This window comes from uncultured Merdimonas sp., from assembly GCF_963929015.1.
Taxonomy (GTDB): Bacteria; Bacillota; Clostridia; order Lachnospirales; family Lachnospiraceae; genus Merdimonas.
Genome location: NZ_CAWVHE010000008.1, coordinates 1 through 57,671, shown reverse-complemented (window position 1 = coordinate 57,671; position 57,671 = coordinate 1). Strand labels below are relative to the sequence as shown.

Annotated in this window: 45 protein-coding genes, 1 tRNA gene, 3 rRNA genes and 3 pseudogenes (1 of these 52 running past the window's edge); 44 read left to right on the top strand and 8 right to left on the bottom strand. The window is 49.8% G+C overall.

Going from position 1 to position 57,671, the window contains the following annotated elements; genetic code table 11:
* From ABGT54_RS04605 to ABGT54_RS04555, 11 genes are all read left to right on the top strand, one after another.
* Positions 1 to 315 carry the 3' end of a transketolase family protein gene (locus ABGT54_RS04605; protein ID WP_346663035.1) on the top strand. Its footprint begins 624 nt before the window's first position, so the window shows 315 of its 939 coding nt (coding positions 625-939); the start codon falls outside the window, past its left edge; the stop codon is at positions 313 to 315.
* Between the two features lie 237 nt (positions 316 to 552).
* Positions 553 to 1,677: a LysM domain-containing protein gene (locus tag ABGT54_RS04600; protein WP_346663034.1), complete on the top strand. Its 1,125-nt coding sequence runs from the start codon at positions 553 to 555 to the stop codon at positions 1,675 to 1,677.
* 58 nt (positions 1,678 to 1,735) lie between these two features.
* Complete coding sequence (locus tag ABGT54_RS04595; RefSeq protein WP_346663033.1) at positions 1,736 to 2,986, top strand: DUF5711 family protein; 1,251 nt, start codon at positions 1,736 to 1,738, stop codon at positions 2,984 to 2,986.
* 9 nt (positions 2,987 to 2,995) lie between these two features.
* Positions 2,996 to 3,910, top strand: coding sequence for a CvpA family protein (locus tag ABGT54_RS04590; RefSeq protein WP_346663032.1), 915 nt, complete (start codon positions 2,996 to 2,998; stop codon positions 3,908 to 3,910).
* A gap of 41 nt (positions 3,911 to 3,951) precedes the next feature.
* Positions 3,952 to 5,148 (top strand): LL-diaminopimelate aminotransferase, encoded by a 1,197-nt coding sequence (locus ABGT54_RS04585; RefSeq protein ID WP_346663031.1) that lies wholly within the window; start codon positions 3,952 to 3,954, stop codon positions 5,146 to 5,148.
* Positions 5,149 to 5,369: 221 nt separating this feature from the next.
* Positions 5,370 to 6,515, top strand: a complete 1,146-nt coding sequence (gene ugpC, locus ABGT54_RS04580) for a sn-glycerol-3-phosphate ABC transporter ATP-binding protein UgpC (RefSeq protein ID WP_204929676.1) — start codon at positions 5,370 to 5,372, stop codon at positions 6,513 to 6,515.
* On the top strand, positions 6,515 to 7,384 hold the full coding sequence (locus ABGT54_RS04575; protein WP_346663030.1) for a sugar ABC transporter permease: 870 nt from the start codon (positions 6,515 to 6,517) through the stop codon (positions 7,382 to 7,384). Before ugpC ends, ABGT54_RS04575 begins: the two co-directional genes overlap by 1 nt.
* Positions 7,384 to 8,301: a carbohydrate ABC transporter permease gene (locus tag ABGT54_RS04570; RefSeq protein ID WP_204909328.1), complete on the top strand. Its 918-nt coding sequence runs from the start codon at positions 7,384 to 7,386 to the stop codon at positions 8,299 to 8,301. Before ABGT54_RS04575 ends, ABGT54_RS04570 begins: the two co-directional genes overlap by 1 nt.
* A 27-nt stretch (positions 8,302 to 8,328) precedes the next feature.
* Complete coding sequence (locus tag ABGT54_RS04565) at positions 8,329 to 9,720, top strand: ABC transporter substrate-binding protein (protein WP_346663029.1); 1,392 nt, start codon at positions 8,329 to 8,331, stop codon at positions 9,718 to 9,720.
* Between the two features lie 111 nt (positions 9,721 to 9,831).
* Positions 9,832 to 10,572: a glycerophosphodiester phosphodiesterase gene (locus tag ABGT54_RS04560; protein ID WP_346663028.1), complete on the top strand. Its 741-nt coding sequence runs from the start codon at positions 9,832 to 9,834 to the stop codon at positions 10,570 to 10,572.
* Positions 10,559 to 11,401: an HAD-IIA family hydrolase gene (locus ABGT54_RS04555; protein WP_204909331.1), complete on the top strand. Its 843-nt coding sequence runs from the start codon at positions 10,559 to 10,561 to the stop codon at positions 11,399 to 11,401. The genes ABGT54_RS04560 and ABGT54_RS04555 overlap by 14 nt, the downstream gene beginning before the upstream one ends.
* Here ABGT54_RS04555 and ABGT54_RS04550 read toward each other — a convergent pair.
* Positions 11,320 to 12,237: a LysR family transcriptional regulator gene (locus tag ABGT54_RS04550; protein WP_346663027.1), complete on the bottom strand. Its 918-nt coding sequence runs from the start codon at positions 12,235 to 12,237 to the stop codon at positions 11,320 to 11,322. The two genes, ABGT54_RS04555 and ABGT54_RS04550, sit on opposite strands and share 82 nt — an antisense overlap.
* A gap of 137 nt (positions 12,238 to 12,374) precedes the next feature.
* Here ABGT54_RS04550 and ilvD point away from each other — a divergent pair, with 137 nt between their 5' ends.
* The 7 genes from ilvD (at position 12,375) to ABGT54_RS04515 (ending at position 23,805) form a co-directional block, all read left to right on the top strand.
* Positions 12,375 to 14,045: a dihydroxy-acid dehydratase gene (gene ilvD, locus ABGT54_RS04545; protein ID WP_346663026.1), complete on the top strand. Its 1,671-nt coding sequence runs from the start codon at positions 12,375 to 12,377 to the stop codon at positions 14,043 to 14,045.
* Between the two features lie 47 nt (positions 14,046 to 14,092).
* Positions 14,093 to 15,082, top strand: a complete 990-nt coding sequence (locus tag ABGT54_RS04540; protein WP_346663025.1) for an ornithine cyclodeaminase family protein — start codon at positions 14,093 to 14,095, stop codon at positions 15,080 to 15,082.
* Positions 15,083 to 15,086: 4 nt separating this feature from the next.
* On the top strand, positions 15,087 to 17,309 hold the full coding sequence (locus ABGT54_RS04535) for an alpha-galactosidase (protein ID WP_346663024.1): 2,223 nt from the start codon (positions 15,087 to 15,089) through the stop codon (positions 17,307 to 17,309).
* 335 nt (positions 17,310 to 17,644) lie between these two features.
* Positions 17,645 to 19,175 (top strand): 16S ribosomal RNA (locus ABGT54_RS04530).
* A gap of 128 nt (positions 19,176 to 19,303) precedes the next feature.
* Positions 19,304 to 19,421, top strand: a 5S ribosomal RNA gene (gene rrf, locus ABGT54_RS04525).
* Positions 19,422 to 19,804: 383 nt separating this feature from the next.
* A 23S ribosomal RNA gene (locus ABGT54_RS04520) occupies positions 19,805 to 22,695 on the top strand.
* The 16S, 23S and 5S rRNA genes sit together here, the layout of an rRNA operon.
* A 195-nt stretch (positions 22,696 to 22,890) precedes the next feature.
* The gene (locus ABGT54_RS04515) at positions 22,891 to 23,805 is read left to right on the top strand and encodes a 4-hydroxy-3-methylbut-2-enyl diphosphate reductase (RefSeq protein ID WP_346663023.1); all 915 of its coding nucleotides are present in this window, start codon (positions 22,891 to 22,893) and stop codon (positions 23,803 to 23,805) included.
* Positions 23,806 to 24,635: 830 nt separating this feature from the next.
* Here the strand turns inward: ABGT54_RS04515 and ABGT54_RS04510 are convergent.
* Positions 24,636 to 26,249 (bottom strand): mannitol dehydrogenase family protein, encoded by a 1,614-nt coding sequence (locus ABGT54_RS04510; RefSeq protein WP_346663022.1) that lies wholly within the window; start codon positions 26,247 to 26,249, stop codon positions 24,636 to 24,638.
* A 197-nt stretch (positions 26,250 to 26,446) separates the two neighbouring features.
* Here ABGT54_RS04510 and ABGT54_RS04505 point away from each other — a divergent pair, with 197 nt between their 5' ends.
* Positions 26,447 to 29,317, top strand: a complete 2,871-nt coding sequence (locus ABGT54_RS04505; protein ID WP_346663047.1) for a hypothetical protein — start codon at positions 26,447 to 26,449, stop codon at positions 29,315 to 29,317.
* A 144-nt stretch (positions 29,318 to 29,461) separates the two neighbouring features.
* Complete coding sequence (gene glgB, locus ABGT54_RS04500; protein WP_346663021.1) at positions 29,462 to 31,372, top strand: 1,4-alpha-glucan branching protein GlgB; 1,911 nt, start codon at positions 29,462 to 29,464, stop codon at positions 31,370 to 31,372.
* Between the two features lie 155 nt (positions 31,373 to 31,527).
* Here glgB and ABGT54_RS04495 read toward each other — a convergent pair whose 3' ends face one another.
* The 4 genes from ABGT54_RS04495 to trmB all read right to left on the bottom strand — a co-directional run bounded on the left by ABGT54_RS04495 (position 31,528) and on the right by trmB (position 34,157).
* On the bottom strand, positions 31,528 to 32,820 hold the full coding sequence (locus ABGT54_RS04495) for a DUF1002 domain-containing protein (protein ID WP_346663020.1): 1,293 nt from the start codon (positions 32,818 to 32,820) through the stop codon (positions 31,528 to 31,530).
* Between the two features lie 116 nt (positions 32,821 to 32,936).
* Entirely contained in the window at positions 32,937 to 33,260 is a 324-nt protein-coding gene (locus tag ABGT54_RS04490) for a thioredoxin domain-containing protein (protein ID WP_346663019.1), read from the bottom strand.
* A 1-nt stretch (position 33,261) separates the two neighbouring features.
* On the bottom strand, positions 33,262 to 33,411 hold the full coding sequence (locus tag ABGT54_RS04485) for a hypothetical protein (RefSeq protein ID WP_346663018.1): 150 nt from the start codon (positions 33,409 to 33,411) through the stop codon (positions 33,262 to 33,264).
* A gap of 80 nt (positions 33,412 to 33,491) precedes the next feature.
* Positions 33,492 to 34,157 carry a tRNA (guanosine(46)-N7)-methyltransferase TrmB gene (gene trmB, locus ABGT54_RS04480; protein ID WP_346663017.1) on the bottom strand — a complete coding sequence of 222 codons (666 nt, stop codon included), beginning with the start codon at positions 34,155 to 34,157 and terminating at the stop codon, positions 33,492 to 33,494.
* A gap of 168 nt (positions 34,158 to 34,325) precedes the next feature.
* Between trmB and ABGT54_RS04475 the strand changes: the two genes are divergently transcribed.
* From ABGT54_RS04475 to ABGT54_RS04435, 9 genes are all read left to right on the top strand, one after another.
* The gene (locus ABGT54_RS04475) at positions 34,326 to 34,637 is read left to right on the top strand and encodes a hypothetical protein (RefSeq protein ID WP_346663016.1); all 312 of its coding nucleotides are present in this window, start codon (positions 34,326 to 34,328) and stop codon (positions 34,635 to 34,637) included.
* Positions 34,638 to 34,641: 4 nt separating this feature from the next.
* Entirely contained in the window at positions 34,642 to 35,688 is a 1,047-nt protein-coding gene (locus ABGT54_RS04470; RefSeq protein WP_346663015.1) for a V-type ATPase subunit, read from the top strand.
* On the top strand, positions 35,685 to 37,622 hold the full coding sequence (locus tag ABGT54_RS04465; protein WP_346663014.1) for a V-type ATPase 116kDa subunit family protein: 1,938 nt from the start codon (positions 35,685 to 35,687) through the stop codon (positions 37,620 to 37,622). Before ABGT54_RS04470 ends, ABGT54_RS04465 begins: the two co-directional genes overlap by 4 nt.
* A 25-nt stretch (positions 37,623 to 37,647) precedes the next feature.
* Positions 37,648 to 38,082: an ATP synthase subunit C gene (locus ABGT54_RS04460; protein WP_346663013.1), complete on the top strand. Its 435-nt coding sequence runs from the start codon at positions 37,648 to 37,650 to the stop codon at positions 38,080 to 38,082.
* Position 38,083: 1 nt separating this feature from the next.
* Positions 38,084 to 38,392: a V-type ATP synthase subunit F gene (locus ABGT54_RS04455; protein ID WP_346663012.1), complete on the top strand. Its 309-nt coding sequence runs from the start codon at positions 38,084 to 38,086 to the stop codon at positions 38,390 to 38,392.
* A gap of 18 nt (positions 38,393 to 38,410) precedes the next feature.
* Positions 38,411 to 38,998, top strand: a complete 588-nt coding sequence (locus ABGT54_RS04450; RefSeq protein WP_346663011.1) for a V-type ATP synthase subunit E — start codon at positions 38,411 to 38,413, stop codon at positions 38,996 to 38,998.
* Positions 38,991 to 40,763, top strand: a complete 1,773-nt coding sequence (locus ABGT54_RS04445; RefSeq protein ID WP_346663010.1) for a V-type ATP synthase subunit A — start codon at positions 38,991 to 38,993, stop codon at positions 40,761 to 40,763. The genes ABGT54_RS04450 and ABGT54_RS04445 overlap by 8 nt, the downstream gene beginning before the upstream one ends.
* A gap of 25 nt (positions 40,764 to 40,788) precedes the next feature.
* A complete protein-coding gene (locus ABGT54_RS04440) occupies positions 40,789 to 42,171 on the top strand; it encodes a V-type ATP synthase subunit B (protein WP_346663009.1) in 1,383 nt (460 codons plus the stop codon).
* A 378-nt stretch (positions 42,172 to 42,549) separates the two neighbouring features.
* Entirely contained in the window at positions 42,550 to 43,161 is a 612-nt protein-coding gene (locus ABGT54_RS04435) for a V-type ATP synthase subunit D (protein ID WP_346663008.1), read from the top strand.
* A 52-nt stretch (positions 43,162 to 43,213) separates the two neighbouring features.
* Here the strand turns inward: ABGT54_RS04435 and ABGT54_RS04430 are convergent, their stop codons facing one another.
* The gene (locus ABGT54_RS04430) at positions 43,214 to 43,900 is read right to left on the bottom strand and encodes an L-2-amino-thiazoline-4-carboxylic acid hydrolase (protein WP_346663007.1); all 687 of its coding nucleotides are present in this window, start codon (positions 43,898 to 43,900) and stop codon (positions 43,214 to 43,216) included.
* A 45-nt stretch (positions 43,901 to 43,945) separates the two neighbouring features.
* A complete protein-coding gene (locus tag ABGT54_RS04425; protein WP_346663006.1) occupies positions 43,946 to 44,470 on the bottom strand; it encodes a DUF6512 family protein in 525 nt (174 codons plus the stop codon).
* A 127-nt stretch (positions 44,471 to 44,597) separates the two neighbouring features.
* On the opposite strand from ABGT54_RS04425, the gene ABGT54_RS04420 reads away from it, so the two are divergent.
* The 15 genes and pseudogenes from ABGT54_RS04420 (at position 44,598) to atpC (ending at position 57,427) form a co-directional block, all read left to right on the top strand.
* Positions 44,598 to 44,670: transfer RNA gene (locus tag ABGT54_RS04420), tRNA-Lys, on the top strand.
* A gap of 116 nt (positions 44,671 to 44,786) precedes the next feature.
* Positions 44,787 to 45,110 (top strand): hypothetical protein, encoded by a 324-nt coding sequence (locus ABGT54_RS04415; protein WP_346663005.1) that lies wholly within the window; start codon positions 44,787 to 44,789, stop codon positions 45,108 to 45,110.
* Positions 45,111 to 45,220: 110 nt separating this feature from the next.
* On the top strand, positions 45,221 to 47,410 hold the full coding sequence (nrdD, locus tag ABGT54_RS04410; protein WP_346663004.1) for an anaerobic ribonucleoside-triphosphate reductase: 2,190 nt from the start codon (positions 45,221 to 45,223) through the stop codon (positions 47,408 to 47,410).
* 94 nt (positions 47,411 to 47,504) lie between these two features.
* Positions 47,505 to 48,032: an anaerobic ribonucleoside-triphosphate reductase activating protein gene (gene nrdG / locus ABGT54_RS04405; protein WP_346663003.1), complete on the top strand. Its 528-nt coding sequence runs from the start codon at positions 47,505 to 47,507 to the stop codon at positions 48,030 to 48,032.
* Positions 48,016 to 48,888 carry a purine-nucleoside phosphorylase gene (locus tag ABGT54_RS04400; RefSeq protein ID WP_346663002.1) on the top strand — a complete coding sequence of 291 codons (873 nt, stop codon included), beginning with the start codon at positions 48,016 to 48,018 and terminating at the stop codon, positions 48,886 to 48,888. The genes nrdG and ABGT54_RS04400 overlap by 17 nt, the downstream gene beginning before the upstream one ends.
* Positions 48,889 to 48,913: 25 nt before the next feature.
* On the top strand, positions 48,914 to 50,296 hold the full coding sequence (locus tag ABGT54_RS04395; RefSeq protein ID WP_346663001.1) for an amidohydrolase: 1,383 nt from the start codon (positions 48,914 to 48,916) through the stop codon (positions 50,294 to 50,296).
* Positions 50,280 to 50,744, top strand: coding sequence for a DUF1648 domain-containing protein (locus ABGT54_RS04390; RefSeq protein ID WP_346663000.1), 465 nt, complete (start codon positions 50,280 to 50,282; stop codon positions 50,742 to 50,744). The genes ABGT54_RS04395 and ABGT54_RS04390 overlap by 17 nt, the downstream gene beginning before the upstream one ends.
* Positions 50,745 to 51,081: 337 nt before the next feature.
* The gene (locus tag ABGT54_RS04385; protein ID WP_346662999.1) at positions 51,082 to 51,786 is read left to right on the top strand and encodes a F0F1 ATP synthase subunit A; all 705 of its coding nucleotides are present in this window, start codon (positions 51,082 to 51,084) and stop codon (positions 51,784 to 51,786) included.
* A 59-nt stretch (positions 51,787 to 51,845) separates the two neighbouring features.
* Positions 51,846 to 52,073, top strand: a complete 228-nt coding sequence (gene atpE / locus ABGT54_RS04380; RefSeq protein WP_204909863.1) for an ATP synthase F0 subunit C — start codon at positions 51,846 to 51,848, stop codon at positions 52,071 to 52,073.
* Between the two features lie 62 nt (positions 52,074 to 52,135).
* Positions 52,136 to 52,633 carry a F0F1 ATP synthase subunit B gene (gene atpF, locus ABGT54_RS04375; protein WP_346662998.1) on the top strand — a complete coding sequence of 166 codons (498 nt, stop codon included), beginning with the start codon at positions 52,136 to 52,138 and terminating at the stop codon, positions 52,631 to 52,633.
* Positions 52,617 to 53,150, top strand: coding sequence for an ATP synthase F1 subunit delta (gene atpH / locus ABGT54_RS04370; protein WP_346662997.1), 534 nt, complete (start codon positions 52,617 to 52,619; stop codon positions 53,148 to 53,150). Before atpF ends, atpH begins: the two co-directional genes overlap by 17 nt.
* A gap of 5 nt (positions 53,151 to 53,155) precedes the next feature.
* A pseudogene (atpA, locus tag ABGT54_RS04365) lies at positions 53,156 to 54,664 on the top strand (F0F1 ATP synthase subunit alpha).
* 12 nt (positions 54,665 to 54,676) lie between these two features.
* Positions 54,677 to 55,572: pseudogene (gene atpG, locus ABGT54_RS04360) on the top strand (ATP synthase F1 subunit gamma); the annotation flags it as partial.
* Positions 55,573 to 55,587: 15 nt separating this feature from the next.
* Positions 55,588 to 56,995 (top strand): annotated as a pseudogene (gene atpD / locus ABGT54_RS04355) (F0F1 ATP synthase subunit beta).
* Positions 56,996 to 57,010: 15 nt separating this feature from the next.
* On the top strand, positions 57,011 to 57,427 hold the full coding sequence (gene atpC / locus ABGT54_RS04350) for an ATP synthase F1 subunit epsilon (RefSeq protein ID WP_346662996.1): 417 nt from the start codon (positions 57,011 to 57,013) through the stop codon (positions 57,425 to 57,427).
* Positions 57,428 to 57,671: the final 244 nt, after the last annotated feature.

Below are 57,671 nucleotides of genomic sequence, written 5' to 3'. Positions count from 1 at the left end.
GCAGCGGCCGAGAAGCTTGAGGCGGACGGCATCAGCGTGCAGGTGATCAATATGCACACCATCAAACCGCTGGACGAGGAAGCGGTCATCCGGGCAGCAGAGACCACCGGCAAGATCGTGACTGTGGAAGAACATTCCGTTATCGGCGGCCTGGGAAGCGCAGTCTGTGACGTGGTAGCGCAGAAAGCGCCGGCAAAGGTACTGAAGATTGGCATTAACGATGTGTTCGGCGAGTCCGGACCGGCGGCAGAGCTGATCAGAAAGTACGGCCTGGATGCAGACAGCATCTGTGAGAAAGTGAAAAGTTTTGTATAGAAGATCCGCATAAGATCATACCACCCCTCTTCCTCCGGCATCAGGGCCGGACGGGAGAGGGGTTTTTGGTTGTGGATCTGCTATTTCTCGACCTTCGTCTTGCCGTGTTCTAAGAAGCTGCGTCGAAGGCTTGGGGCATCTGCCGGAAACTTCTCATGCGGAGTTTCACTAATTGGCAAAAAACGCAAAATCCATATGCTATCATAACCCAAAATACAAAAAACGAGGTGAGAGTATATGGAAAGACAACTTCCAAAAAATGTCAGGCAGATTGGCAATGTCAGTGACGAACCAAAGATTTATGTAGAGGATTATGTGGATACCTATATCAACCAGCTCAGGGAAAAAGCAAAGGATGAGCCCGTAGGATTCGCCCTGGCCGGACAGATCTTCCAGGTGGAAGAAACGCCGGTGGTATACATAGAAGGGGCCTTCCGCCTGCAGGAAGTCAGAGTGGAAGCAAAAGAAATCGGCGTCAGAGAAGAGACTGTCCGGCAGATGGAAGAAGACAGAAAAACGTATTTCCCGGAGTCGGATATTGTGGGCTGGGGGCTTGTGGAGGATGCAAAACCTATGGGGCGTATCCGGGAAGCAGGCAGAGTCCACAACCGGTATTTTTCTAAAGATCATTCTGTATTTATATGGAAGGATTCTCTGGACGGCGAGGAGATGTTCTATGCTTTTAAGTATGGGGAACTGATGCAGATGGGAGGACACTATATTTTCTATGAGAAAAATCCCGCTATGCAGAATTATATGATCACTACCCGAAAAAAGATCGGCGTTTCTCCCAGTGAAGTGGTTGAGGATCGAGCTGCAAAGGATTTTCGCAGTACCGTAAGAGAGCGGATGGAAAAAAGAAACGATCGTCTAAGCTCCCGCATGGTATATCTTACCAGTACGCTATTGGTGGTAGTGGTTCTGGTGATCGGAGCCCTGGCCATGAACAGTTATGATAAGATGGCGGCTGTACAAAGTTCTCTGGAATCTTTATCCAGGTCGGTAGGAGGGACAGGCGTCGGCGGAGAGGATATAGAAGAAACCGAAGACGGGGCGGTGGTGACAGCCGCCGCCCGTGGGCAGGAGGCAGACGGGTCCGGCGGGGGTGACGGATCTGTGGACAGTGGCGGGGATGCTGCGGCTGCCGGCGCAGATTCGGGACCGGAGATCCCACAGGGAGATGACGCAGGAGAAACAGGCCTTACAGAAGATGATTATTATGTAGTGCAAAAGGGAGATACCCTGGATACCATCAGCAGGAAGGTGTATGGAAACTCCTCACAGGCAGAGGCGATCTGCAAAATGAACGGACTGTCGGACGGCAATCTGATTTACATCGGTCAAAAATTGTTACTCCCATAAACAGGAAATTATGGTACAATATATAAGATGCAAATGAAAATCAGCAAAGGGTGAATCGATGATACACTGGAAAAAGAAGAAATTACAGGTGGTGGAGGATCAGGATCCCACTGAAAAGATTATAGATCGCATAATCCGCGAATTGCGAAAAGAGGATCAGACAGAGCTCGGTGAAGAACAGCAGCCGGAGATGAAAAAACGCAGTTCCTGGAAAAAAGGAGTCCTTGCGGCGGGAATCATCCTGGCTCTGTGTATTGGCGTTTACCTGCTCATCAGCCTTCAGACTTATACCGGCATCAGGACCATTGACACCTATCCGGTAACAGGAGCGGCAGGAAGCGATTATGTACAGTTTGCCAAAGGGGTTCTTAAGTACAGCAGGGACGGGATTGCCTATCTTGACTATCAGGGAAAGGAACAGTGGAACCATCCCTACCAGATTCAGAATCCTGTCGTGGATGTCAACGGCGAGTCTGCGGCGGTGGCGGATAAAGGGGGGAACGCCATCCTGGTATTTGACGAGGAGGGACTCCGGGGAGAAACGGAGACAAATCTGCCGGTGGAAAAGATCCGGGTGTCCCGGCAGGGCATCGTCAGTGTGATCTTAAATGATGAGAGTTCGTCACATATCCTCTGTTATGACGCGGCAGGCAACCTTCTGGCAGAACTGAAAAGTTCCATGAACGGGACAGGCTATCCTCTGGACACTGCGCTTTCCCCGGACGGGGAGACGCTGCAGGTCCTGTACCTGTATGTGGAGGACGCAATGGTGAAGTCCAGAACAGCTTACTATAATTTCGGAGAAGCAGGGGAAGAAAAAGCAGATCACCGGATCTATCAGAAAGAATATGATAATACCGTAATGGCGGAAGGTTTTTTTATGAGTGCTTCCGTGTCTGCCGCGGTGGGGGATCATCTGCTTACGATCTACCGGGGAAGTTCAAACCCGGAAGAACAGGTAAGCGTTGAGATTAAGAAAGAAATCAAAAGTGTGTTCCATAATGAGAACTATATCGGCATGATCCTGAAAAACGAAGGCAAAGAAGGCTATGAATTGAGGCTTTATAATGCGAGAGGACAGGTGGCCATGTCTGAAAATTTCTCCGGAGACTACAGCCACGCGAAACTCTGTGGAAGTCAGGTCATTTTGTATGATGGAAAAAAATGCAGTATTTTTGGCCGCGGCGGTATCCGGAAATTTGACGGGGAGATGAATAGCAAGATCAAAGAAATCTTTCCGGTTGCAGGAGTCAATAAGTACATTGTGATAAACGAGAATGGGTTGGAAGAGATCCGTCTTGTAAAATAAGGAGAATTTATGAATTGGTTATCAATGACAGTAGGAGCGGTGTTTCTCATATGCCTGATCGTCGGTTTTATGCGGGGGGCGGTTAAGATCATCGTTTCCCTTGCTGCTACGCTGGCAACCCTGGTGATCGTATATTTTGCCACGCCTTATGTGGCAGACGCCCTGGAAACCTATACGCCCCTGGATGATATGATCCGAAGCCAGGTGGTCTCCACCATGGCAGAGGGAGCTTCGGCAAGCTTTGGCGGTGAAGAAGAGAAGATGGATGCGGACAGCGTCCGCCGGGTTCTTGGCGCGGCCGGGGTGTCGGAAGAAAAGCTGAAGGAGTACGGGATTACCATTGAGGACATTGTAAATGGAGAAGTTACCAGCCAGGATCTGGCTGAACTTGGGATCTCCAGAGATGTGCTGGACGGCCTGACCGGAGAAGAGGGGACGCCGATGGAAGAGATTATCGCAGGTGCGGATGTGCCAAGGGACCTGCAGATCTCAGCCATCGAGGGCGCAGATCTGCCGGAAATATTCAAAAATCTTTTGATGGAAAACAACAACAGCGAGATGTACCGCCAGCTGGGAGCAGAGACCTTTGTGCAGTATGCCGGAGATTTTCTGGCGGGGCTTGCGCTGAATGTGGCCGCATTTTTGTGTACATTTATCCTGATCACGATTCTTGTACGGGCCATCGTATTTGCGCTGGATATTGTGTCCAATCTGCCTGTTTTAGGCGCGCTGAACCGGCTGGCCGGAGGCGTGATCGGCCTTAGCGGCGCGCTGATCATTGTGTGGACCGCTTTTGTGGTGATCACCCTTCTTTATGTGACCAGTTTTGGAAAAGAACTTTATACCATGATAGAAACAGACAACTTTTTGAGTGTTCTGTATCAATACAATCCGATCATGAGTCTGGCGACCATGTTCCGATAGACACCTGTAAATGTGAAGACACAGTAAGGAGGAAGAAGAAAATGCCATTACTGAATGAAAACTACCAGAATCTGGAAGAAAGCTATCTGTTTGCGGAGATCGCAAGACGGGTCAGCAAATATGAAGAAGCCCATCCGGATCAGAAGATCATCCGGCTGGGGATCGGAGACGTGACAAAGCCTCTGACAAAGAAAGTGATCGAGGCGCTCCACAAAGCAGTGGAGGAACAGGCGGTTCCCGAAACTTTCCGGGGATACGGGCCGGAGAAAGGATATGATTTCCTGCGGAACGCCATTTCTGCATATTATAAGAAAAATGGAGCGGACGTAGATCCGGATACCATCTTCATTTCCGACGGCGCAAAAAGTGATACCGGCAACATCACGGATCTGTTTGGCAAAGACAATGTAGTACTGGTGCCGGATCCGGTTTATCCGGTTTATGTAGACACCAATCTCATGGACGGCCGTAAGATCGTCTATATGAACGGCACAGCAGAAAATGATTTCCTGCCCATGCCGGATCCGTCGGTGAAGGCAGACCTGATCTATCTGTGCTCGCCCAATAACCCTACAGGAGCCTGCTACAGCAAAGAGCAGCTGGAAAAGTGGGTGGCGTATGCAAAAGAAATGCAGGCAGTGATCCTGTTTGACGCGGCTTATGAAGCTTTCGTGTCAGATCCGGCGCTTCCCAGGAGTATCTTTGAGATCGAAGGTGCAAAAGAATGTGCGATCGAATTCTGCTCTTTATCGAAAACAGCAGGATTTACCGGAACCAGGTGTTCTTACACCGTGATTCCCAAAGAACTGGTCTTTCCGGCATCTAACGGGACAGAACTTTCCCTGCATGCCATGTGGAACCGGAGACATTCCACCAAATTTAACGGGACGCCGTATATCGTGCAGCGTGCGGCGGAGGCAGTCTTCACAGAAGAAGGAATGGCGGAGTGCATGGAAAACATCGAATACTACCGGCAGAATGCAAAGATCATTGCCGATGTGCTGAGAAAGAAAAACATTCCCTTTACCGGAGGCGTGAACTCTCCCTATATCTGGTTTGAGTGCCCCAAAGGCATGGAATCCTGGGAGTTCTTTGATTATCTTTTGACCCATGCCCAGGTGGTGGGAACACCGGGAGCAGGGTTTGGCGAGAACGGCAAGAATTATTTCCGCCTGACGGCATTCGGACAGCACGAGAGTACGGCGGAGGCCATGCGGCGGTTTGAGGAGTTGTTTTAGACAGGACGGTTATCAGAAAAAACAGACAGGAACCATGAAAGAGACATCCGATGAAGGGTGTCTTTTTTCTTGTCAAAAAGAGGACGCCTTAACACGTTCTTAACGAAACCTTTTAAAAAGTATGGTAGAAGCAGAAGAGCCTGATCCGTAAAATGTGAATGTATGATTTGTTGAGACCTGTTGAAAATGAGAGAAGACGACACTAAGGGAGGAGAAATACTGTGTCAGAGATTGTATTAAGAAATGTATGCAAAGAGTATGAAAAAGGTAACTTTGCAGTGAAAGATTTTAGTCTGGACATTCACGACCAGGAATTCATTATTTTTGTCGGCCCTTCCGGATGCGGAAAATCGACGACTCTTCGAATGATCGCCGGATTGGAGGATATCAGCGACGGAGAACTGTGGATCGACGATCAGTTATGTAATTATTTCGATCCAAAAGACAGAGGGCTGTCCATGGTGTTCCAGAATTATGCGTTATATCCCAATATGACGGTGTATGGAAATCTGGCGTTCGCCTTGAAAGTTCGAAAAGCTTCCAAGAGTGAGATTGATGAGAAAGTGCATAAAGTTGCAAGAATTCTTGAGATTGAGCATCTGCTGGACAGAAAGCCGGCAGCTCTGTCCGGCGGACAAAAACAAAGAGTTGCGATCGGAAGCGCCATTATCCGCAGACCCAAGGCATTTTTGATGGACGAACCGCTTTCCAATCTGGATGCCAAGCTTCGTGCACAGATGCGGATCGAACTTGCAAAATTACATAAAGAACTTGAGACTACGATCATTTATGTAACCCATGATCAGACAGAGGCTATGACGCTGGGAACCAGGATTGTAGTAATGAAAGATGGTGTGGTACAGCAGGTGGAAACTCCGGTAGAACTGTACAATCATCCGGTAAATTTATTTGTGGCAGGGTTTATCGGTTCTCCGTCCATGAATTTCTTCCAGGCTCATGTCACAGAGGAAAATGGCAGGATGGTCGTTTTTATTGGAAATCCGAAAGATGGAAAGAAAATTTACCTGGAAGGAAGAAGAAGCGAGCTTGCCAGACTCAGAGCCATGGACCAGGATGTGACTCTGGGAATCCGGCCGGAAGATATCCATGAGTACGCGGACGCCGCAGAACTTGGCATCGAAAAAGCCACCGTTGGAATGAACGTAACGGTTACGGCAAGAGAAATGTTGGGAGCGGAAGTATTCCTTTATTTTGACGAGCAGAAGAAAACCCATGCGGTACGCCTTCATCCGAAGAACCAGACGATGACCGGAGAAAAGATCGATCTTTACTTTGATCCAAAGAAAATCCATCTGTTTGATCAAAATACCGAAGAAAGCATATTTTACAGAGAGGAGACGGTGTAATGAACGCAGTGAAAAAAAGTAAATGGAATGCATCCCCATACTTTTATCTAGTGCCATGTATGCTGGTATTTGCAGTTTTCCTTTTTTATCCCTTTTTTAAAACTATATTTCTGAGTCTGTTTCTGACAGACAAGATGGGACAGGCAAAAGTATTTGTAGGAATGCAGAACTATATTGATCTGTTGACGAGCGAATCTTTCCGCAACAGTCTGAAAGTGACCCTGATCTTTGTAGTGATCGTTGTGGTTGGCGGAATGCTTTTGGGCCTGATCGCCGCAGTGCTTTGTAATAAAGCGTTTCCAGGGATCCGCTTTTTCAGTACCTCTTATGCACTGCCAATGGCAATTGCCTCCAGTTCTGCAGCTATGATTTTTGAGATCATGCTGCATCCTACAGTAGGTATCGTCAATAAGCTGCTGGGGTTGGATATTAACTGGCTGAACAATCCGGATACGGCGTTGTATTGCGTAGCGATCCTGACGGCCTGGCTGAACAGTGGAATTAACTTTCTGTATTTTTCAGCCGGACTTGGAAATATTGACGAAACCATCTATGAGAGAGCGTCTGTGGACGGAGCGGGAAGTATTCAGAAATTTTTCAGTCTGACCCTGCCGGGTCTTTCGCCGATCATGTTTTATACGCTGGTCGTAAATATTATCCAGGCATTCCAGTCTTTCGGACAGATCAAGATCCTGACAGAAGGAGGACCGGATGAGGCGACGAATGTTATCGTGTACTCGATCTACCGTGACGCCTTTTTCAACTATCGGTTCGGAAGCGCGGCAGCTCAGTCCGTGATCCTGTTTATTATCGTTATGTTGATTACTCTTGTGATGTTCCGTATTGAGAAGAAAGGAGTAAGTTATTAATGAGCCAGACAGATACCATGGCTGCAGGCAGCCAGAGAATCATCAGCAGAGAAGAACTTCTGCAATTAAAGAAAGAGATGAATGCCAGGGCGCTTACCAGAAGAAGGGTGAGGACAGGAACCCTCCTTGTTGCCAATATTATTATGGCGGTTGTGATCCTGCTTCCACTGTTATATGCGATCAGTATCGCATTCATGCCTTCGGGAGAACTGTTTACTACAGATCTGAACCTGTTCCCGAAAAATCCGACGATCCAGAATTTTGTAGATGCATTTACAAATGTACCGCTGCTTAAATTTATCTTGAACTCATTTATTATGGCGGGATGCATCACGATCGGGCAGATCATCACCTGTTCTCTTGCGGCATTTGCGTTTTCTTTCCTGGAATTTAAGGGAAAAGGGCTCCTTTTCATGGTGGTAATGGCTACGATGATGGTTCCGGGAGAAGCGACTATCATTTCCAACTATCTGACAGTTGGAAATCTGGGAATGCTGGATACTTATCCGGTATTGATCATACCATACCTGACGTCAGCAATGGGAATCTTCCTGTTCCGTCAGTTTTATATGACATTTCCGATATCCTTATATGAATCAGCAAAGCTGGACGGATGCGGAAACTTGAGATTCATCGTGAAAATCCTGATCCCGCTGACAAAATCGGCGATCGGAGCCATGGCAGTATACACCTTTATCAATGCATGGAATATGTATATGTGGCCTCTGCTCGTTACAGGATCCAATGACATGAGAACCGTTCAGATCGGTATCAGTATGTTGAACAGTGTGGATTCTCAGTCCATCACGATGATGATCGCAGGTGTGGTAATGATTATCATCCCGTCAATATCAATCTTTATTGTGGGACAGAAACAGCTGATCCGGGGTATGTTCTCCGGCGCGGTAAAAGGTTAAAGTTTATTCAGGAAAAAGGAGAAAAACATGAAGAAAAGAATTGTTTCAGTATTATTGACAACAGCACTGACTGCCAGTCTGCTTGCAGGCTGCGGCGGAAAAAGCCTTGAGGACCAGAGCGGTGCTCAGGAGGGAGGAGACGCTGCAGCTGCAGAAGCTGTGGAGATGGCTGCCGCAGAAGACGTGGACGGTACAGAGATTACTTTCTGGCACTCCATGGGAGGAGTAAACGGCGAGGCGATCGATGAACTGGTAAGCCGTTTCAATGAAGAAAATGAATATGGGATCACGGTTGTATCAGAATTCCAGGGTGAATATGACGACGCGCTGAATAAATTAAAGAGCGCACAGATCGGCAATATGGGTGCAGATCTGGTACAGGTATATGAGATCGGGACCAGATTTATGATCGATTCCGGCTGGATCGTTCCTATGCAGCAGATGATTGACGAGGACGGTTATGATCTGTCTCAGATCGAGCCGAACCTTGCGGCATATTATACCATTGATGATCAGCTTTACTCCATGCCGTTTAATTCTTCTACACCGCTGATGTACTATAATAAAGATATGTTTGACAAAGCGGGTATTACAGAGGTTCCCACCAGCCTGGAAGGGATCGAGGCCATTGGAGACCAGCTGTTAAATGAAGGCGGAGCCGGAGAAGTTATGTCTCTGTCTATCTACGGATGGTTCTTTGAACAGTTCCTTGGAAAGCAGGGTCTGGATTATGCAAATAACGGAAACGGAAGAGAAGAGGCTGCAACAGCAGTAGCTTTTGACGAGAATGGCGGAGCAAAGAATATTCTGGATGCGTGGAAGTCTCTGAACGATAAAGGATATGCGCCGATCGTAGGTAAGGGCGGAGATGCCGGACTGGCAGATTTCTCCTCTGGAAAATCAGCGATCACACTTGGATCTACCGCTTCTCTGAAGCAGATCCTTCAGGATGTAAATGGAAAATTTGAAGTGGGAACTGCATATTTCCCGTCTGTGAAAGATAGTGACGAGGGCGGCGTTTCCATTGGAGGAGCTTCTCTGTGGGCATTAAACAACCAGGATTCTAAGAAATTGAGAGCAACCTGGGAATTTGTAAAATTCCTGGTATCTCCGGAATCACAGGCATACTGGAACGCTCAGACCGGATACTTCCCGGTAACGGTAGCGGCTCAGGAAGAGCAGGTATTTAAAGATAATATCGCACAGTATCCACAGTTCCAGACTGCTATCGATCAGCTGCATGATTCTTCACCGGAATATGTGGGCGCGCTTCTGAGTGTATTTTCTGAGGCAAGAGCAACGGTAGAATCCGAGATCGAGAGTATGCTTAACGGAAACGAGACTTCAGATGAGGCAGTTGCCAATATGGCAGAAACTATTAACAGTTCTATCGAAGAATACAGTCTGGTAAATGAATAAAAGATATTGTAGGATATCTTTAGACATAAGAATAAAAATCGGGGGAGCCGCCGCAATAAAATGTGGCGGCACTCTTTGCATAATAGGGAATCAGGAGGAAAAGGAAACACGATGACGAAAGTATTTGCGCACAGGGGAGCCAGCGGTTATGTGCCGGAGAATACACTTCCTGCTTTTGCACTGGCAGAAGAGCAGGGGGCTGACGGTGTGGAACTGGACGTGCAGCTGACCCGGGACGGACAGGTGGTTGTGATCCATGATGAAAAGATCGATCGTACTTCGGATGGAGAAGGGTTTGTCAGAGATTATACATTAGAAGAGTTGAAAGCATTTTCCTTTCATGCACAGATGGAGGAGTACAGGGGGGTAAAGATCCCGACGCTGGAAGAAGTGCTTAAGACTCTGAAACCGGGAAAGATGCAGGTGAATATTGAATTGAAAACCGGGATTTTCTGGTATCCGGAGATTGAGAAAAAGACGATCGATATTGTCCGCCGGATGGGAATGGAGAACCAGGTGATCTATTCTTCTTTTAATCATTATAGTATACAGGAGATTCTAAAGCTAAATCCCCTGGCAGAGACGGCTTATCTGTTCAGCGATGTGATACTTCATATGGAAGATTACGGGAAGAAGACCGGGGTACAGGGACTGCATCCGGCGGTTTATCATCTGTATATGCCGGAACTTCTTGAGGATTACAAAAAAAGCGGGTTAAAGATCCGGGTATGGACGGTAAATCGGAAAGAAGATATGAAGAAATTTATAGAAAATGATCTGGAAGCTGTGATCACCAATTATCCGGACCTGGCGCTGGAAGTCAGAAAGCAGGTGGAAGATGTCCGGAGATAAAAGACTGATGAAAAAGCGGCTGTTTCTTCTGGATATTGACGGAACCGTATGTATCGGGCAGCGGCTGATCGGAGGCACCAGAAAATTTCTGGAAGCCATTCGGGATCTGGGGGGACAGTTTGTATTTATAACCAATAATTCCACCCGCAGTATTGATGATTATATCCTTTCTTTTCAGAAACTGGGGATTATGACAGATCATACGAATTTTATTACGGCCTCTTTTGCAACTGTGCAATATCTGAAGAAACATTATGATGGGAAATTAATCTATGTATTGGGCACAAAGTCGTTTCTCCGCGAGTTGAAGAAAAACCATATCCGCGTAACGATAGACTGCATGGATCCGGACATTGCCTGTGTTCTGGTGTCTTATGATAATCAGCTGAACTATGAAAAACTGGAGGATACCTGCAGGATCTTAAGTACGCGGGAAGTGGATTATCTGGCTACCAATCAGGATTATGTCTGTCCGATAGAGTTCGGATATGTACCGGACTGCGGAGCAATTTGCGAAATGATTGGACATGCGGTGAAAAAAGCGCCAAAATACATGGGTAAACCGGGAACGGCTATGGTGGAGTATGCGTTAAAGCTGAATCATTTCTCACGGGAAGAGACATTGATCGTAGGAGACCGTTTGTATACGGATATTCTGTGCGGGCATAAATCCGGTGTTGATACGGCTCTGGTGCTGACCGGAGAGGCTACCAGGGAAGAGGGGGAAGCCTGCGAGTATGGCCCGGATTATATTTTTTCATCCGTGGAGGAGCTATACCAGGAATGGAGCGGGGAAATGCCGCTGCCAACGGGTAGCGCGGATATGTAATCTAAAAATTTCCGCATGGCCGGGGCCGGGTTATCGGCATCAGACCAGGCAACGCCCAGCGTCCGGGTATAATGGGCGTCAAAGGGACGCACGCACACCCGGAACGGAGCCTGTTCCAGAAGGAGGCGGGGCAGGATGGTGACACCAAAGCCCTGCTCTACCATTTTTAATGTGGCAAAGTCTTCGTTGAGCTGATATTGGACTTTGGGAGAAATGTGGCTGCTTTTAAATATTTTTCCGGTCTCATAGTCCAGACCATCGGAAGATAAGATAAAGTTTTCTTCCCGGATATCTTCCAGGGAGACGGAAATCTTTTCGGACAGTGGATGGCCGACAGGAAGGACCAGCATCAGTTCATCTGTGCCAAGAGGAATAAATGGCAGATCGGGAACAGAATACCGGGAAACGAAGATACAGTCCAGCTGGCCGGACTGTATCTTTTCTTTTAGTCCGCTGAATCCGTCCACCGTAAGTTCAAACCGGATGCCTGGGTATCGTTCGGAGAAGGTCTTCAGGATATCCGGCAGCCAGTGATAGGAAATGCTCTGGATGGTGCCGATGCGGATATAACCTTTTTCCAGGTGGTTAAGCCCTTCGGCGATGCGGGCGATCCGGGCTTCCTCCTGGCAGATGAGCCGAAGAGAGGCTGCAATCTCGTCTGTGCCCGGCAGAAGTTCCATTCCCTGCTTAGATCTCCGGAAGAGCCGGACGCCCAGATCTTTTTCAAATTTCCGGATAGTCTGACTGACCGCAGACTGGGTATAATTTAACAGATCTGCAGCCCGGGATATATTTTTGACTTCACAGACAGTCAGGATGACTTTGTATTTGCTCATATGTTCTCCTTACCTGTATCCATAAGAAATGCTTAAGGATAATATTAAATTCTCTGGCTTTTCGTTGGTTTTCTGATGGTTTATTATAAACATATATGATATTTTGTTGTCAACGACAGAAAGAAGGAGGGATAAATGTGAGTCAGGAATACTGGAACGGAGCGCAGGCGGCTCACCGGAGAGTTATGATGAAAGCGGCCGGATATTCCGATGGTGATATTCGGAAAAAGCCCCATATCGGCGTGCCTAATTCTTACATGGCCGGTTCTCCGGGAACTGCCCACTTAAGACAGATCACAGAAGCGGTGAAAGAAGGCATCTGGGCAGCAGGAGGGGTGCCGGTGGAGTTTGGCATCCCGGCTACCTGCGGCAATATTGCCAATGGAGCAGAGGAACTGAAATATGAGCAGGTGGGAAGGGACATTGTGGCGATGTCTATTGAATTTGTCACCCGCGTCCATAATTTTGACGGCCTGGTGATGACGGCCTCCTGTGATAATATCATTGCCGGGTGCTATCTGGCCGCGATGCGTCTTGATATACCAGCCATGATCGTTACCGGAGGATCCATGCAGCCGGGCCAATACTGTGGAAAGACGGTGGTGGAGGCGGATCTGGACGCGGCCAGATTCTCCGGAGCATCCGAAGAAGAACTGATGGAGATGGAGGATAATGTCTGTCCTTCCTTTGGGGCCTGCCCGTCCATGGGAACTGCCAATACCATGCAGATGCTGGGAGAAGTGCTTAATCTGGTGCTGCCCGGGACTTCCACGATCCCGGCGTCAGATAACGCAAAGCTTAGGAAGGCCAGGGAGGCCGGAAAATATGCGGTAGAATTGGTGAAATCCGGGCGCAGGCCATCGCAGCTGATCACCAGGGAAGTGCTGATGAACGCCATCATGTTTGACATGGCGGTGGCCGGTTCGACCAATGCAGTGCTGCATATCCTATCCTTTGCATATGAGCTTGGGATCCGGCTTACGCTGGAGGATTTTGAAAAATATGCCAAAGAGATTCCCTGCATCAATGCGGTGGTTCCGAGCGGTCCGTATACGGTGGTGGATTTTCATTATGCAGGCGGCGTAATGAATGTGATGAAGATGCTGGAAAGCAAATTGTTTACAGAGGTTCCGGGCATGTACGGCATTTCCTGGAAGGAGATGCTTGCGAAGGTAACGCCCCGGGAAAACGAGGTCATCCACTCTCTGGAAAGACCCTTGTTCCAGGAGCCGGGACTTAAGATCCTGCGGGGCAACCTGTCGCCAAACGGCGCAATTGTCCGGCCCACTGCCGTGTATGATGAAGTGAAGTATATGCGGGGGAAGGCAAAGGTCTTTGACGGGGACCGGGCGGCATTCGAGGCGATCCAGGCAGGAGAGATTGTGCCAGGAGATATTATCGTGATCCGGTATGAAGGATGTAAGGGGGCGCCGGGAATGAAAGAACTGATGCTTAGCATTGACGCCCTGATCGGCCTGGGACTTCATAAGAGTGTGGGGCTGATTTCGGACGCCAGATTTTCCGGGTTTAACTTTGGCGCGATTATCGGACATGTGTCACCGGAGGCGTATGACGGGGGCAACATCGCGCTGGTGGAAAACGGGGATGAGATTGTCATTGATATCCCAGGCGGAGAAGTGTCACTTCTGGTATCTGAAGAAGAACTGCAGGAAAGAAGAAAGCGTTGGGTATGTCCGCCGCTCAAGGAGGAAAAGGGATGTTTGAATCTGTTTGCAAGGCTCTGCCGTCCGGCGGAAGAAGGCGGGGCGATGCAGCCCTGGGATCTGGACGCAAAAATTCACAGATAATGTGAAATTGTTTTGAAAAGAGAAGATTCGTAAAGGAGGAAATAAAAATGTTATTGTTGTCAAGAGAAGATATTAAAAAAGTATTTACTATTAAAGACGCCATTGAGGCGGATAAAAAAGCGTTTCAGTATGTGGTAGAGGGGAAATGCGAGATACCCCTTCGGACCAATATCCAGGCGCCCAAATATGACGGCTGTTTCCTGTTTATGCCGGCATATCTGGAAGAAATGGATACAGCGTCCTTAAAGATTATCAACATTTTCCCACACAATATAGACAATGGGATTCCGTCATCCCCGGCCCAGGTACTCCTGATCGATGGAAAAACGGGGCTGGTGACCGCAGTGCTGGACGGGACTTATGTAACTCAGCTGCGTACCGGCGCGGCTTCCGGCGCGGCGTTTGATGTGCTGGCGAAAAAAGACTGTCGCATCGGCGCGCTGATCGGTACCGGCGGCCAGGCGCCGACCCAGCTGGAAGCAATGCTGGCGGCAAGAACACTGCAGGAAGTCCGGGTCTATGACATGAATCCGGAGCGGACAAAAGCCTTCGCAGAAACCATGCAGGAGGAATTAAAAGATTACGGAGCCAGAATCGTTCCGGCAGCATCTTCCGACGAGGCAATCGACGATGCAGATCTGATCATTACCGTAACACCTTCGTCCAAACCAGTTTTTGACGGGACGAAAGTAAAAGCAGGAGCAACCATCAGCTGCGTGGGCGCTTACCAGCATCACATGCAGGAGATGGATCCGGCCATTCTTCCCAGAGCATCCAAGATCTACTTTGATTCCAGGGAAGCCGTGTTGTCCGAATCCGGCGATATCCTGATCCCATTGGAAGAAGGTATTATCACAGAAGAAGACTTCACCGGAGATCTCGGAGATGTACTGCTTGGAAAAGTAGTTGGAAGAGAGAACGACGATGAGATTATTGTATTTGAAACCGTAGGCGTAGCGGCGCAGGATCTGGTAGCAGCAAAAGAGATCTATGAGAAAGCTGTAAAAGCCGGTGTGGGGATCACCTGGGAGATATAAGACCATGCCTATCGTATATCACGAGGAATCCAAAGAATTTCATCTTTATAATGAGGAAATCAGCTATCTGTTCCGGATCCTGGACAATGGTCAGCCGGGTCAGCTGTACTACGGGAAAAAACTCCGTGACAGAGCAAGTTTTGAGCATCTGTTTGAACGGTGTACAAGAGACATGGCGCCTTATAATTATGAGGGGAACAGTGAATTCTCCCTGGAGCATATCAAGCAGGAGTATCCCACGTTTGGGAACGGCGATATGCGTTATCCGGCCTATGAGATTGAACGGCCAAATGGCAGCAGGATCGTAGAGTTTGCCTATGAATCTCACAGAATCTATCCGGGGAAACCGAAACTTCCCGGCCTGCCGGCCACTTATGTGGAACAGGAAGATGAGGCAGACACTCTGGAACTTACGCTAAATGAACCCTATATCCATGTGAAAATGCATCTGATCTATACTATTTACCGGAATCGCCCGGTGATCACAAGAAGTGTGCGGTTTGTCAGCGAATCGCAGGAAAATCAGGTACTGCTGAACGCGCAGAGTGGTTGCCTGGATCTGCCGGATAAGGAGTATGTGATGATGGAACTGGCAGGAGCCTGGGCGCGGGAGCGGAATATAGAGAAGCGGCGTCTGGGATATGGCGTCCAGGGGATTTACAGCATGCGGGGAGCCAGCAGTTACCAGTTTAATCCGTTCCTTGCATTGATGCGCCCCGACGCCGGAGAATTTTCGGGAGAAGTCCTGGGATTCAGCCTGGTTTACAGCGGCAGTTTTCTGGCGCAGGTGGAAGTGGATAATTATGATGTGACCCGTGTGCTGATGGGGATCCATCCCCATGGATTCCGCTGGACCCTGCATCCGGGAGAAAGTTTCCAGACGCCGGAAATGGTAATGGTATATTCCGATCAGGGGTTAAATAAGATGAGTCAGGTCTATCATGATCTTTACCGGACCCGCCTTGCCCGCGGGAAGTGGAGAGACAGGGAAAGGCCGATCCTGATCAATAACTGGGAAGCGACATATTTTAATTTCGATGAAAAGAAAATATTTTCTCTCGCCAGTCAGGCCAGGGAACTGGGAATCGAACTCTTTGTACTGGATGACGGTTGGTTTGGGAAACGTAACGATGATACTTCTTCTCTGGGAGACTGGTATCCCAATGAAGAGAAGCTGAAAGGCGGCCTGAAACCGCTGGCGGAAAAGATCACTGCTCTTGGCATGCAGTTTGGTCTCTGGATCGAACCGGAGATGGTGAATAAGGACAGCTGTCTTTACCGGGAACATCCCGACTGGGTGCTGGCGGAAAGAGGGCGGAATATGTGCCACAGCAGGAATCAGTATGTGCTGGACTTTTCCAGAAAAGAGATCCGGGATTATCTCTATGACAGACTGGAAGCTGTTTTAGCGGATATCCCCGTCTCCTATATTAAATGGGATATGAACCGGACCATTTCAGATGCCTTTTCCAATGGAAATGACAGAGAGTATCAGGGAGAAATCTATCACAGATACATATTAGGGGTCTATGAGCTTTATGAGCGTCTGACCCGGCGGTTCCCGGAGATCCTGTTTGAATCCTGCGCCAGCGGCGGCGCCAGGTTTGATCCGGGCATGCTTTACTATGCGCCTCAGGCCTGGACTTCCGATGATACAGATGCAGTATGGCGTCTGAAGATCCAGTACGGAACGTCGGTGGTGTATCCGGTCAGCAGCATCGGAAGCCACCTGTCAGCTTCGCCCAACCATCAGATGGGGCGGGTAACCTCTATGGAAATGCGTGCCGGAGTGGCGTACTTCGGGACTTTTGGTTATGAACTGGATCTGAATGATTTGTCAGAAGAAGAACGGTCGACTATGAAAGAACAGGTGCAGTTTATGAAGAAGTACCGACGGTTGATCCAGCAGGGGACGTTCTACCGGCTGCGCAGTCCGTTTGAAGGAAATGAAACCGCCTGGATGGTGGTTTCCGAAGACCGGAAAGAAGCGCTTGTGGCATGTTATCGTGTGCTGCAGCCGGTAAATGTCGGGTTCAACCGGATCCGACTGCAGGGCCTTGCGGAAGATCTTCTATATGAAATAGAAGGAAGGGGTGTTTCGTGCTATGGAGATGAACTGATGCAGGCCGGGCTGATCCTGTCTGACCGGGCTTCCGGCGTACGGAACTCCGGCTGGAATGAGATAGGGGATTTTCAGTGCAGGATTTTTGAAATAAAAGCAAAATAACGGTTGACACAGAAAACTTCAGATGGTATTATAAAAATCCACCACGAAACAGCGGTGGATTTTTCATCGGGAAAATGGCGGAAATACTTACGCCGGCCGGAAGAAAAATGAAAAAGATATCAAAAAAGGTGTTGACAATGCATCTTCAATGTGATATCTTATAGGAGTTGTCGCTAAGACAACAACCAAGGACTTTGATAACTAAATAATAGACAACGACCCTGAAGATTCTTTTGAGAAGAATAATTCAGAATGGACATCAAAAGATGTCAACCCAAAACAGTAAGTAACGGGATAGGAAAAGCGAGTAGTTTTTCCTGGACCGGATGAGAACTTTTAACGAGAGTTTGATCCTGGCTCAGGATGAACGCTGGCGGCGTGCCTAACACATGCAAGTCGAGCGAAGCGCTTAAGTTGGATTCTTCGGATGACGACTTTAGTGACTGAGCGGCGGACGGGTGAGTAACGCGTGGGCAACCTGCCTCGCACAGGGGGATAACAGTTAGAAATGACTGCTAATACCGCATAAGACCACAGCTTCGCATGGAGCGGTGGTAAAAACTCCGGTGGTGCGAGATGGGCCCGCGTCTGATTAGCTAGTTGGTGAGGTAACGGCTCACCAAGGCGACGATCAGTAGCCGACCTGAGAGGGTGACCGGCCACATTGGGACTGAGACACGGCCCAGACTCCTACGGGAGGCAGCAGTGGGGAATATTGCACAATGGGGGAAACCCTGATGCAGCGACGCCGCGTGAAGGATGAAGTATTTCGGTATGTAAACTTCTATCAGCAGGGAAGAAAGTGACGGTACCTGACTAAGAAGCCCCGGCTAACTACGTGCCAGCAGCCGCGGTAATACGTAGGGGGCAAGCGTTATCCGGATTTACTGGGTGTAAAGGGAGCGTAGACGGAACGGCAAGTCTGAAGTGAAAGCCCGGGGCTCAACCCCGGGACTGCTTTGGAAACTGTTGATCTGGAGTGCTGGAGAGGCAAGTGGAATTCCTAGTGTAGCGGTGAAATGCGTAGATATTAGGAGGAACACCAGTGGCGAAGGCGGCTTGCTGGACAGTAACTGACGTTGAGGCTCGAAAGCGTGGGGAGCAAACAGGATTAGATACCCTGGTAGTCCACGCCGTAAACGATGACTACTAGGTGTCGGTGAGCAAAGCTCATCGGTGCCGCAGCCAACGCAATAAGTAGTCCACCTGGGGAGTACGTTCGCAAGAATGAAACTCAAAGGAATTGACGGGGACCCGCACAAGCGGTGGAGCATGTGGTTTAATTCGAAGCAACGCGAAGAACCTTACCTGATCTTGACATCCCCCTGACCGTTCCTTAATCGGAGCTTTCCTTCGGGACAGGGGAGACAGGTGGTGCATGGTTGTCGTCAGCTCGTGTCGTGAGATGTTGGGTTAAGTCCCGCAACGAGCGCAACCCTTATCCTTAGTAGCCAGCATTTAAGGTGGGCACTCTAAGGAGACTGCCAGGGACAACCTGGAGGAAGGTGGGGATGACGTCAAATCATCATGCCCCTTATGACCAGGGCTACACACGTGCTACAATGGCGTAAACAAAGGGAAGCGAAGGAGTGATCCGGAGCAAATCTCAAAAATAACGTCTCAGTTCGGATTGTAGTCTGCAACTCGACTACATGAAGCTGGAATCGCTAGTAATCGCGAATCAGCATGTCGCGGTGAATACGTTCCCGGGTCTTGTACACACCGCCCGTCACACCATGGGAGTCAGTAACGCCCGAAGCCGGTGACCCAACCGTAAGGAGGGAGCCGTCGAAGGCGGGACCGATAACTGGGGTGAAGTCGTAACAAGGTAGCCGTATCGGAAGGTGCGGCTGGATCACCTCCTTTCTAAGGAAGAAGAGTCTTTCGTCTGGAGCAATCCAACTAAAACGGAAGAGAAGTAGGGGCCGTTGTCTGTTATTTAGTTATCAAGGGAGATAACGATCCGAGACAGCTGTCAAAAGCGTTGAGGGACTCCTGGTGGCGATGCGCTTAGGGGAAACACCCGTACCCATCCCGAACACGATGGTTAAGCCTTAAGCGGCCGATGGTACTGCACTGGAGACGGTGTGGGAGAGCAGGTGGCTGCCAGGAATAAAAAAGAAAAAGGCAGAATCGCTGCCGAGAAAAGTTTATCATAGATACAGGCAAAGATGAGCAACAACTTATCGCCGCCAACCCGGTCAGCAGGGCAGTGCTGTTATGATAACGCTGGTTTTACCAGTGATCAGAGGTTCAAAGGGATTTGGGTTTCTGATGACTGATAAAACATCAGTCAGAACATGTACCTTGAAAACCGCATATAAGAAACGAAGATCAAAATATCTTGATCAAGACATCCGAGGTAATTGTTATAACAGGAAACTGTGTAATGATTACACACTTTGAAGAAAACAAAGCAAAAAATTGGCCGAAGACCAACGCGTATAACGCTATATACGTGTGGACTTAAGAGAACCCGTCTTTTAAGTCGAGTTGGTCATGCATGAAAGAGCGTATGGTGGATGCCTTGGCACTAAGAGCCGATGAAAGACGTGATAAGCTGCGAAAAGCTTCGGGGAGGAGCAAATATCCATTGATCCGGAGATGTCTGAATGGGGAAACCCGGCGGAGAAGCCCTCCGTCACTGCATACTGAATCCATAGGTATGCAGAGGGAACCCGGTGAACTGAAACATCTAAGTAGCCGGAGGAAGAGAAAGAAACATCGATTTCCAAAGTAGCGGCGAGCGAAATGGAAAGAGCCCAAACCGGGATGCGTGCATCCCGGGGTTCGGACCGCACAATTGATTCAACGATCCTAGCAGAACGGTTTTGGGAAAGCCGGCCAGAGAGGGTGAAAGCCCCGTAAGCGAAAGGGAAGTTGACAAGGCGGGATCCAGAGTACCACGAGACACGTGGAACCTTGTGGGAAAGAGCGGGGACCACCCCGTAAGGCTAAATACTCCTTAGTGACCGATAGAGCATAGTACTGTGAAGGAAAGGTGAAAAGGACCCCGGGAGGGGAGTGAAAAAGAACCTGAAACCATATGTTTACAAGCTGTGGAACATCTTTATATGATGAACCGCGTACTTTTTGTAGAACGGTCCGGCGAGTTGCGCTTTCTGGCGAGGTTAAGGACTTAAGGTCCGGAGCCGAAGGGAAACCAAGTCTTAACAGGGCGAGTAAGTCAGAGGGAGCAGACCCGAAACCGGGTGACCTACCCATGTCCAGGTTGAAGTTGCCGTAAAAGGCAATGGAGGACCGAACCCACATCCGTTGAAAAGGGTGGGGATGAGGTGTGGGTAGGGGAGAAATTCCAATCGAACCCGGAGATAGCTGGTTCTCCTCGAAATAGCTTTAGGGCTAGCCTCATACAAGTCTTGCGGAGGTAGAGCACTGAATTTCCTAGGGGGCGTCAAAGCTTACCGAAGAATATCAAACTCCGAATGCCGCGTAGATGGTGTATGGGAGTCAGACTGCACGAGATAAGTTGGGCAGTCGAGAGGGAAAGAGCCCAGACCTGCAGCTAAGGCCCCAAAATGTGTGTTAAGTGGAAAAGGATGTGGGATTTCGAAGACAACTAGGATGTTGGCTTAGAAGCAGCCACACATTCAAAGAGTGCGTAATAGCTCACTAGTCGAGAGGTCCTGCGCCGAAAATGTCCGGGGCTGAAACACACTGCCGAAGCTCAGGAATGTAGCAATACATTGGTAGAGGAGCATTGTTAAAGGGACGAAGCGGTACCGATAAGGAGCCGTGGACTTTTAAGAAGAGAGAATGCCGGAATGAGTAGCGAGAGGAAGGTGGGAATCCTTCCGGCCGAATATCCAAGGTTTCCAGAGTAAAGCTGATCTGCTCTGGGTAAGTCGGGGCCTAAGGCGAGGCCGAGAGGCGTAGTCGATGGACAACAGGTGGAGATTCCTGTACCACAACATAACAGAACTGTGGGGACACGTGTGGAGAGCATGAGCCGGGAATGGGAAGACCGGTGCAAGCGAGGTAGGAGTGTGATTGGCAAATCCGTCACATGATCCAAAGGCGTGATGCGGACCGAACAAAGAGTAGGGAAGCATGTGAGCCATGCGTCAAGAAAAGCCGCTATTGTTTATGTTGTGCCCGTACCGTAAACCGACACAGGTGGATGAGGAGAGAATCCTAAGGCCGACGGGAGAAGCATTGTTAAGGAACTCGGCAAAATGACTCCGTAACTTCGGGAGAAGGAGTGCCGGTGAGAGCCGGCCGCAGAGAATTGGCCCAAGCAACTGTTTAGCAAAAACACAGGTCTGTGCAAAACCGAAAGGTGAGGTATACGGGCTGACGCCTGCCCGGTGCTGGAAGGTTAAGGGGAGAGGTTAGCGTAAGCGAAGCTTTGAACTTAAGCCCCAGTAAACGGCGGCCGTAACTATAACGGTCCTAAGGTAGCGAAATTCCTTGTCGGGTAAGTTCCGACCCGCACGAAAGGCGTAATGATTTGGGCACTGTCTCAACAATGCACCCGGTGAAATTGAAGTACCAGTGAAGATGCTGGTTACCTGCGCCAGGACGGAAAGACCCCATGGAGCTTTACTCCAGCTTGATACTGGGATTCGGTATTGCATGTACAGGATAGGTGGGAGGCAAAGAAGTGGTGACGCCAGTTGCCATGGAGCCGCTGTTGGGATACCACCCTTGCAGTACTGGGTTTCTAACCAGCAGCCGTGAACCGGCTGGGGGACAATGTCAGGTGGGGAGTTTGACTGGGGCGGTCGCCTCCGAAAGGGTATCGGAGGCGCTCAAAGGTTCCCTCAGAATGGTTGGAAACCATTCGAAGAGTGCAAAGGCAGAAGGGAGCTTGACTGCGACACCGACGGGTGGAGCAGGTACGAAAGTAGGACTTAGTGATCCGGTGGTATAAAGTGGGATTGCCATCGCTCAACGGATAAAAGCTACCCTGGGGATAACAGGCTTATCACTCCCAAGAGTTCACATCGACGGAGTGGTTTGGCACCTCGATGTCGGCTCATCGCATCCTGGGGCTGAAGTAGGTCCCAAGGGTTGGGCTGTTCGCCCATTAAAGCGGTACGCGAGCTGGGTTCAGAACGTCGTGAGACAGTTCGGTCCCTATCCGGCGCGGGCGTAGGATATTTGAGAGGAGCTGTCCTTAGTACGAGAGGACCGGGATGGACTGGCCGCTGGTGTATCTGTTGACTACCAAGGTCATGGCAGAGTAGCCAAGCCGGGAGGGGATAAACGCTGAAGGCATCTAAGCGTGAAGCCCCCCTCAAGATGAGATATCCCTAACGCAAGTTAGTAAGACCCCTTGAAGACGACGAGGTAGATAGGGCAGAGGTGGAAGTACAGTAATGTATGGAGCTGACTGCTACTAATCGGTCGAGGGCATGACCAAAGAAGGTCGGTAGGCAGGATGAAAAGTTTCTTATATGCAGTTTTGAAGGTATATGTAAGATGAGGTCAGGGACAAAAGTCCCTGACTTTTTTTGTTTCAAAAAGAGTCCGTTTTCGTTATAATGAGGATGGCAGCGACCGTATCTTTGATAAGAAGCGGCGCTGTGAGATGTTAGCAGAAGCTGGAGGGATCAGGATGCAGGTAAAAGCAATCAGGCCAAGAGGCTATTGTAAAGGAGTTGTGCGGGCGATCGAGATGGCAAAGCAGGCGCGGGGAGAAAAGAAACCGGTTGTGATACTGGGAATGATTGTGCACAATCAATACATTGTTGACGCATTAAAACAAATGGGAATCGAAACCATCGATCGCCCCGGAAAGACGCGGCTGGAACTTCTGGACGAGATCCAGGAGGGAACAGTGATCATTACGGCTCACGGCGCGGGCGATCCGGTGTTTGAAAAAGCCCGAGCGAAAGGATTGCATGTGATCGATGCGTCCTGCCTGGATGTGATCAAGACACATGAGCTGATCAAAGAAAAACTTTCAAAGGGATATGAAATTTTATATATCGGGAAGAAAGGTCACCCGGAAGCGGAAGGGGCAATTTCTATTGATCCGGAGAGAATCCATCTGATCAGCGGCAAAGAGGATCTTAAGAATCTGGATCCCGGAGCGGATTATGTGATCACCAACCAGACCACCATGTCTCTTTATGATGTGCAGGATCTTTGTGAGTATGCAAAAGAAACCCTTCCCAGCGTTACGATTGAAAAGGAAACCTGTACCGCTACGAAAGTACGCCAGGAGGCGATCAAAAATATGGACGCGGATGTCGATGTGGTATTGATTGTCGGCGATCCGCATTCTAATAACACGCAGAAACTGGCTGCGATTGCAAGGGAGAACCGGGAAGTCTATATGATTGAGAGCCTGGAAGATCTGGATATCAGCGTTTTGAAAGGAAAGAAAAAAGCGGCGGTTTCTTCCGGCGCGTCAACGCCAGCCTATCTGACGGATCAGGTTATTTCCTTTTTGGAGCAGTTTGATGAAAAGGATCCGGCGACCTTTGCAAAGCCACGGGTAGATCTGACAAAAATCCTGGATCTGTAGAAGGCTTGCTTTATTAATGAGATAAATTTTTTGAATTGCAAAATAGTCAGAAAAATATACTAAGATAATACAATTATAAAATAACAAATAAAAAATATAAAAATAGTGTTGACAAATAAAGGCGCCGGTGCTACTATATAATCAATCCAAAACTCAATAAGAAATGTATTCCTGACGAGAAAGGGAATCATAAAAATACATTGGTTTGGAAATTTTAAGAAAAGGAGGCTTAATCCATTGGACACAGCAACAGAACTTAAAATTCAATATGTTAGTGGTATGGCAGATCATCGTTCCTTTAGAATAAGCCTTTACCATAAAGAAAGATAAACCGGCAAATACAGAATGAAAAGAGAAATCGGAGAAGACAGTCCGCCGGATCATTTATTTTAAGATAATTCGATCTGCAGACATATTGAGAAGGATACCACAATAGTTCAAAGATATTAGACGATGTGTAAAGAAACATTACCTAATATATCAGATTTATACAAAGTACTTGCTATATAGAATGAAAGGTTATAGAAGGAATAACTTAATACGATTATAGACAAATAATAAGGGCACTGGCTATAATTGAAACAGTTATAGATATTTTAATAGCCATGGAAGTAGTTCATATAGAAAATAGGGAGTATAGATAAGATATCGAAGATAAAATATATGTATATTTATCCAAGACTTTGAGTTATAATCTATTTGAAATAGATAAGAGGAACGATAAGAATTTCAAACAATCCTCCGATTAAATATAAAATATATGATAAAATTAAATAAATAACAGCCATTATGATCACGGTGACCGTAATGGCTGTTTTCTTTATGCTCTGTTACAAGTATTTGTCAATGACAGCGCGGACAGCGCCCTTGCCGGCGATCATTTCGCGGAAGAGTTCTTCGATCTTGTTTCCGACACCATTTTCATAAAGATTTGTAAAGAAAATGGTTTCATTGGAAAGAATCGGGTTAAGCTGATCTTTTAAAGTTTCAGGTTTTCCAATCTCAATGTCCTTTAAGATCTCCGTCATTTCTTTGGCCAGTGGATCTGGAGCCAGGGTGTAGCTATTGCCCTGATCATCAACACCCATCATATAGCGGATCCAGCCGGCGATGCCAAGAGGAATAGCGATCAGTTGTTCGGCGCTGCCATATTTTGCGGTGTAGGCCTTGATCGTTTCGCCAAAGCGGACGCCTAATCCCTGGGATTCGTCGGTGCAAAGCCGGATGTTGGTGTCCAGCAGATATTCATTGACAAAGCGAAGCTGGAACAGTTCATCCGCAAAAGCTTTCGGATTGATGATGCCCGGGTCCGGAGCCATGGGAAGGCTTTCATCATAAGCCACCATTTTTCCAAGCTTCATAAGCTTCGGATTGCTGTTGATCATGTTGGCAAAATACTCTTCGCCAAGAAGTACGCCAAAAGGTCCGACGGCGGAGTGGACCGGGTTCAGAAGAGCGGTCACCTTCATCCGTTCTGACTTATTAACGGTGTCGCGGCTTCCGAGATAGACGCCTTTTCCGTTTTCAAGTGCAGGGCGTCCGTTGGGGAAGTTATCCTCAATCACCAGGTACTGGGGATCTTCGCCGTTGATGAACGGTGCGATATAGGTTCGTTTGGAGGTTTCCAAAGGATCCATATCTTCCAGTCCCAGTCCGGCCAGATCTTTGGCAATCTCTGGATTTGGGCGGGGAGTGATCTTGTCGATCATGGTCCAGGGGAAGGCAACGATGGTCTCATCACTGACGTAAGCGAGGAAATCTGCATCTACAAAGCCCTTTTTCTGCCATTCTTCTGCCATAGTAATGACAGAGCGTCGCAGAAGGCTTCCATTTTTGGAACAATTATCCATGGAAACAAGGGCGATAGGGGTTTTTCCGCTGCGGAAGCGTTCCAGCAGCATGGCGGTCAGGATGCCCATAGCGCCGGTGGCTTTTTCCGGTCCATTGTCAATATCTGCCTGCACATAAGGAAGATAGTTTCCGGCAGGATTGGTCAGGGCATATCCTTTCTCTGTGATGGTAAAGGAAACCAGCTGAAGAGAGGGAGAAGAAAAGATTTCCTTCAGGCGTGTCCACAGGACGGGGTCTGCACTCTGTGCTTTCAGGGCCTCTCCGAAAGAGCCAAGAACCTTGTAGTCGCGGCTGCCGTCATTGTGAAGGATGACGCTAAGGCCCAGGTTGTCGAAGGGGGCATAGATTTTGTCTACCACATCGTAATCAAAGGTTTCGATGCAGGTAAGCGCAGTGTCCAGTTCTCCTTTTTCCAGCAGGTCGTCGGCAATACCGCCGATAAAGATGCGGAAAATGTTCCCGATGCCGAAATGTGCCCAGCGGGGGGTTTTTTTTGCCTGCTCTGCCGCGGCTTCCACAGAATAACCGGGCAGGGTGATGCCGGCGGCATCCCAGTTGGAGTGATTTTGGATTCCGGTTAACGATAGTTTCATGATGCACCTCCTTATTGAAAGTCTGATATACCTGTATCATACCACAAAATGTAATATTTTTGTAACAAATATTCGTGTATATTTTGACAATAGATAAGGCGTATGATAAACTAATAGAAGTATAATTCTAAAATAGGAAAGTATATTTTGAGGTGAGCGTTTTGGATAAATATGAATATCGGGTAAAAACAGAACAGATGCTGGAGTATCTGGAAAAGAAAGAGTATAAGAAGGCGATGGAGATCGCAGATACCATTGACTGGCGCAGGGTAAAAAGTGCCTCTATGCTCAATACGGTCAGTGAGATTTATGAATACAATAACGAGTATCAGAAGAGCAGGGACATCCTGTTTACCGCATTTGACAGATCTCCGGGGAGCAGGAAGATCGTGTATCGCCTGGGGATGCTCGCACTGAAGATCAATGATGTGGAAGAGGCGTCTGACTGTTATGAAGAATATGTAAAACTTGCACCGAGGGATCCCAATCAGTACATATTAAAATACAAGATTCTTCGGGCGCAGGGAGCGCCGCTTACAGAGCAGATCCAGGCTCTGGAGGAATTTAAGAAAGCGGAGTATGTGGAAAAATGGGCGTATGAGCTGGCCGCTCTTTATCACGAGGCGGGGATGACCGCAGAATGTCTGGAAGAGTGTGATGATCTGATCCTCTGGTTCAGTGAGGGCGAATATGTATATAAGGCAATGGAACTGAAAATGAAGTATAAACCACTGACGCCGCTGCAGCAGGAAAAGTACGACAGCAGACCGGGCGCTGTGAAGAAGGTTCGCAGGGCAGAAGCTGTTAAAGAAGCGGAAGAAGTTGTGGAAGCAGAGGTTTCAGAGGCAGAGGAAGCCGTAGAAGAAGAGATCCCGGAGACAGAAGAAGTTGTGGAAGAAGAGATTTCTGAGACAGAAGAAGCTGTGGAAGAAGAGGTTTCTGAGACAGAAGAAGCTGTAGAAGAAGAGATCCCGGAAGCAGAGGAAGCTGTGGAAGAAGTTCCGGAAGCAGAAGAAATCCCATCCGTTGACCTGGTACGGGAAGTGGAAGAGATGGAAGGATCCACGGATGAGCCGGAAGAGAAGAAGCATTCCGCGATCACTCAGGTGGTGCGTGGCGCTACATTAGAAGAAGCGCTTGCGACCGGCGTTGCGCTTGCAAGCGGTATTAATATTGAAAAAGAGGCAATGGAAAAGAAGGAAGAAGATCTTCGGATCACCAGCCAGATGCGGATCGACGACATCTTGCAGGAGTGGGAAGAAAAGCAGAAAGAACACGCACAGGCCATCGCCGAACAGAAGGTAAAGGACGAGGAACGGCTCCAGAAAGAGCGGGAAGAGGCAGATCGCCGGAAAGAAGAAGAACGCAAAGAAGTCGAGCGTAAAGCTGCAGAGGCAGAGAGAGCAAGAAAGGCCGCGGAAGCAGAAAAAGCAAGGAAGGCCGCAGAAGCCGAGGAAGCGAGAAAGGCCGCAGAAGCCGAGGAAGCGAGAAAGGTCGCGGAAGCAGAAAAAGCAAGGAAGGCCGCAGAAGCTGAGGAAGCGAGAAAGGCCGCGGAAGCAGAAAAAGCAAGGAAGGCCGCAGAAGCTGCGGAAGCCGGAATTGCCGGAGAAGGAAAAACCCAGAGGATTCCGGATGATCTGGTAAGACTGGTGGCAGAAATGAATCAGAATCCTGAACAGGAAGATTCTGAACCAGAAGATGAGGAGTTCTGGGAAGACTTCGACGAAGAGGATCTTGACGAAGACGACCTGGAAGAAGCTCTTGACGAAGACGAGTTCGAGGAAGAGGACTTTGATGAGGAAGACTTTGAAGAAGATTTCGGAGAGGAAGCTCTTGACGAAGACGAGTTCGAGGAAGAGGACTTTGATGAGGAAGACTTCGACGAAGATGAGGCCGAAGAGGACTTTGATGAGGAAGACTTCGACGAGGATGAGGCCGAAGAGGACTTTGACGAAGACGAGTTCGATGAGGAAGATTTCGAGGAAGAGGACTTTGACGAGGACGAGTTCGATGAGGAAGATTTCGAGGAAGAGGACTTTGACGAGGACGAGTTCGATGAGGAAGACTTCGAGGAAGAAGACTTCGACGGGGATGAATCGGAAGAGGATCTGGACGAAGAGGACTTTGAGGACGATGAGCCGGAGGAAGAAGCCTTTGATGTAGAAGATCTGGAGATTGAAGAGCCTTCCGAGGAGGAGATCCAGGAACGGATCAAGAAGTCCAAGGGAAGCGGTGTTCCTTTTGATACCGGCTTTGTAGTAACCGGAAGATATGACTTAAGCGCTACCAGCGAGATTGGCCTGAAGGCCGGACTGACAGAGGAACAGAAAAAGTTATTCTCTTATTTCGTTCCGGTCAGAGGCATGAGCGAGCAGATCGTAGAAGTGCTGGATAATGACAGGAGAGCCCAGAGAGAAGGAACTTCCAAGACAGGAAATCTTCTGGTTGTGGGAAGAAAAGGATCCGGGAAAACGGTTCTGGCAGTTGATATTGTAAAGGCGATCCAGAAGCAGAGAAATCTGAAGCAGGGAAAAGTTGCCATTGTTACCGGCGAATCTTTGAATAAAAAGGAACTGACCAACATTATCCAGAAACTTAAGGGCGGAGCCATTATCATTGAGAAAGCGGGCAAACTGAATTCCAGAACCATCAAGGAATTAAACTATCTGATGGAAAAGAAGACGGGCGAGCTTCTGTTTGTACTGGAAGATCAGAGGAAGCCTCTGGAGAGGATGCTGGCGATCAGTCCGGAATTTAAAAAGAAATTTACTTCCAGGCTGGAACTCCCGGTATTCATCAATGATGAACTGGTAACCTTTGGTCAGACTTACGCAAAAGAAAATGGATACAAGCTGGACGAGATGGGAATCCTGGCGCTCTACAGCAGGATCGATGTGATGCAGAGAGAGGACCATGCGGTATCTGTTGCGGAAGTAAAAGAGATTATGGATGAAGCCATTGAACATTCCCAGAAAGCAAATGTAAAGCATCTTGCCAGACGGGTGTTTAAGAAGGGAACTGATGAGTCTGACAGAATTATTCTGAAAGAAGAAGATTTTAAGATTTAATCAAAAAAATAAGAGTTTTGACAGATAGATTTGTCAAAACTCTTTTTTTTTTTGACTATCTAAAGTATAATATGGATATACGCTCCGTGAGGGCGCAGGACTCGCCCGCGAGTCCAGAACAGGATAGAAATGTGGGGGTTCGATATGGCAAAAAAGAGAAAGAAACCATATGAAGTAGGAGAACTGGATCAGTATCTCTTCGGACAGGGGAACCATTATGAGATTTATAAGAAGCTGGGAGCCCATCTTGTCCGGAAGGGTAAAACGGAAGGGGTATATTTCGCGGTATGGGCGCCTCACGCACAGAGTGTATCCGTGGTGGGGGAATTCAATGACTGGGATACCCAGGCGAATCCCATGGAAAGAGAGGAGCCTCTGGGAATTTATACCTGCTTCATTCCAGGGGTCAGGCAGTATGATATGTACAAGTACTGCATAGAGACTTATAAAGGGGAATTTATCTTCAAGGCAGATCCGTTTGCATTTCATGCAGAACTCCGGCCGGGAACGGCATCGAAAGTCTATGATCTGTCCCATATAAAATGGTCGGATTCCGCCTGGATGGAACAGCGGAAAACATGGGATCATACCAGGGAGCCAATGTCTGTTTATGAAGCGCACATCGGTTCCTGGAAACGGCATCCGGGCCGGGAGGATGAGGGATTCTACACATACCGGGAATTTGCAAAAGACGCCGTCGAGTACATGAAATATATGGGATACACGCACATCGAGCTGATCGGGATCGCGGAGCATCCTTTTGATGGTTCCTGGGGCTACCAGGTGACAGGATATTTCGCACCCACATCCAGATACGGGACGCCGGAGGATTTTGCGTGGATGGTAAATTATTTCCACAGGAATAAGATCGGAGTCATCCTGGACTGGGTACCGGCGCATTTCCCGAGAGACGCCCACGGGCTTGCGGATTTTGACGGCACGCCTACCTTTGAATATCAGGATCCAAGAAAAGGAGAACACCCGGACTGGGGCACCAAGATCTTTGACTATGGAAAGAATGAAGTGCGGAATTTCCTGATTTCCAACGCGTTGTACTGGGTGGAAGAGTTCCATGTAGACGGCCTGCGGGTAGATGCAGTGGCGTCCATGCTTTATCTGGACTACGGCAAGCAGGATGGTCAGTGGGTGGCCAACAAATATGGCGGAAACAAAAACCTGGAGGCCATTGATTTCTTTAAACACCTGAATTCTGTGCTGCTGGGAAGAAATCCGGGCGCGCTGATGATCGCAGAGGAGTCTACGGCGTGGCCGATGGTGACAGGTCCGGTAGAAGAAGACGGGCTGGGATTCAGCCTGAAGTGGAATATGGGATGGATGCACGACTTTACAGAATATATGAAGCTGGATCCCTATTTCCGCAAAGACAATCACAACCTGATGACCTTTGCCATGAGCTATGCGTACAGTGAGAACTACATCCTGGTGCTGTCTCATGACGAGGTGGTACATCTGAAGTGTTCCATGCTCAATAAGATGCCCGGGCTTGGATTTGACAAGTATGCCAATCTGAAAGTGGGTTACGCATTTATGATCGGGCATGTGGGCAAGAAGCTGCTCTTTATGGGACAGGAATTCGCCCAGTTAAGAGAGTGGAGCGAAGAAAGAGAACTGGACTGGTTCCTGCTGGCGGAAAAAGAGCACCAGGCGATCCAGAACTGGTTCCGGGATCTTCTGCATCTCTATAAAAAGAATAAGGCGTTATATGAAATGGACGCTTCCTGGGAGGGCTTTGAGTGGATTAATGCTGACGACCGGTACCGCAGCATCTTCAGTTTTATGAGACACTCCAAAGATGGCAAGAAGAATCTGTTGTTTGTCTGCAACTTCACTCCTATGGAATGGGCGGATTATCGCGTGGGAGTGCCAAGAAGAAAGCAGTACAAGCTGGTGATGGACAGCGATGAGGAGCAGTACGGCGGAAACGGACGCAAGAAACCGGCAGTCTACAAAGGCGTAAAGCAGGAATGTGACGGAAGACCCTACTCCTTCGCATATCCTCTGTCTCCTTACGGGGTGGCGATTTTTGAGTTTTAATTGTGAATTTTGGATTCTTTTGCCAACTGCAGGATGCAGATGAAATGGCTGATTGACTTTCTGATAAGCTGAGATATAGGAAGAAAGAGAGCGTATGAAGATCATACGCTCTCTTTCTTATGGTGGTGCGCCTGCCAGAGCAGGGCAGTTTTGTTTTAATTCGCAGCAGCAGGTTCGGAAGTTTCGCCTGTCAGGCTGTCTGCAGAGCCGCCATTCTGGGGATCTGCGCCTGTGGCATCTGTCGTGTTGTCAGCTGCGGAGTCGGAAGAGGATTCGCCTCCGGTGACGCCGGTATCAGAAGGATCACTGTCAGCGTCTGCCGACTCATCGGCAAAAGGTTCTTCTGTGACCGTTTCGGAATCCTCGGAAGCTTCGTCCGTGGACTCGCCGGAAAGCGCATCGGAAGCCTCGTCTGTGGTTTCTTCTTCCGTAGATGCGTCTTCATCACTGCCGCCAAAGAGATTCTCGAAGAAACTTACGATGCGGTCCCAGAGTCCGCCGCCGCTTCCTTCGGTGTCTGTCGCCGGATCTGCGGTTTCCTCCTCTGAGGAAGAATCTTCCAGGGTGCTGTCTGTGATAACATCAGAGCCAAGGATCTCGTCTTTGGTCTCATTGATAATGCCACCTACCGTGTCGCCGCCAAAGAATCCGGTGATGGTGTCCCACAGATTGGAGAAAAAGCCGCCGCTTTCACCATTTAAGTTGTCCAGCGTTTCTTTTAATGCTTTGACATCATAATCGTACTGGGAGATATTCTCCATCAGGGAAGTGATCTTGTTCATCTGGTCTTCTGTCAGAGTAATATTATAAGTCTTTGCAGCGTCGCTTACAGCATCCTGAATGTCTGCAGGATCGGAGAGGCCTTCTCCGATCACCTGTTCTTTGACGTCGTTCATGATGCCGGTAGCTGCTTCATCGCCTACCGCGTCTGCAAGCTGTCCGGTGGTGACAAGCTCTTCGGTGGCTGCCGCCTTCTGTCCTTCGTCGAGCGTCTCGCCGCTGGCAGTCTCATAGGCCATCATGATGCCGGTCAGAGCTCCGGTGCCGGATACGGCGATGGGAGACGCGGCTACCACGTTGCAGTTCTCTACGCCAGAGGTGGTGAGAGTACTTGCGATCATGGAACTCGTTACATACGTCAGATTTGCAACTTTCACCTGGATGCCGCCGTCAGAGGTGGGCTCTACATAAGAGCAACTGTAGGTTCTGGTACCAATCTGCTCTTCGGAAGCAATGCCCTCCATGTATTTGCGTTCGTCCGCATTGGTGACTTCAATGGTCTGTACCTGATCTTCAGAGGTTCCGAAATATTCGTACATGGACGTTTTCTGTTCCCCGGTCAGATTTGCGCCCAGAGTTACAACCTTGGAGCTGTCTGCCTGTACAGCAAGCGGAAGTGATGCCGTACAAAGGACAGCTGCCAGAATTACCGGTAATGTTCGTTTCATTTTTTTCATATGCATGGTGAATGCACCAGGCCCCCTTTTTCTTATTATTTATACATTGTTGGCTTTTGACTCACATATCATAACACATCTCCTGTGAAATGCAAATAAAATCTCCATTAACTATTTCTGAAGATTTTCTGTATCCGCTGCTCCAGAAGAGTCTCGTCAATGATCCCGCACATGGAGCCAAGGCAGCGGCCGTTGCGGAAACAGACGAAGGCAGGGACCAGATCGGGAGCGTAGACAGCGGAGATATTCGGGGAAGCATCGGTGTCTACTTTGTAAAAAAGAAGCCGGCCTTCAAGCCGGTGTTCCAAAGCTTCTGCCACCGGCTTCATCATCGCGCACCGGGGACACCAGACGGCGTAGAACATGACGATGGCAGGAAGCGCCGCGCGGGTGATTTCCGGAGAAAAGGTCTGGTCAGTCAGAGTGATCATGTCAGCGGACCTCCCGGTATCCGTGGTTTAAAATGCGAAAGACTTCCCTCATAGAAGCCAGAAAGCGTCTGGTGAATTTGCGAAAAAAAGGGTTTTTGCAGATGGTTTTCAGGATGGTCTGCCGGAAATGTCTGCGTCCAGGATGTTTCATATGTTTTCCTCTTCCAAAGATGTCTTTTTCATATAATATATGCGGGAAGGAAGAGATATGCGCGAAAAAACGGCGGAGATCTAAAGATCCCGCCTGGCGGTCAGCTTGCAGATCGGATTGCCGGCTGCAGAGAATTTTTCTTCGTATTCAGTCATGATATTGTCCCGGCTCATCTGCGGATCCCGGTGAAGATCAAAGGTCTGCCCGGTCAGGGTAAAAAGAGAAGACCGGCTGACTTCTTCGACGGAAAAATCAAAAAGAGACCGGTTGTCCGTCTTGAACTCTATCGTACCTCCGGCGGGAAGGATCCTGGCGTAAAGACTTAGGAAAGCTTCGGATGTCAGGCGTCGTCTGGCGTGGCGGGCTTTGGGCCAGGGATCGGAAAAATTAAGATAGATTTTTTCGACTTCTCCGGGGCCAAAGACTTCCGGCAGTTCTCTTGCGTCCATGCAGAGAAACCGGAGATTGGAAGGCTGTCCGGCAGGTTCTTCGCGGAGAAGCTGAAACTTTTCTACAGCGCGGAGCAGCACGCTGGAGTAGCGCTCAACCCCGATATAATTGATCTGCGGGTTGTGGGCAGCCAGGGAAAGAAGGAACTGGCCCTTTCCCATGCCGATCTCGATGTGGATGGGATGGTCATTCCCAAAGACTGTATTCCAGGCATTTTTCTGGTCTTTATAATTCTTAACAACTTCTTTGCACTCGCTGAGGACTTCCCCTGCCCGGGGGATATTTCTAAGGCGCATCGTGTTTCCTCCTTAAATACGGGCTTTTTATACGGAGTATAGTTTAGCGTCTGCAAGAAGAAAAGTCAATGTGGTTTCCCGCGGCAGAGTCTTTGTGGAAAATTGTCTGGAAAATTTGAACAAATCAGTGTATTATTTAGATATATTTATGGAAATGGAGGACTGGCTATGGAGTCTATTGTGGAAAAACTGGCAGAGATTGAAGAGACTGCCGAGAATATCGTAGAACATGCTAAGCTCCGTAAATCCGAAGTGGAGCATGAGATCCAGGAGAAGAGAAATACCTTTGACAGGGAGCTGGATCGTTACACAAAGGCAGAGATTGAAAAGATCAGAAAAAAGGCTGCGGACCAGATGGAGCAGGCGCTGGAAGAGCAGAGGATCTGTAACCGGTCCGTGATCGAGAGCCTGAAAAAAGAATATGAAGAAAAGCATACCGCATATGCCCAAGAAATCTTAAAGCGGATTACAGAGGTGTAGGCTTATGGGAAATGTACTGACATACAGTGGGATCGCCACCAAGATCCGGGCCATGCAGGCAAAACTTCTTACAGAAGCGGATTATGCACAGATCGCCGGACTTCGGAGCGTGCCGGAGGTGACGGAGTTCCTGAAGGGAAAGCCGGCGTACAGCGCCTACCTGGAGGGGATAGACCCTGCGCTCTATCACAGGGGGAATGTAGAAAAGATCCTGTATCAGTCTCTCTTTGATGATTACAGCAGGATCTTCCGGTTTGGCGGAATGGAGCAGAAAAAATTTCTGAAGATCTACTGGAAACGATATGAGATCGACGTGATCAATTATTGTCTGAGGATCGTATGCAACCATTATCAGACCCCCTTTGACCTGGATTATAAGAAAGTATATTTTGACAGATATTCTCAGATTTCTATCGATGCGCTCGTCGCGTCACAGACAGTGGAAGAGTTGGTGGACAATCTGCAGAATACAGAATATTACCGGCCTTTAAAAAAGATACGGGAGTTGGAAAGCGCTTCTCTTTTTGATTATGATCTGGCGCTGGAACTGTATTATTTTACCAGTCTGTGGAGGCAGCAGCGCCGGATCCTTACGGGGAAGGAAAGAAAAATGTATACCAGGGACTGCGGGATCAAGATTGATCTTCTCAATCTGCAGTGGGTCTACCGGGCGAAAAAATATTATCATATGCTGCCGCCCCAGATCTATGCCCTGACGATCCCCATTCACTACCGGTTAAGCCTGCGGGAATATAAGACGCTGGTGGAAACTCCGGGGGTGGATGAATTTCTGCGGCAGCTGGGAACGACCTACTATGCCAGGAGATATGATATCGGGGGCAGGAGCACGATGGAGCAGGCGCTGAAGGATTGTCTTAGAAAGCTGTATCTGGCGGACCGAAGACAGAATCCTTATTCGATCGCTGCGATCTACACTTATCTGTTTCTCAAGGAAGAAGAGATTGATAAACTGACCACTGCGCTGGAATGTATCCGCTATGGCCTGCCAAGGAGTGAGACGCTTGCGTATATGGAAGGGGTGAAGCAATGATAGTCAAGATGAAGTTTTTAAGCATCAGCGGCCCAAGGAGCGATATTGACAGGGTCTGCGAGGTGTATCTGTCCAGGCATGAGATGCAGCTGGAAAATGCCATCGCTGAGCTGAAAACTACGGAAAATCTGCTCCCGTTTGTGGAAGTGAATCCCTACCGGGAGCCATTAAATAAGGCGGAAGAATTTATCGCGCTGCTGCCGGAACGGACGCCGGAGCCGGATTTTTCCCTGGATCAGGAGGGGATGATCCGCATGATCCGGGATCTGAATCATCAGTATCTGGAACTGATGGAGAGAAAAGAGAGGCTGAATAAGCATGTGGATGAGCTGACGGAAAAGCTGAATGTGCTGGAACCCTTCCGGCCTCTGGAGCTGAATCTTCACGACGTGATGAATTACCGGTATATGCGGGTGCGGTTTGGAAGGATCAATGCGGATTACTATCGCAGACTGGAGAAATATCTGTACGAGGATCTGAACGCGATCTTTCTGGAGGGAGCCCGGAATGAAAATTATGTGTACGGCTGCTACTTTGTGGCCAATGCGGACGCAGGAAAAACGGACGCGATCTTTCATTCCCTGCATTTTGAGAAGATCCGGCTTTCCAAAGAGTATGTCGGCACCCCGGCCCAGGCGTGCGAAAACCTGCAGGAAGATATTGATCACGCCAGAGAACAGATCGAGGGCGTGGAGCAGGAGATCGCGCAGCTGTTAAGAAGCCATGCGCCGCAGCTGAAGGGAGCGCAGCGAAGGCTGGAAGAACTTGCCGGGAACTTTGACGTGCGGAAGATGGCGGCAAGGATGGAGGATGAAGAGGAAGATTACTATATTATCTGCGGCTGGATGGGAGAAGACGATGTTGAGGCTTTTCTGAAGGAAACCGAAAAAGATGACAAGGTGCTGGTAGTGGTGGAGGAAGACCGGGAAAAATACTTTGGGGATCCTCCGACCAAGCTTGAAAACCCTGGATTTTTTAAGCCTTTTGAAATGTTTGTAAAGATGTACGGCATGCCTGCCAGCGGGGAGATGGATCCCACCATATTTGTGGCTCTGACCTATACCTTTATTTTCGGCGCCATGTTCGGAGACGTGGGACAGGGATTCTGCCTGTTTGCGGTTGGAGGGATCTTGTATCTTGTAAAAAAGATCAATCTGGCGGGGATCATTTCCATTGCAGGGCTGTTTTCCATGTTGTTTGGATGTTTGTTCGGAAGTGTGTTCGGATTCGAGGATGTGATCCCGGCGCTGTGGCTTCATCCGGTGTCGGCCATGACCAATCTTCCTTTTGTGGGACAGCTCAATACGGTGTTTGTGGTGGCGATTGCTTTTGGCATGGCTCTGAACCTTTTGGTAATGGTCTTTCAGATCATCAATGCTTTTCGGAGTCATGATACGAGGAGCGCCTGGTTTTCCAATAACGGGGTTGCGGGTCTTGTCTTTTACGGATTTCTTGTGCTGACGGTGGTGCTGTATATGAGCGGCCACAAGACGCCGGGAAATATTATGATGGCCGTATTCCTGGGCGTGCCGGTGCTGATCTTTTTGTTCCAGGAGCCGCTTACAAATCTTGTGAAGCGCAATCACAAAAAAATAGAAGAAGGAAAGGTGATGTTTCTGGTCCAGGGCTTTTTTGAGCTGTTCGAGACCATGTTGAGTTATTTTTCCAATACCCTTTCCTATGTGCGGATCGGGGCGTTTGCCGTCAGCCATGCGGCGATCATGGAAGTCGTGCTGATGCTCTCCGGAGCCCAGGACGGTTCGCCCAACTGGCTGGTGGTGGTGATCGGAAATGTGATCGTATGTCTCCTGGAAGGCCTCATTGTAGGGATCCAGGTGCTGCGACTGGAATATTATGAGATGTTCAGCCGGTTTTACAAGGGAAGCGGAAGAGAATTCCGGCCGTTTCACAGTCATAAGAATCAGAAAAGATAGGTTTTAGGATAAGGAGGATAAGAACATGACGTTGACAGTAAAAGTATTGCTCATAGCAGCACTGATCTTAAGCATCATCATTCCTTTCGGATACTTTCTGATCGGAGAGAGGAATAAAAAGCGTTACAGGCGCGCGGTGGGGACCAATGTGTTTTTCTTCTTTGGCGCGTTTGTGATTGCAGGTATTATGTTATTTGGCGGAGATCCGGTGCAGGCTGCCGAAGGAGGGGAAGCGACGGCTTCCATGTCTACCGGTCTTGGTTATCTGGCGGCGGCTTTGTCCACCGGATTATCCTGTGTGGGCGGAGGGATTGCCGTAGCCAGCGCGGCCAGCGCGGCCCTTGGAGCTATCAGCGAGGACTCAGGCGCGCTTGGAAAATCTCTGATTTTTGTGGGTCTTGCGGAAGGAGTGTGCCTGTACGGCCTGATCATCTCCTTTATGATCCTGGGGCAGCTGTAAGATGAAGATGTATCTGATCAGTGATAATATCGATACGCTGACGGGGATGCGGCTGGCCGGTGTAGACGGCGTAGTGGTGCATGAAAGACAGGAGTTAAGAAGCGCCCTTGAGACCGCTATGAATGACCGCTCTGTGGGCATCATTCTTCTGACGGAAAAGTTCGGAAGAGAATTTCCGGAACTGATCAATGAGATCAAGCTGGAGCGGACCATGCCGCTGCTGATAGAGATCCCTGACCGGCACGGAACGGGCCGGAAGAAAGATTTTATCACTTCGTATGTAAATGAGGCCATCGGGTTGAAATTATAGGAAGAGAAGGTGACGTCCATGACAATAGAAGAAAAGGTATTTCATCTGCAGACCGCTGCCATGGAAGAAGCAAGGGCAGAGGGAAACGCTATCATAAAACAGCATGAGGATGCGCTGTACAGTGTGTTTGAACAGCACTGTGAAGAGGCCAGACGTCAGTCCGAGACCCGGATCAAGGCAGAGGAGGTCAGCGCCAGGCAGCAGCTGAATATGACAGCGTCCCGGGCACAGCTGGAGCTGAAGCGGGAGGTTTCCCGGGTGCAGAGTGAACTGAAGCAGAAGTTGTTTGAAGAGGTGGAGGAATTATTACAGGAGTATATGAAGACCGAAGCCTACCGACAGCTGCTGGCGGACTATGTCGAAAAAGCAGCTTCTTTTGCGGACGGCGATGAGATGACGATCTATATCAATCCTTCGGATGCGGATAAAAAAGAGTATCTGGAGGCTCGCACCGGCAGGGAGGTTACCGTCAGCAGAGAGGATTTTGGAGGCGGTATCCGGGCGGTGATAAAAAACCGGAATATTCTGATCGACCACGCCTTTCGGGGGGCTATGGAGCGGGAGTATCAAAGGTTCGTATTCCGGGGAGGTGATCTGGGTGCATAGTGTGAAGATTGGAACGATATATGGCATCAATGGCCCGGTGGTCTCCCTGAAAGGGAAAACAGATTTTAAAATGTCGGAGATGGTGTATGTAGGCAGGGAGAAGCTGGTGGGAGAGGTGATCTCGCTTGATAAGGAGACGACGACCATCCAGGTCTATGAGGAGACCAGCGGACTAAGGCCCGGGGAAATGGTGGAAGGTACGGACGCGGCGGTGTCTGTGACGCTTGCTCCCGGCATATTGAATCATATTTTTGACGGAGTGGAGCGGCCGCTGGAGCGGATCGCGGACAGAGCGGGGGCCTTTATTACCCGGGGCGTCAGCGTGGACAACCTTGATATGGACCGGCTCTGGGACGCCCACATTACCGTAAAAGAAGGAGAACGGATCCACGGGGGGACGGTGATCGCCGAGGTGCCTGAGACCCGCGCCATTGTGCACAAATGTATGGCGCCGCCGGACATAGAAGGAATCGTAGTGTCGGCAGTCCCGGACGGGGCTTACCGGATATCAGATCCTCTGGTTGCGGTCCGTCTGGAGGACGGGACAGTCAAAGAACTGCCGATGATGCAGCGCTGGCCGATCCGGGTGCCAAGACCGGCGCACCAGCGGTATCCGGCCGGTGTACCGCTGCTTACCGGGCAGCGGATCCTGGACACCATGTTTCCCATCGCAAAAGGGGGGACAGCGGCAATCCCCGGCGGGTTTGGGACAGGAAAGACCATGACGCAGCATCAGATCGCAAAATGGTCGGATGCGGACATCATTATTTATATCGGATGCGGAGAACGGGGCAATGAGATGACGCAGGTGCTGGAGGAGTTCGGCCAGCTGACGGATCCAAGGAACGGCAATCCTTTGATGGACCGGACAACGCTGATCGCCAACACCTCCAATATGCCGGTGGCAGCCAGGGAAGCTTCCATCTATACGGGACTTACACTGGCGGAATATTACCGGGATATGGGGTATGACGTGGCGATTATGGCAGATTCCACCTCCCGGTGGGCAGAGGCGCTTAGAGAGCTGTCCGGGCGTCTGGAAGAGATGCCGGCAGAGGAAGGATTTCCCGCCTATCTGGCTTCCCGGCTGTCGGCTTTTTATGAGCGGGCGGGGATGATGCAGAATCTGAACGGCACGGTAGGATCTGTGACGATCATCGGGGCGGTTTCCCCGCAGGGAGGAGATTTCTCGGAACCGGTGACGATGAATACGAAGCGGTTTGTCCGCTGTTTCTGGGGACTGGACAAGTCGCTTGCCTATGCCAGACATTTCCCGGCGATCCACTGGCTGTCCAGCTACAGTGAATATCTGACGGACTTAAGCGGCTGGTATACGGATTATGTTTCGCCGAAGTTTGTGGATTACCGGAATCGTCTGATGGCTCTTTTGAACCAGGAAAGCAGCCTGATGGAGATCGTAAAGCTGATCGGCGCAGATGTGCTCCCGGATGATCAGAAGCTGGTGCTGGAGACAGCTAAAGTGATCCGTCTGGGATTTCTGCAGCAGAACGCTTTTCACAAGGACGATACCTGTGTGTCGATGGAAAAACAGTTTAAGATGATGGATGTGATCTTGTATCTTTATAAGAAAAGTCGGGATCTGGTGGCAATGGGCATGCCAATGTCTGTATTGAAGGCAGAGGGAATGTTTGAAAAAGTGATCGCCATGAAATACGATGTGCCCAATGATAATCTGCAGCTTTTGGATCTGTACAAAAGGGAGATTGATGAGTTTTGCAACCGTGTGATCGAGAAGAACGGATAACAGAGGGAAGGAGGACACTGGCGGAATGGCAATTGAATATTTGGGACTAAGCAGTGTCAATGGACCGCTGGTGGTCCTGGAGGGACTGCAGGACGCGTTTTATGATGAGATCGTAGAATTTACCATAGAAGGAAAGACCCGGAAGATGGGACGCATTATTGAACTGGATCAGGATAAGGCGGTGATCCAGGTGTTTGAAGGGACGCAGGATATGTCTCTTGGAAACACGCACACCAGGCTGACCGGACGGCCCATGGAAGTGGCGGTGTCTGTGGAGATGCTGGGAAGGACCTTTAACGGGATCGGGACGCCTGTGGACGGACTGGGACCAATCGTATCTTCAGACTTGCGGGACGTAAACGGCCTGCCGCTGAATCCGGTGCGCCGGGAATATCCCAGAAATTATATCCGGACGGGGATCTCGGCCATCGACGGGCTGACGACACTGATCCGGGGACAGAAGCTTCCGATCTTTTCCGGGAATGGCCTGCCTCATGACCAGCTGGCGGCCCAGATTGTAAAGCAGGCGTCTCTGGGCGAGGGGGCGGACGGGGAATTTGGCGTCGTGTTTGCTGCTATGGGCGTCAAGCACGACGTGGCGGATTTTTTCCGTAAGACGTTTGAAGAAAGCGGCGTGTCGGATCATGTGTGTATGTTTCTGAACCTGGCCAACGACCCGGTGGTAGAGCGGCTCATCACGCCAAAGGTGGCGCTGACAGCGGCGGAATATCTGGCCTTTGAGCAGAATATGCACATTCTGGTGATCCTGACCGATATGACGTCATTTGCAGAGGCAATGCGGGAAGTATCCTCTTCAAAGGGAGAGATTCCATCCAGAAAAGGATATCCCGGATATCTGTACAGCGAGCTTGCTACAATCTATGAACGGGCAGGCATTGTGGAATCGGCCGGCGGGTCTGTGACCCAGCTGCCCATCCTGACGATGCCAAATGATGATATTACCCATCCCATTCCGGATCTGACCGGATACATCACGGAAGGACAGGTGGTGCTGGACCGGACGCTGCACGGGCAGGCCATCTATCCGCCAATCAGCATCCTGCCGTCTCTGTCCCGTCTGATGAAGGATGGCATCGGCGAGGGGTATACAAGAGAGGACCATCAGGATCTGGCAAACCAGCTCTTTTCTTCTTATGCAAAAGTAGGGGAAGCCAGAAATCTGGCGTCGGTCATCGGAGAAGACGAGCTGTCTCCCATCGACAAACAGTATCTGAAGTTCGGAGAAGCATTTGAGCAGCGCTATATCGGGCAGGGGCCCGGAGAAAACCGGACCATACAGGAGACACTGGATCTGGGATGGGAGCTTCTGGGAATGCTGCCCAAAGAAGAACTGGACCGGATCGACACAAAACTCATCGAAAAATACTATCCACGTGAAGCAGACTAGCCGCGCCATCGGACACAAGACATGCTTGCATGCACTTGTGTCCGATGGCATGGCTGGGAGCGACGTGACCGAGCAGCAAGGCTGTGAGGTCCACGGCGCAAGACTGCTTCACGTGGATGAGGAGAGAGAGGAAGCAGAGCGACGTGACCGAGCAGCAAGGCTGCGAGGTCCACGGCGCAAGACTGCTTCACGTGGATGAGGAGAGAGAGGAAGCAGAGCGACGTGACCGAGCAGCAAGGCTGCGAGGTCCACGGCGCAAGACTGCTTCACGTGGATGAGGAGAGAGAGGAAGCAGAGCGACGTGACCGAGCAGCAAGGCTGCGAGGTCCACGGCGCAAGACTGCTTCACGTGGACGGGGGAGTGAGAGGAGGCGGCATATGGATCCAAGAGAATTTCCAACCAAGGGAAACCTGATGCTGGCGAAAAATTCGCTGGCGCTTGCTCATCAGGGATATGAGCTGATGGATAAAAAGAGAAATATTTTGCTGAAAGAGCTGATGGGGCTGATCGATGAGGCAAAAGACATTCAGGAGCAGATTGACGCCACGTTTACAAAGGCGTACGCCTGCCTGCAGAGGGCCAATATTGAACACGGCATCAGCAGGGTGCAGGAACTGGCGTTTACCGTACCTATCGAAGAGTCTATCCGCATACAGACCCGGAGCATCATGGGAACTGAGATTCCCCACGTCAGATATGACGACAGGCAGAATGACCTGACCTATTCTTTTGGGACGACCCGTGAGTCTGTGGATATTGCAAGAGAGGCGTTCCGGGAAGTAAAGGAACTTACCATCAAGTTGTCGGAAGTGGAAAATTCGGCATACCGGCTTGCTGCCAATATTAAGAAAACACAGAAACGGGCAAATGCCCTGAAAAATATAACGATACCGATGTACAGCAATCTGGTGTATACGATTACTAACGCGCTGGAAGAAAAAGAACGAGAAGAGTTTACAAGGTTAAAAGTAATAAAGAAAAAATTTTAAGAATTCCCGGTGTTTTCGCGGAGTGCAAAAAACACCGGGAATTCTTTGGGTTCTATGGATATTGTCCCTCCAGGACGTCCAGGTATTCCTGCCCGAAGATATCGACATATTCCTGAAGTGCGCGGGATACGGCTTCCTGACCGTCCTCGCCCAGATAATTGATGAGAAACCGGCTGATGGTGTATTTCAGATGGGCGGTATGGAAATTAAAATCCCGGATACAGGAATCTCCCAGTTCCGCTTTTTTGCGCTGCAGTTCTTCCCCGGAGATTGGATGCCCCCAGTCGAATTTACACTGCTCTCCGCCCCAGCTCATAGAGGTGGAAAGATGGACGCAGGTGAGATCGGACCGGAAGCCCTGGTAAACGGCATTGTCCACATTTACGCAGTAGAGCTTTCCGTATTCTGTGAGATGATGTTTTTCCCAGGCGTCGCACCAGGCGCATTTGGATATGTAGGTCTGCAGCGTGGGCTCGGTCCGGATCTGGCCGAATTCCATCTGGCCTTCATAGTCCGGTTTCCATTCGCCATAAGCCTGGCTGGTCATAGTGTTTCGTTCATCCTGACGCGCAAGAGCATTCTGGGCCATCCGCATTCCCCGTTCATTACCATAGGCGGTCATACCGGCCAGAATGGCCTCCCGGCCTTCATCGCCACAAGCTTCCATCGCGTGTTTTGCCAGGAGTGCGAAAAGAACGGCATGGTGTTCGATCCTGCATCTGGCAGCTTCCTCTTTCATAGTATGTACTCCTTCCGTAAAAAATCGGTCAATAGTATAATTTGATTATACTATATCCGGAGGGAAAAACAATGGAAGATTGGGCGGGAACCCGGTAAAAATAAAAAACACAAAAGCCAGGGCGATCCAGAGAAAGACAACTCCGGACACAGAGGGCGTGCGCCGCAGATTCCGGTAAAAATACGAAGAGGCGGCAAAGGCGGCAAAGACGGAACAGACATAGAGAATAAGATCCACAAGGAGGAAATGCCGTCCCAGAATTCCAGTATAAGTATAATACGATGCAAGGATGAAAAGAAGCGCCGGTAAGACGCCAAGAAACCGGGAATAAAAAAACAGATCCGGGCGTGGAGAAGAACGCCGGAAAGAAACAAGAGAAACAAGAAGAAATGGGAAATATAAAAGTTTCAGATGCTCCCAGACCGATTCATTGACAGGACAGAACAAGGCGACCAGAGAAAGCCCGCCGGACCAGTCATAGAGAAAATGGCAGAGAGAGCCAAGCACAATTACGGCAGTCACAGATCGAAGATCATCCTTGCGGATCCACTTACGCAGAACATAGATCATATTCATCACTCCCCGTAGAAGTATATGTGCAGGGGTAAAAAAATATGAACAAAACCAGAAAAAAATACTTGCATTCTAAAAAGAACTGTTATATAATAGCTCTTGCGTTAAGCAACAACACAGAAATGCGCGATTAGCTCAGCTGGCAGAGCACCTGACTCTTAATCAGGGTGTCCAGGGTTCGAACCCCTGATCGCGCAGTCAAAATCGCTGATTTTGCAGCCACAGGAGCTGCGGGGTCGGCGATTTTTTGCGTGTAGCAATTGCGTGTAGCAATTGAGCAACGCAAGAAGTGGGAGACGGCAGCCGGGGACGCTTGCGTACCCGTGCTGCCAGCTCCCACTTCTTATGTGGCGAAAGCCACGACCGAGGCGAAGCGCGAAAGCGCGAAGAGGAGGTGCGTTGCGAAGTTGCGGTCTGGGAAAGCGAAAGCCACGACCGAGGCGAAGCGCGGGAGCGCGAAGAGGAGGTGCGTTGCGAAGTTGCGGTCTGGGAAAGCGAAAGCCACGACCGAGGCGAAGCGCGGGAGCGCGAAGAGGAGGTGCGTTGCGAAGTTGCGGCCAGGGAAGTCGAAAGCCACGACCGAGGCGAAGCGCGGGAGCGCTCTGTAAATATTTTAAAAATCACAAATAAAATTTAAAAATTCCCCCTTTTCTTTTCCGGCGTTTTATTGTATGATATTATCTGCACAAGATATTGTGCCTTGGAAAATGTGTATATCTATATTTGGTGGAAAGGAAACGGGGAAGTATGGAGATAAATGTTAAGACGAAAGTAATCAAAAGAAACGGGGAAGAGGTTTCTTTTGACATTTCCAAGATCATCAATGCGATCACAAAGGCGAATGCAGAGGTGGACAGGATCCATCAGATGAATGAGTACCAGATTGTGGCGATCGCTGAGAAGATTGCAGAGATGGTGAAGGAATCCACGCACGCAGTTAATGTGGAGGATATCCAGGATCTGGTGGAAACCAGCATCATGGAGATGCGCGGGTATGAGGTGGCGCAGAAGTATGTCCGCTACCGTTATAAACGGGAGCTGGCCAGAAAGACCAACACCACAGACGACGGGATCCTGGCGCTGATCGAGCATTTAAATGAAGAAGTCAATCAGGAAAATTCCAATAAAAATCCGGTGATCAACTCCACGCAGAGAGATTATATGGCCGGAGAGGTAAGCAAGGATCTGACAAAACGTGTGCTCTTGCCGGAGGAGATCGTAAGAGCCCATGAGGAAGGGATTATACATTTCCATGATTCGGATTATTTTGCACAGAAGGAGCACAACTGTGACCTGATCAATCTGGAAGATATGCTGCAGAACGGGACTGTGATCAGTGAAACTCTGATTGAAAAGCCACACAGCTTTTTTACCGCCTGCAATGTGACGACACAGATCGTGGCGCAGGTGGCCAGCAATCAGTACGGCGGACAGTCCTTTACTTTGGCTCATCTGGCGCCCTTTGTAGATATCAGCCGCCAGAAGATCCGTAAATGTGTGATCGCAGAGCGGGAGGAATGTGGCGAGTCCATGGATGAAGAGATCATCAGCAAAGTGACGGAAAGACGGCTGAAGGAAGAGATCCGCAGCGGAATCCAGACCATTCAGTATCAGCTGATCACACTGATGACCTGTAACGGGCAGGCTCCGTTTGTAACGGTATTTATGTACCTGGACGAGGTGCCGGAAGGCCAGACCAGAGACGACCTGGCCATGATCATCGAAGAAGTGATGATCCAGCGGATGCAGGGCGTGAAAAATGAAAAAGGCGTGTGGATCACACCGGCATTTCCGAAACTGATCTATGTGCTGGATGAAGATAATATCCGTCAGGATACCAAATACTGGCACCTGACAGAACTGGCGGCAAAATGTACGGCAAAACGCATGGTGCCGGATTACATTTCTGCAAAGATCATGAAGGAATTAAAGCAGGGAGAGGTTTATCCGTGCATGGGATGCCGTTCCTTCCTGACAGTGGAAGATTCACAGAGAAACGCCGATGGCAGCCACAAATTTTACGGAAGATTTAACCAGGGCGTTGTCACCATTAATCTGGTGGACGTGGCCTGCTCCTCAGAGGGAGATATGGATCGGTTCTGGGAAATCCTGGATGAAAGACTGGAGCTTTGCCACCGGGCTCTTAGGTGCCGCCACGAGAGACTCCTGGGAACCATCTCTGATGTGGCGCCGATCCTGTGGCAGTACGGAGCTCTGGCAAGATTGAAAAAGGGCGAGAAGATCGACAGGCTTTTGTATAACGGGTATTCCACCATTTCTCTTGGCTATGCGGGCCTTTATGAAATGTGTGTGCGGATGCTGGGCAAGTCCCATACCGATCCGGAGGCAAGTCCGTTCGCCATGCAGGTGATGCAGCGGCTCAATGATAAATGTAAGGAGTGGAAAGAAGCAGAACACATCAGTTATTCCGTCTACGGAACCCCGATGGAATCCACCACTTACAAATTCGCGAAATGCCTGCAGAAGCGTTTTGGTATTATTGAGGGAGTTACAGATAAAAATTATATTACCAACAGCTATCATGTCCATGTGACAGAGGAGATCGACGCATTCCACAAGCTGGAATTTGAGTCGGAATTTCAGAAGCATTCGCCCGGAGGCGCCATCAGTTATATCGAGGTGCCGAATATGCAGAACAATCTGCCGGCGGTGCTGTCTGTGATGCAGTTCATTTACGATCACATTATGTATGCAGAGCTGAACACAAAGAGTGATTACTGCGAGTGCTGCGGCTATGACGGAGAGATCCAGATCAAGGAAGATGAGTCCGGCAAGCTGATCTGGGAATGCCCCAACTGCGGCAACCGGGATCAGGACAAAATGTTTGTAGCCAGAAGAACCTGCGGTTATATTGGCACGCAGTTCTGGAACCAGGGAAGGACCCAGGAGATCAAAGACCGGGTACTGCATCTGTAAAAAAATATTTGTGAAATAGGGCGCCGGGTCTTTGAAAGACCTGGCGCCTTTGCTATACTAAGAAAAGCAGGAAATGTATTTTAGGGAGAGGACCATGAATTACGGAGAAATAAAAAAATATGACATTGCGAACGGGGAGGGAGTGCGGGTCTCCCTTTTTGTGTCCGGGTGCACCCATCACTGCCCGGGATGTTTTAACCAGGAGACCTGGGATTTTTCTTTTGGGAAAGAATACACACAGGAGACGGAAGAAGAAATCCTTGACGCAGCCGCGCCGGGATATATCGCGGGATTAAGTCTTCTTGGAGGAGAGCCGTTTGAGCCGGCCAATCAGGAAGTGATGGTGGGGCTTTTGCGGAAGTTTAAAGAAAGATATCCGCAGAAAACGGTGTGGTGCTATACCGGATATCTGTTTGATAAAGAGTTGCTGGAAGAAAGCCGTGCCAGATGTGCGTTTACGGATGAAATGCTGTCCATGATCGACGTGCTGGTGGACGGCCGGTTCGTGGAGGCGAAAAAGGATATTACCCTTTTGTTCCGGGGGTCGTCCAACCAGCGGCTGATCAATGTCCCGGAGAGCCTGAAACAGAAAGAGGTGGTATTGTATGAGCCGGGCGTGTGAGAATTGGAAATTGGAAGCGGAAGGATGCGGAAATCCGGTGTATGAGAAATTGCTGAAATGTTACAGATCCGTGGCAGAGAAAGTGGAATTTCGTCCAAAGGTGGCGCTGGTACTGGGATCAGGGCTTGGAAATTACGCAGAGCGGATCCGGGTGGTACAGACGGTGGATTACCATGAGATCGAGGGATTTCCGGTGTCTACGGTTCCCGGACACAAGGGGCGTTTCCTTTTTGGGTATGTGGAAGAGGTGCCGGTAGTAGCTATGCAGGGGCGGGTTCACTATTATGAGGGCTATGCCATGGAGGATGTGGTGCTGCCTGTCCGCCTGATGCGGCTTCTGGGAGCGGAGATTTTATTTCTGACCAATGCTGCAGGGGGTATAAATCCGGAGTTTGCAGCCGGAGATTTTATGCTGATCAAGGATCAGATCGCAAGTTTTGTGCCGTCGCCGCTGATCGGGCCGAATCTGGAGAGTCTTGGGCCGCGGTTCTGCGACATGTCTGAAGTATATGACAAGGATCTTCAGGAGCTGCTTCGGCGGACGGCAAAGAGTCTGGAGATCACGCTTCGCGAAGGAACCTATATTCAGTTGACGGGACCTAATTTTGAGACGCCTGCGGAGGTGCGGATGTGCCGGATCCTGGGGGCGGACGCCGTGGGGATGAGTACGGCCTGCGAAGGCATCGCGGCGAATCACATGGGAATGCGGATCTGCGGCATTTCCTGTATTTCCAATCTGGCCTGCGGCCTGTCGGATCAGCCGCTTAGCCACCAGGAGGTGCAGGAAACGGCGGACCGGGTGGGGCCGCTGTTTGAAAAGCTGGTGACAGCTGCCATTATCAATATGGGGAAGTAAACCGCAGAGAAAAGGAGGGGTGATCTTGAATATACGGTTTTACAATGCAAGGATCCTGACCATGGCGGAAGGAATGAAGATAACAGAAGGCGAGCTGCATGTCCGGGGAAACCGGATCTCCTATGTGGGGATGCCGGGAGAGGACATGGGGCCGGAGGCCGGAGCAGAGGTCGGGAAAGCAGAGCCGGGGGTCGGGAAAGCAGAGGCGGACGGTGGGAAGGCAGAGCCGAATGGCGGGACATGGGACCGGGAGATAGATGCGGGCGGGAACTTGCTGATGCCCGGATTTAAAAATGCCCATACCCATTCAGGCATGACATTTCTTAGATCCTTTGCGGATGACCTGCCGTTGCAGGCCTGGCTGAATGAACAGGTTTTTCCTATGGAAGCAAAACTGACAGGGGAAGATATTTATGAATTGTCGAAGCTTGCCATTCTGGAATATCTGACCAGTGGGATCACCGCTAATTTTGATATGTATCTGACGCCAAAGACCATTGCCCGGGCTTCGACAGATATGGGATTTCGTACTGTGCTGTGCGGGGCGGTCAATGATTTTTCCCAGTCAGTGGAGGAAATGGAAACCTGGTATCAGACGCTGAACGGATCGCATGAATTGATCAGCTTCCGGCTGGGATTTCATGCGGAATACACCACATCGGAACCGTTGCTTCGGGAAATCGCCGCGCTGGCGAAAAAGTATCAGGCACCGGTGTATACCCACAATTCCGAGACCCGCACGGAAGTAGAGCAGTGCCTGGAGCGGACGGGTATGACGCCTACGGCATATCTGGATTCGCTGGGGATGTTCAACTACGGCGGCGGGGGCTTCCACTGCGTTTATCTGACAGAAGAAGATCAGGAAATCTTTCGGCGGCGGGGGCTTGCCGTGATCACCAATCCGGGATCCAATACCAAGCTTGCCAGCGGGATCGCGCCGATCAGTCGCATGATGGAAAAAGGGCTTGTTATCGGGATCGGTACCGATGGACCCGCCAGCAACAATTGTCTGGATATGTTCCGGGAAATGTTTCTCGTTACAGGGCTTGCCAAGTTAAAAGACAGGGATGCGGCCGCAGCAGACGCAGACCAGGTCCTTGGCATGGCTACGATGGGAGGCGCCGCAGCCATGGGGCTTGAGGATTGTGATACCCTGGAGCCGGGAAAATTCGCAGATCTGGTTATGATCGACCTTCATCAGCCCAACATGCAGCCGCTGAACAACATTTCCAAAAACCTGGTGTACAGCGGCAGCAAACAAAACGTGAAGCTCACCATGGTAAACGGTCGGATCCTGTACGAAAACGGCAGATTTTCCGTAGGAGAAGACCCGGAAGAAATATACAGAAAAGCACAGGAGATCACAGACAGATGCAAGAGGAGGATGTACGATGAAAGTAAGAAGTAGTATTGCGGATAAAATATTGCAGATTTTGTGCATTGTCCTGCTGGCGGGCACGACTTTTTATCTTCTGGCCGGATGGGGGACTTTTCCAGATAAGCTGCCGATGCATTTTGGCGCTTCCGGGCAGATTGACAAATGGGGAGGGAAAGGAATCCTTATTTTTATGCTGGTGATGCAGTGGGGGCTGTATCTTCTCTGTACGGGAGTAGAGCAAATCCCGCAGATCTGGAACACAGGTGTGAAAGTGACTGCTGAGAATCGGGAGCGGGTATATCGGATCTTGAAGTACATGCTGGAAACTCTGAAGCTGGCCATAGAGATGATTTTTACGTTTCTGTTTGTGTGCATTACGCTGGCCAGACCATTGCCGGGATGGTCTATGCCGGTGATGCTGGCGCTTGTGTTTGGAGATATAGCGTTTTGGATGATTCTCCTTTGGCGGTGCAGATAGGTACAGGGTAAAAGTCAAAAAGGTACAGGGTAAAAGTCAATTGGGGACGTAGACCTTTGCAAAAGGTCTACGTCCCCAATTGACTTTGTAGAAAATCCCGCGTCTTTTGCGGCTTGTATTGTGCGAATTGTGCAAAAAACTTTGCAAAAATTAAAGTTGCATTCTGGATATGTTGAATTTGCATAATTTTTACGGGAGAGAGGCCTTGCTGTGTGTGGTTAATGCACAAGCGGCGGGGAATTTGTGGATATGCCTGTTCTTTGTTAAGAAATATTTTTGGGTTATTGACTTTTCTTATAATTAGCAGTAAGGTAATTTAAACTTATGAAAAGGTATGATGAAGGAAGGGGATAGTACGGAAGAGTTAACGAATGAGCTGTTAGAGCAATTAACTTGTGAGACGGTTTTTGAAATTCCCATATTCGGCGGGATTGGCGTGGATGAAGCCGTGGTTGTGACCTGGATCATCATGGCGGTTCTGGCGGTCCTTTCAATAGTGTTTGTGAGAAATCTGAAGGTGGAAAATCCCGGGAAAGTGCAACTTGCGCTGGAGTCGGTGATCACCTGGGGAAGTGATTTCTTTGAGGGGATCATCGGGAAGTCCAACCGGCGTTACATTCCATGGCTGATGACGGTGGCTCTTTACCTCGCGGTGGCCAACCTGATCGGCCTTGCAGGCTTTAAGCCGCCCACCAAGGACTTAAATGTAACAGCGGCGCTGGCGATCATGAGCATGCTACTGATCGAATATTCGGGGATTCATAAAAACGGACTGAAGCACTGGTGCGTGCATTTTACCAAACCGGTGCCGGTGGTGACTCCGGTCCTTGTACTGGAGATCTTTATCCGCCCGCTGTCGCTTTGTATGCGGCTTTTTGGAAATATCCTGGGCGGGTTTGTGGTCATGGAGCTTGTGAAGGCGGTCGTCCCGTTTCTGGTGCCGATACCGCTCAGCTTCTATTTTGACATTTTTGACGGCCTGTTGCAGGCCTATGTATTCGTATTCCTGACGGCCTTGTTTATGAACGAGGAGATGGAATAGCAGGACAAAAAACTTCATAAAATAAAAATTTTTTGTAGAGAAAAGGAGATCAGACAATTATGACAGGTACAATTATTGCAATCGGAGCAGCAGCAGCAGTTTTAACAGGTATTGGAGCAGGAATCGGTATCGGTATCGCAACCGCGAAGGCAGTAGACGCGATCGCAAGGCAGCCGGAGGCAGAGGGAAAGATCAGTAAGAACCTGATCCTTGGATGTGCGCTGGCAGAGGCAACCGCGATCTACGGATTTATTATCGCGATCCTGATCATCTTCTTCCTGCAGTAGGAAATGTTCCTTGCAGTAGGAGGATTTTCGACAGTTGGAAGAAGAAAGGCAGGGAAAAATAAGTGCTGAGAGTAGATTTTAACCTGGTCCTTACCATGATCAATCTGGTGGTCCTGTTCCTGATCCTGCGGAAATTTTTGTTCCGGCCGGTGATGGATATTATGGAAAAGCGGGAGGCGATGATCGCCGACGGCTTAAAAAATGCAGAAACCAGCCAGACAGAGGCGCTGGAGCTAAAGAGTCAGTATGAGGCAAAACTTCAGGGAGCAAAGGAAGAATCTTCCCAGATGATCGAGAGGGCGAAGCAGGAGGCAAAGGCGGAGTATGACCGTATCGTAAGCGATGCGGACAACGAGGCCCAAAAGCTGATACAGAGCGCCAGAGACAATATGGACATGGAGAGAGAGCAGGCAATAAGAGATATGAAATCGCAGGTTGCGTCTCTTGCAATGGACGCTGCCAGAAAGGTTCTTGTAAATGGCGGCCGGGGAGCGGACGATACGTCGGCTTACGACCAATTTCTAGAAGAAACAGGTGATCCCCATGGCGCAGCAGAATAATCAACAGAAGTACTGTTCTCTGGCAGCCCTTCGTTACGCGCAGGTTCTGTATGAGCGGCAGGCCGATGAAGAAGCCGTGGAAAGAACAAAAATGCTTTGGCAGGAGTCGCCGGAACTTCGGGAAGCATTAAAGAATCCGGCGGTCTCCAGAATCCAGAAGCACCGCGTCATTGACCGGGTGTTTCCGGCCGGGATCCGCAGCTTTTTAAAGGTGCTGACAGATCACGACAAGGCAGGGCTTCTGGAAGAGATCCTGGAAGCCTATGAGGAGAGAAAACAGGCGGCGCAGGGGGTTATTACCGCAACGCTGCGATACACCACGCTGCCGACAGAAGAGCAGAAACAGAGAATGGAACATTTTCTTTGCAAAACGGAGCAGGCTTCTTCGGTAGACTGGAAGCTTGTCCATGACGAAACTCTTCTTGGCGGCTTTATTCTGTCTGTCGGCGACAAAGAGTATGATTACAGCGTAGAAGGAAGGCTTAGCAGGCTGGAACAAAAATTAACCTGGAGGTGAATGGATTGCGCGCAATCAGTTCAGATGAGATTATCTCTATCATAAAAGAAGAAATAAACAACTATGACGAGATCAGCCGCAACCAGGAAGTAGGGACGGTGGTTTCCGTAGGAGACGGGATCGCCACGATCTATGGTCTGGACCATGCCATGTATGGCGAGATCATTACCCTGGAAAACGGCCTGAAAGGCATGGTTCAGGATATCAAACAAAATGAGATCAGCTGCATCTTGTTTGGAGATGACAGCGAAGTTACACAGGGAACAAAAGCAGCCCGGACAAAAAGACGCGCCGGCATTCCGGTAGGAGAGGCCTACATCGGAAGGATCGTGGACGCTCTGGGCTCCCCCATCGACGGGCGGGGCGGGATCGAGGCCAGCGAGTACCGGCCGGTAGAGCAGGAGGCTCCCGGCATTGTGGAACGTAAGTCGGTCAGCGTGCCGCTGGAGACAGGAATCTTGTCCATTGATTCGATGTTCCCGATCGGGCGGGGACAGCGTGAGCTGATCATTGGAGACCGCCAGACCGGAAAAACATCGATCGCCATGGATACCATCCTTAATCAGAAGGGGAAAGATGTGATCTGCATCTATGTAGCGATCGGCCAGAAGGCGTCCACAGTAGCGCAGCTGGTAAATACCCTTCGCAAACATGGCGCGCTTGAGTATACCACGGTATTTTGCTCAACGGCCAGCGAGTGCGCGCCGCTGCAGTATATCGTGCCTTATTCTGCGACTGCGCTTGCAGAATATTTTATGTATCAGGGAAAAGATGTGCTGATCATTTATGACGATCTGTCCAAGCATGCGGTGGCCTACCGCGCCATTTCGCTTTTGCTGGGGACGGTCTCCGGGACGTGAAGCCTATCCGGGAGATGTCTTCTATCTGCATTCCAGATTGCTGGAGCGAAGCAGCCGGTTAAATGAAGAGGCGGGAGGCGGTTCCATTACGGCTCTGCCGATCATCGAGACGCAGGCGGGAGACGTGTCTGCGTACATTCCCACCAACGTCATTTCCATTACAGACGGGCAGATCTTTCTGGAGAGCAGCCTTTTTAACGCCGGCATGCGCCCGGCGGTCAATGTAGGGCTTTCCGTATCCCGTGTGGGCGGCGCGGCCCAGACCAAGGCGATGAAAAAGGCCAGCGGAAGCATCCGTATCGACCTTGCCCAGGCAAGGGAAATGGAATCCTTTACCCAGTTCAGTTCGGATCTGGATGAAGCAACCAGGGAACAGCTGAAATACGGCGCCGTCCTGACGGAACTTTTTAAAACAGCCTCTTGGCAGGCCGCTGTCCATGCAGGAACAGGTAGATTACCCTTGTGGCGGCGACAAACCGTCTGATGATGGACGTGGAAACGGCAAAGGTCAAAGAATTTCAGATGGATATGCTGGCGTATTTTGACCGGGAGCACCCGCAGATCGGCCAGACGCTGGAGGAGAAGAAAGTGCTGGACGACGGGTTGAAAGAACAGATCATAGAGGCAGTAAAGCAGTTTAAAGAAACAAGATAAGCAGGTGGAACGATGGCAAATGCAAGAGAGCTGAAAGAAAGGATGGCCAGCATCCAGGAGACGAGAAAGGATTACCAATGCCATGTATCTGATCTCTTCTTCAAAAATGAAGCAGGCCAGAAAAAAGCTTGCGGATACAGAACCCTTCTTTTTTGGGATCCAGGCGGAAATTTCCAGAATCCTGCGGCACGTTCCGGATATGCACAGCCATTTCTTCGACACCCGGGAGAAGATCCCGCCGGAAGAACGCAAGATCGGCTGTATCGTGATCACTGCGGATAAAGGGCTGGCCGGCGCGTACAATCATAACGTCATTAAGATGGCGGAGCAGGTGCTGGCGGAGCCGGGGAATCCATAAAATGTATGTGCTGGGCGAGCTGGGCAGACAGTATTTTTCCAAAAAACAGGGGCTTTTGCTGGATACTTCATTCAGATATACGGTGCAGAAGCCGACGCTGTACAGGGCCCGCGTGATTGCGGAGGAGATGGTTTCCCTTTTTGAAGAAGGGGAACTGGACGATATTTATATCATTTACACCCGGATGGAAAATGCGATGCAGGCAGTGACGGAGAAGATCAAGATCCTGCCGTTGCACAGGGTCAGTTTCACGCCCCAGAACATGCCGTCCATTGCGGGCGTATATCAGGAAGGTATGATCCTGTACCCGTCGGCCCACAGCGTTATGGATAATATTGTGCCAAACTATGTGGTGGGACTGATCTATGGCTGCCTCGTAGAGTCTTACTGCAGCGAGCACAACGCCAGGATGCAGGCAATGCAGAATGCGACCGACAGTGCGTCGGATATGCTGGATGAGCTTAGGATAACATATAACCGTGTGCGCCAGGCCGATATCACTCAGGAACTGACGGAAGTCATCGGCGGGGCAAATGCACAGAAAAGGGAAGTGAGCAGGAACATTATGACAAAGGGTAAGATCATACAGGTCATGGGGCCTGTTGTAGACGTGGAATTTGAGAGCCAGAAAGAACTCCCCCGCATCAAGGATGCGTTTGGAGGTAGAGAACGGCGGCAAACGCTGTGTCATGGAAGTGGCTCAGCATGTGGGAAATAATGTGGCCCGCTGTATCATGCTGGCTTCCAGCGACGGACTTTATAAAGGAATGGAAGTTACGGCCACAGGCGCGGGGATCCAGGTGCCGGTAGGCGAACAGACCCTGGGACGTCTCTTTAACGTGCTGGGGGAAACAATTGATGATAAAGAGGAGATCGCAGAAGACGCCGAGCGCTGGGTGATCCACCGGAAGGCTCCAAGCTTTGAAGAGCAGAGCCCGGCTGTGGAGGTGCTGGAAACCGGGATCAAGGTCAATTGATCTTCTGACTCCGTATGCCAAAGGCGGAAAGATCGGTCTTTTTGGAGGCGCCGGAGTAGGAAAGACGGTGCTGATCCAGGAGCTGATCCACAACATTGCCACCGAGCACGGAGGATATTCTATCTTTACCGGTGTGGGAGAAAGATCCCGTGAAGGAAATGACCTCTGGACCGAGATGAGCGAGTCCGGGGTTATCAACAAAACAGCTCTGGTATTCGGACAGATGAACGAGCCGCCGGGAGCCCGTATGCGTGTGGCGGAGACGGGACTTACCATGGCGGAATATTTCCGTGATGAAGAGCATCAGAACGTGCTGTTGTTTATTGACAATATTTTCCGATTTGTGCAGGCGGGTTCCGAGGTGTCCGCTCTGCTTGGACGTATGCCGTCCGCAGTCGGATATCAGCCGACTCTGGCCAATGAAATGGGCGCTCTGCAGGAGCGGATCGCTTCTACAAGAAAGGGATCTGTTACTTCCGTGCAGGCAGTCTATGTGCCTGCGGACGACCTGACAGACCCGGCGCCTGCAACCCACATTTTCCCATCTGGATGCCACCACCGTTCTTTCCAGAAAGATCGTGGAGCAGGGAATCTATCCGGCGGTAGATCCGCTGGAATCCACCTCCCGGATCCTGGAGCCGGACGTGGTAGGAGAAGAGCATTACCGGGTGGCGAGAAAGGTGCAGGAGATCCTGCAGAAATACAAAGAACTTCAGGACATTATCGCGATCCTTGGTATGGAAGAACTGTCAGAAGAAGATAAGATGACAGTTAAACCGTGCAAGAAAGGTACAGAGATTCCTGTCTCAGCCATTCTCTGTGGCGGAAGTATTTACGGGCACTCCGGAAAATATGTTACCGCTTGAGGAAACAGTCCGCGGCTTTGCGGCCATCATCGACGGAGAGATGGATGAGTATCCGGAAAGCGCCTTCTTTAACGTGGGAACCATCGAGGACGTAAAAGAAAAAGCAAAGGCTCAGATGCAGCAGGCATAAGGAGTGTAAAAAAGCATGGGAACATTTTCGTTAAAGATCATATCCAGCGATAAAATATTTTACGAGGGCCCCTGCCAGTACCTGACGATCCCTGCGCCTGACGGGCAAAAGGGGGGTTTTGCCCATCATGAAAATATGGTGATCGCCGTGGATCCGGGGGGCTTAAGTTTCGTAAGCCGGACGGCCGAATGGGTGGAAGCCGTGGTGTCCATGGGGTTTGCAGAGATCATGAACAACCGGGTGTCTGTGCTGGTCAATACGGCAGAGCGCCCCGAGGACATTGATGTGAAGCGGGCTGAGGAAGCAAAGGAACGGGCCGAGGAGCGGCTGCGTCAGAAGCAGAGCATCCAGGAGTATCACCTGTCCCAGGCTTCGCTGGCAAGAGCCATGGCAAGGCTTAAGGCATCCCGGAATAAGCACGGGGATATCTAGGATACGGGAAATTACACATAAAATATAGAAAATCACACATAAAAAAGCACGACAGGATCGGCTCTTTTATGTGTGATTTTTTTCTGGCAATTTTGGTGATCTTTTGGGGGAAATGGGATAAAAGAGGAGAAAACCAGGGGAAAGCCAGGTGAAAAGCCGGGCATAAAATAGGACTGCGCCTGGGGAGGAGTGCAGTCCTGAGGAAAAAGTTATGAAAAAAAAAAGATAACACGCGATCTAGTGT

What these genes read in the sequence shown, in the direction of transcription:
- ABGT54_RS04590 (WP_346663032.1), top strand. Translation starts at nt 2,996, where the DNA reads ATGAATTGGTTATCAATGACAGTAGGAGCGGTGTTTCTCATATGCCTG.
- trmB (WP_346663017.1), bottom strand. Translation starts at nt 34,157, where the DNA reads ATGCGCCTTAGAAATATCCCCCGGGCAGGGGAAGTCCTCAGCGAGTGC.
- ABGT54_RS04385 (WP_346662999.1), top strand. Translation starts at nt 51,082, where the DNA reads ATGAAGGAAGGGGATAGTACGGAAGAGTTAACGAATGAGCTGTTAGAG.
- ABGT54_RS04490 (WP_346663019.1), bottom strand. Translation starts at nt 33,260, where the DNA reads ATGATCACTCTGACTGACCAGACCTTTTCTCCGGAAATCACCCGCGCG.
- ABGT54_RS04485 (WP_346663018.1), bottom strand. Translation starts at nt 33,411, where the DNA reads ATGAAACATCCTGGACGCAGACATTTCCGGCAGACCATCCTGAAAACC.
- ABGT54_RS04400 (WP_346663002.1), top strand. Translation starts at nt 48,016, where the DNA reads ATGAGCCGGGCGTGTGAGAATTGGAAATTGGAAGCGGAAGGATGCGGA.
- ABGT54_RS04460 (WP_346663013.1), top strand. Translation starts at nt 37,648, where the DNA reads ATGACGTTGACAGTAAAAGTATTGCTCATAGCAGCACTGATCTTAAGC.
- ABGT54_RS04515 (WP_346663023.1), top strand. Translation starts at nt 22,891, where the DNA reads ATGCAGGTAAAAGCAATCAGGCCAAGAGGCTATTGTAAAGGAGTTGTG.
- ABGT54_RS04475 (WP_346663016.1), top strand. Translation starts at nt 34,326, where the DNA reads ATGGAGTCTATTGTGGAAAAACTGGCAGAGATTGAAGAGACTGCCGAG.
- atpH (WP_346662997.1), top strand. Translation starts at nt 52,617, where the DNA reads ATGGCGCAGCAGAATAATCAACAGAAGTACTGTTCTCTGGCAGCCCTT.
- ABGT54_RS04540 (WP_346663025.1), top strand. Translation starts at nt 14,093, where the DNA reads ATGTTATTGTTGTCAAGAGAAGATATTAAAAAAGTATTTACTATTAAA.
- glgB (WP_346663021.1), top strand. Translation starts at nt 29,462, where the DNA reads ATGGCAAAAAAGAGAAAGAAACCATATGAAGTAGGAGAACTGGATCAG.
- ABGT54_RS04425 (WP_346663006.1), bottom strand. Translation starts at nt 44,470, where the DNA reads ATGATCTATGTTCTGCGTAAGTGGATCCGCAAGGATGATCTTCGATCT.
- ABGT54_RS04595 (WP_346663033.1), top strand. Translation starts at nt 1,736, where the DNA reads ATGATACACTGGAAAAAGAAGAAATTACAGGTGGTGGAGGATCAGGAT.
- ABGT54_RS04505 (WP_346663047.1), top strand. Translation starts at nt 26,447, where the DNA reads ATGCTGGAGTATCTGGAAAAGAAAGAGTATAAGAAGGCGATGGAGATC.
- nrdD (WP_346663004.1), top strand. Translation starts at nt 45,221, where the DNA reads ATGGAGATAAATGTTAAGACGAAAGTAATCAAAAGAAACGGGGAAGAG.
- ABGT54_RS04575 (WP_346663030.1), top strand. Translation starts at nt 6,515, where the DNA reads ATGAACGCAGTGAAAAAAAGTAAATGGAATGCATCCCCATACTTTTAT.
- ABGT54_RS04455 (WP_346663012.1), top strand. Translation starts at nt 38,084, where the DNA reads ATGAAGATGTATCTGATCAGTGATAATATCGATACGCTGACGGGGATG.
- ABGT54_RS04560 (WP_346663028.1), top strand. Translation starts at nt 9,832, where the DNA reads ATGACGAAAGTATTTGCGCACAGGGGAGCCAGCGGTTATGTGCCGGAG.
- atpC (WP_346662996.1), top strand. Translation starts at nt 57,011, where the DNA reads ATGGGAACATTTTCGTTAAAGATCATATCCAGCGATAAAATATTTTAC.
- ABGT54_RS04465 (WP_346663014.1), top strand. Translation starts at nt 35,685, where the DNA reads ATGATAGTCAAGATGAAGTTTTTAAGCATCAGCGGCCCAAGGAGCGAT.
- ABGT54_RS04510 (WP_346663022.1), bottom strand. Translation starts at nt 26,249, where the DNA reads ATGAAACTATCGTTAACCGGAATCCAAAATCACTCCAACTGGGATGCC.
- ABGT54_RS04570 (WP_204909328.1), top strand. Translation starts at nt 7,384, where the DNA reads ATGAGCCAGACAGATACCATGGCTGCAGGCAGCCAGAGAATCATCAGC.
- ABGT54_RS04450 (WP_346663011.1), top strand. Translation starts at nt 38,411, where the DNA reads ATGACAATAGAAGAAAAGGTATTTCATCTGCAGACCGCTGCCATGGAA.
- ABGT54_RS04390 (WP_346663000.1), top strand. Translation starts at nt 50,280, where the DNA reads ATGAAAGTAAGAAGTAGTATTGCGGATAAAATATTGCAGATTTTGTGC.
- ABGT54_RS04565 (WP_346663029.1), top strand. Translation starts at nt 8,329, where the DNA reads ATGAAGAAAAGAATTGTTTCAGTATTATTGACAACAGCACTGACTGCC.
- nrdG (WP_346663003.1), top strand. Translation starts at nt 47,505, where the DNA reads ATGAATTACGGAGAAATAAAAAAATATGACATTGCGAACGGGGAGGGA.
- ABGT54_RS04600 (WP_346663034.1), top strand. Translation starts at nt 553, where the DNA reads ATGGAAAGACAACTTCCAAAAAATGTCAGGCAGATTGGCAATGTCAGT.
- ABGT54_RS04430 (WP_346663007.1), bottom strand. Translation starts at nt 43,900, where the DNA reads ATGAAAGAGGAAGCTGCCAGATGCAGGATCGAACACCATGCCGTTCTT.
- ABGT54_RS04550 (WP_346663027.1), bottom strand. Translation starts at nt 12,237, where the DNA reads ATGAGCAAATACAAAGTCATCCTGACTGTCTGTGAAGTCAAAAATATA.
- ABGT54_RS04435 (WP_346663008.1), top strand. Translation starts at nt 42,550, where the DNA reads ATGGATCCAAGAGAATTTCCAACCAAGGGAAACCTGATGCTGGCGAAA.
- ABGT54_RS04440 (WP_346663009.1), top strand. Translation starts at nt 40,789, where the DNA reads ATGGCAATTGAATATTTGGGACTAAGCAGTGTCAATGGACCGCTGGTG.
- ABGT54_RS04470 (WP_346663015.1), top strand. Translation starts at nt 34,642, where the DNA reads ATGGGAAATGTACTGACATACAGTGGGATCGCCACCAAGATCCGGGCC.
- ABGT54_RS04495 (WP_346663020.1), bottom strand. Translation starts at nt 32,820, where the DNA reads ATGAAACGAACATTACCGGTAATTCTGGCAGCTGTCCTTTGTACGGCA.
- ABGT54_RS04535 (WP_346663024.1), top strand. Translation starts at nt 15,087, where the DNA reads ATGCCTATCGTATATCACGAGGAATCCAAAGAATTTCATCTTTATAAT.
- atpE (WP_204909863.1), top strand. Translation starts at nt 51,846, where the DNA reads ATGACAGGTACAATTATTGCAATCGGAGCAGCAGCAGCAGTTTTAACA.
- ABGT54_RS04585 (WP_346663031.1), top strand. Translation starts at nt 3,952, where the DNA reads ATGCCATTACTGAATGAAAACTACCAGAATCTGGAAGAAAGCTATCTG.
- ABGT54_RS04555 (WP_204909331.1), top strand. Translation starts at nt 10,559, where the DNA reads ATGTCCGGAGATAAAAGACTGATGAAAAAGCGGCTGTTTCTTCTGGAT.